The 57,671-nt window shown below is 61.4% G+C and carries 47 protein-coding genes (2 of these 47 running past the window's edge); 29 read left to right on the top strand and 18 right to left on the bottom strand.

Annotated features, from left to right (window positions below):
- Window positions 1-170 carry the start of a substrate-binding domain-containing protein gene (locus tag PMI25_RS15160; RefSeq protein ID WP_007961104.1) on the bottom strand. 1,165 nt of this gene lie to the left of the window's left edge, so only the first 170 of its 1,335 coding nucleotides appear in the window; its start codon is at window positions 168-170; its stop codon lies beyond the left edge, outside the window.
- A 191-nt stretch (window positions 171-361) separates the two neighbouring features.
- Window positions 362-1,174, bottom strand: a complete 813-nt coding sequence (xthA, locus tag PMI25_RS15155; RefSeq protein ID WP_007961102.1) for an exodeoxyribonuclease III — start codon at window positions 1,172-1,174, stop codon at window positions 362-364.
- A gap of 303 nt (window positions 1,175-1,477) precedes the next feature.
- Between xthA and PMI25_RS15150 the strand changes: the two genes are divergently transcribed.
- From PMI25_RS15150 to PMI25_RS15115, 8 genes are all read left to right on the top strand, one after another.
- Entirely contained in the window at window positions 1,478-2,128 is a 651-nt protein-coding gene (locus PMI25_RS15150; RefSeq protein ID WP_007961094.1) for a GNAT family N-acetyltransferase, read from the top strand.
- A gap of 66 nt (window positions 2,129-2,194) precedes the next feature.
- Window positions 2,195-3,922: an autotransporter assembly complex protein TamA gene (locus PMI25_RS15145; RefSeq protein WP_045122071.1), complete on the top strand. Its 1,728-nt coding sequence runs from the start codon at window positions 2,195-2,197 to the stop codon at window positions 3,920-3,922.
- Window positions 3,919-7,593: a translocation/assembly module TamB domain-containing protein gene (locus tag PMI25_RS15140; RefSeq protein ID WP_007961089.1), complete on the top strand. Its 3,675-nt coding sequence runs from the start codon at window positions 3,919-3,921 to the stop codon at window positions 7,591-7,593. Before PMI25_RS15145 ends, PMI25_RS15140 begins: the two co-directional genes overlap by 4 nt.
- Window positions 7,594-7,688: 95 nt before the next feature.
- Complete coding sequence (locus PMI25_RS15135; protein WP_007961086.1) at window positions 7,689-9,008, top strand: HdeD family acid-resistance protein; 1,320 nt, start codon at window positions 7,689-7,691, stop codon at window positions 9,006-9,008.
- A gap of 237 nt (window positions 9,009-9,245) precedes the next feature.
- On the top strand, window positions 9,246-9,728 hold the full coding sequence (locus PMI25_RS15130; RefSeq protein ID WP_007961084.1) for a MarR family winged helix-turn-helix transcriptional regulator: 483 nt from the start codon (window positions 9,246-9,248) through the stop codon (window positions 9,726-9,728).
- Window positions 9,718-11,187 carry an efflux transporter outer membrane subunit gene (locus PMI25_RS15125; RefSeq protein ID WP_024164467.1) on the top strand — a complete coding sequence of 490 codons (1,470 nt, stop codon included), beginning with the start codon at window positions 9,718-9,720 and terminating at the stop codon, window positions 11,185-11,187. The genes PMI25_RS15130 and PMI25_RS15125 overlap by 11 nt, the downstream gene beginning before the upstream one ends.
- Before the next feature lie 14 nt (window positions 11,188-11,201).
- Window positions 11,202-12,404 carry an HlyD family secretion protein gene (locus PMI25_RS15120; RefSeq protein ID WP_024164466.1) on the top strand — a complete coding sequence of 401 codons (1,203 nt, stop codon included), beginning with the start codon at window positions 11,202-11,204 and terminating at the stop codon, window positions 12,402-12,404.
- A 167-nt stretch (window positions 12,405-12,571) separates the two neighbouring features.
- Complete coding sequence (locus tag PMI25_RS15115) at window positions 12,572-14,101, top strand: DHA2 family efflux MFS transporter permease subunit (RefSeq protein WP_007961985.1); 1,530 nt, start codon at window positions 12,572-12,574, stop codon at window positions 14,099-14,101.
- Window positions 14,102-14,226: 125 nt separating this feature from the next.
- On the opposite strand, the gene lpxH is transcribed toward PMI25_RS15115, so the two are convergent.
- Together lpxH and PMI25_RS15105 are read right to left on the bottom strand one after the other, a co-directional pair.
- Entirely contained in the window at window positions 14,227-14,979 is a 753-nt protein-coding gene (lpxH, locus tag PMI25_RS15110) for a UDP-2,3-diacylglucosamine diphosphatase (protein WP_007961986.1), read from the bottom strand.
- Window positions 14,976-15,482 (bottom strand): peptidylprolyl isomerase, encoded by a 507-nt coding sequence (locus PMI25_RS15105; RefSeq protein WP_007961987.1) that lies wholly within the window; start codon window positions 15,480-15,482, stop codon window positions 14,976-14,978. Before PMI25_RS15105 ends, lpxH begins: the two co-directional genes overlap by 4 nt.
- Window positions 15,483-15,733: 251 nt before the next feature.
- Here PMI25_RS15105 and PMI25_RS15100 point away from each other — a divergent pair, with 251 nt between their 5' ends.
- Window positions 15,734-17,434, top strand: a complete 1,701-nt coding sequence (locus PMI25_RS15100) for a glutamine--tRNA ligase/YqeY domain fusion protein (RefSeq protein WP_007961988.1) — start codon at window positions 15,734-15,736, stop codon at window positions 17,432-17,434.
- A gap of 21 nt (window positions 17,435-17,455) precedes the next feature.
- Window positions 17,456-18,838 carry a cysteine--tRNA ligase gene (gene cysS / locus PMI25_RS15095; RefSeq protein WP_007961989.1) on the top strand — a complete coding sequence of 461 codons (1,383 nt, stop codon included), beginning with the start codon at window positions 17,456-17,458 and terminating at the stop codon, window positions 18,836-18,838.
- A 61-nt stretch (window positions 18,839-18,899) separates the two neighbouring features.
- Here the strand turns inward: cysS and uppP are convergent, their stop codons facing one another.
- Both uppP and PMI25_RS15085 read right to left on the bottom strand, forming a co-directional pair.
- Window positions 18,900-19,772 (bottom strand): undecaprenyl-diphosphatase UppP, encoded by an 873-nt coding sequence (gene uppP / locus PMI25_RS15090; RefSeq protein WP_007961991.1) that lies wholly within the window; start codon window positions 19,770-19,772, stop codon window positions 18,900-18,902.
- 252 nt (window positions 19,773-20,024) lie between these two features.
- Window positions 20,025-21,872: a sigma-54-dependent Fis family transcriptional regulator gene (locus PMI25_RS15085; protein WP_007961992.1), complete on the bottom strand. Its 1,848-nt coding sequence runs from the start codon at window positions 21,870-21,872 to the stop codon at window positions 20,025-20,027.
- A 373-nt stretch (window positions 21,873-22,245) separates the two neighbouring features.
- Between PMI25_RS15085 and PMI25_RS15080 the strand changes: the two genes are divergently transcribed.
- From PMI25_RS15080 to PMI25_RS15055, 6 genes are read left to right on the top strand one after another with little or no spacing between them, the layout of a single operon-like run.
- Entirely contained in the window at window positions 22,246-23,340 is a 1,095-nt protein-coding gene (locus tag PMI25_RS15080) for an ABC transporter ATP-binding protein (RefSeq protein ID WP_007961993.1), read from the top strand.
- Window positions 23,340-24,449: an ABC transporter ATP-binding protein gene (locus tag PMI25_RS15075; protein WP_007961994.1), complete on the top strand. Its 1,110-nt coding sequence runs from the start codon at window positions 23,340-23,342 to the stop codon at window positions 24,447-24,449. Before PMI25_RS15080 ends, PMI25_RS15075 begins: the two co-directional genes overlap by 1 nt.
- Window positions 24,446-25,312 carry a carbohydrate ABC transporter permease gene (locus PMI25_RS15070; RefSeq protein WP_007961995.1) on the top strand — a complete coding sequence of 289 codons (867 nt, stop codon included), beginning with the start codon at window positions 24,446-24,448 and terminating at the stop codon, window positions 25,310-25,312. Before PMI25_RS15075 ends, PMI25_RS15070 begins: the two co-directional genes overlap by 4 nt.
- Window positions 25,313-25,322: 10 nt before the next feature.
- The gene (locus PMI25_RS15065; RefSeq protein WP_007961997.1) at window positions 25,323-26,123 is read left to right on the top strand and encodes a carbohydrate ABC transporter permease; all 801 of its coding nucleotides are present in this window, start codon (window positions 25,323-25,325) and stop codon (window positions 26,121-26,123) included.
- A gap of 10 nt (window positions 26,124-26,133) precedes the next feature.
- A complete protein-coding gene (locus tag PMI25_RS15060) occupies window positions 26,134-26,406 on the top strand; it encodes a DUF2160 domain-containing protein (protein WP_027614647.1) in 273 nt (90 codons plus the stop codon).
- Window positions 26,407-26,453: 47 nt separating this feature from the next.
- Complete coding sequence (locus PMI25_RS15055; RefSeq protein WP_007962000.1) at window positions 26,454-28,196, top strand: ABC transporter substrate-binding protein; 1,743 nt, start codon at window positions 26,454-26,456, stop codon at window positions 28,194-28,196.
- A gap of 586 nt (window positions 28,197-28,782) precedes the next feature.
- Here the strand turns inward: PMI25_RS15055 and PMI25_RS15050 are convergent.
- Window positions 28,783-30,216: a heavy metal sensor histidine kinase gene (locus tag PMI25_RS15050; RefSeq protein WP_007968803.1), complete on the bottom strand. Its 1,434-nt coding sequence runs from the start codon at window positions 30,214-30,216 to the stop codon at window positions 28,783-28,785.
- Entirely contained in the window at window positions 30,213-30,887 is a 675-nt protein-coding gene (locus tag PMI25_RS15045) for a heavy metal response regulator transcription factor (RefSeq protein ID WP_007968802.1), read from the bottom strand. Before PMI25_RS15045 ends, PMI25_RS15050 begins: the two co-directional genes overlap by 4 nt.
- A 411-nt stretch (window positions 30,888-31,298) precedes the next feature.
- Here PMI25_RS15045 and PMI25_RS15040 point away from each other — a divergent pair, with 411 nt between their 5' ends.
- From PMI25_RS15040 to PMI25_RS15020, 5 genes are all read left to right on the top strand, one after another.
- On the top strand, window positions 31,299-32,546 hold the full coding sequence (locus PMI25_RS15040; RefSeq protein ID WP_007968800.1) for a TolC family protein: 1,248 nt from the start codon (window positions 31,299-31,301) through the stop codon (window positions 32,544-32,546).
- Between the two features lie 47 nt (window positions 32,547-32,593).
- Window positions 32,594-33,787 carry an efflux RND transporter periplasmic adaptor subunit gene (locus PMI25_RS15035; RefSeq protein WP_007968797.1) on the top strand — a complete coding sequence of 398 codons (1,194 nt, stop codon included), beginning with the start codon at window positions 32,594-32,596 and terminating at the stop codon, window positions 33,785-33,787.
- Window positions 33,788-33,802: 15 nt separating this feature from the next.
- Window positions 33,803-36,949 carry a CusA/CzcA family heavy metal efflux RND transporter gene (locus PMI25_RS15030; protein ID WP_024164465.1) on the top strand — a complete coding sequence of 1,049 codons (3,147 nt, stop codon included), beginning with the start codon at window positions 33,803-33,805 and terminating at the stop codon, window positions 36,947-36,949.
- Between the two features lie 478 nt (window positions 36,950-37,427).
- Window positions 37,428-37,631 (top strand): co-regulatory protein PtrA N-terminal domain-containing protein, encoded by a 204-nt coding sequence (locus tag PMI25_RS15025; RefSeq protein ID WP_007966833.1) that lies wholly within the window; start codon window positions 37,428-37,430, stop codon window positions 37,629-37,631.
- 81 nt (window positions 37,632-37,712) lie between these two features.
- Window positions 37,713-38,045, top strand: a complete 333-nt coding sequence (locus PMI25_RS15020) for a DUF2790 domain-containing protein (RefSeq protein WP_007966835.1) — start codon at window positions 37,713-37,715, stop codon at window positions 38,043-38,045.
- Window positions 38,046-38,099: 54 nt separating this feature from the next.
- Here the strand turns inward: PMI25_RS15020 and PMI25_RS15015 are convergent, their stop codons facing one another.
- On the bottom strand, window positions 38,100-38,951 hold the full coding sequence (locus PMI25_RS15015) for a CAP domain-containing protein (protein WP_007966837.1): 852 nt from the start codon (window positions 38,949-38,951) through the stop codon (window positions 38,100-38,102).
- 199 nt (window positions 38,952-39,150) lie between these two features.
- On the opposite strand from PMI25_RS15015, the gene PMI25_RS15010 reads away from it, so the two are divergent.
- Complete coding sequence (locus PMI25_RS15010; RefSeq protein ID WP_007966839.1) at window positions 39,151-39,771, top strand: cell wall hydrolase; 621 nt, start codon at window positions 39,151-39,153, stop codon at window positions 39,769-39,771.
- On the opposite strand, the gene PMI25_RS15005 is transcribed toward PMI25_RS15010, so the two are convergent.
- Window positions 39,768-40,655 carry a LysR family transcriptional regulator gene (locus tag PMI25_RS15005; protein ID WP_007966842.1) on the bottom strand — a complete coding sequence of 296 codons (888 nt, stop codon included), beginning with the start codon at window positions 40,653-40,655 and terminating at the stop codon, window positions 39,768-39,770. The two genes, PMI25_RS15010 and PMI25_RS15005, sit on opposite strands and share 4 nt — an antisense overlap.
- A gap of 103 nt (window positions 40,656-40,758) precedes the next feature.
- Between PMI25_RS15005 and PMI25_RS15000 the strand changes: the two genes are divergently transcribed.
- On the top strand, window positions 40,759-42,147 hold the full coding sequence (locus PMI25_RS15000; protein ID WP_007966844.1) for an MFS transporter: 1,389 nt from the start codon (window positions 40,759-40,761) through the stop codon (window positions 42,145-42,147).
- Here PMI25_RS15000 and PMI25_RS14995 read toward each other — a convergent pair.
- The gene (locus PMI25_RS14995; protein ID WP_007966845.1) at window positions 42,095-42,808 is read right to left on the bottom strand and encodes a murein L,D-transpeptidase catalytic domain family protein; all 714 of its coding nucleotides are present in this window, start codon (window positions 42,806-42,808) and stop codon (window positions 42,095-42,097) included. The genes PMI25_RS15000 and PMI25_RS14995 overlap by 53 nt on opposite strands.
- A 150-nt stretch (window positions 42,809-42,958) precedes the next feature.
- Between PMI25_RS14995 and PMI25_RS14990 the strand changes: the two genes are divergently transcribed.
- From PMI25_RS14990 to PMI25_RS14980, 3 genes are all read left to right on the top strand, one after another.
- Window positions 42,959-44,575, top strand: coding sequence for a L,D-transpeptidase family protein (locus tag PMI25_RS14990; protein WP_007966847.1), 1,617 nt, complete (start codon window positions 42,959-42,961; stop codon window positions 44,573-44,575).
- A 108-nt stretch (window positions 44,576-44,683) separates the two neighbouring features.
- A complete protein-coding gene (glsB, locus tag PMI25_RS14985) occupies window positions 44,684-45,592 on the top strand; it encodes a glutaminase B (protein WP_003226050.1) in 909 nt (302 codons plus the stop codon).
- 190 nt (window positions 45,593-45,782) lie between these two features.
- Entirely contained in the window at window positions 45,783-47,285 is a 1,503-nt protein-coding gene (locus tag PMI25_RS14980; protein WP_007966848.1) for an aldehyde dehydrogenase family protein, read from the top strand.
- A 142-nt stretch (window positions 47,286-47,427) separates the two neighbouring features.
- Here PMI25_RS14980 and PMI25_RS14975 read toward each other — a convergent pair whose 3' ends face one another.
- Complete coding sequence (locus tag PMI25_RS14975) at window positions 47,428-48,087, bottom strand: carbonic anhydrase (protein WP_007966849.1); 660 nt, start codon at window positions 48,085-48,087, stop codon at window positions 47,428-47,430.
- A gap of 61 nt (window positions 48,088-48,148) precedes the next feature.
- Complete coding sequence (cynS, locus tag PMI25_RS14970) at window positions 48,149-48,616, bottom strand: cyanase (protein WP_007966850.1); 468 nt, start codon at window positions 48,614-48,616, stop codon at window positions 48,149-48,151.
- Window positions 48,617-48,736: 120 nt separating this feature from the next.
- Here cynS and cynR point away from each other — a divergent pair, with 120 nt between their 5' ends.
- Window positions 48,737-49,615 carry a transcriptional regulator CynR gene (gene cynR / locus PMI25_RS14965; RefSeq protein WP_007966851.1) on the top strand — a complete coding sequence of 293 codons (879 nt, stop codon included), beginning with the start codon at window positions 48,737-48,739 and terminating at the stop codon, window positions 49,613-49,615.
- Window positions 49,616-49,799: 184 nt separating this feature from the next.
- On the opposite strand, the gene PMI25_RS14960 is transcribed toward cynR, so the two are convergent.
- The 3 genes from PMI25_RS14960 to PMI25_RS14950 form a co-directional block, all read right to left on the bottom strand.
- Window positions 49,800-50,129 carry a hypothetical protein gene (locus PMI25_RS14960; RefSeq protein ID WP_007966852.1) on the bottom strand — a complete coding sequence of 110 codons (330 nt, stop codon included), beginning with the start codon at window positions 50,127-50,129 and terminating at the stop codon, window positions 49,800-49,802.
- A gap of 511 nt (window positions 50,130-50,640) precedes the next feature.
- Entirely contained in the window at window positions 50,641-51,144 is a 504-nt protein-coding gene (locus PMI25_RS14955; protein WP_007966853.1) for a GNAT family N-acetyltransferase, read from the bottom strand.
- 181 nt (window positions 51,145-51,325) lie between these two features.
- Window positions 51,326-53,257: a DNA topoisomerase III gene (locus PMI25_RS14950; RefSeq protein WP_007966854.1), complete on the bottom strand. Its 1,932-nt coding sequence runs from the start codon at window positions 53,255-53,257 to the stop codon at window positions 51,326-51,328.
- A 279-nt stretch (window positions 53,258-53,536) separates the two neighbouring features.
- On the opposite strand from PMI25_RS14950, the gene PMI25_RS14945 reads away from it, so the two are divergent.
- On the top strand, window positions 53,537-54,943 hold the full coding sequence (locus PMI25_RS14945) for a serralysin family metalloprotease (protein ID WP_007966856.1): 1,407 nt from the start codon (window positions 53,537-53,539) through the stop codon (window positions 54,941-54,943).
- Between the two features lie 213 nt (window positions 54,944-55,156).
- The gene (locus PMI25_RS14940; protein ID WP_007966858.1) at window positions 55,157-55,525 is read left to right on the top strand and encodes a DUF427 domain-containing protein; all 369 of its coding nucleotides are present in this window, start codon (window positions 55,157-55,159) and stop codon (window positions 55,523-55,525) included.
- 149 nt (window positions 55,526-55,674) lie between these two features.
- Here the strand turns inward: PMI25_RS14940 and PMI25_RS14935 are convergent, their stop codons facing one another.
- Window positions 55,675-57,297 (bottom strand): MFS transporter, encoded by a 1,623-nt coding sequence (locus PMI25_RS14935; protein ID WP_007966860.1) that lies wholly within the window; start codon window positions 57,295-57,297, stop codon window positions 55,675-55,677.
- 136 nt (window positions 57,298-57,433) lie between these two features.
- Window positions 57,434-57,671, bottom strand: the final stretch of a protein-coding gene (locus PMI25_RS14930; RefSeq protein WP_007966862.1) for a GMC family oxidoreductase. It continues 1,415 nt past the right edge of the window; the window shows 238 of its 1,653 coding nt (coding positions 1,416-1,653); its start codon lies beyond the right edge, outside the window — the gene reads right to left on this strand; it ends in the stop codon at window positions 57,434-57,436.

The following is a 57,671-nucleotide window of genomic DNA, read 5'->3' as shown; positions in this document are numbered from 1 at the left end:
AGCCCCTGATCCTGCAAAAAACCTTCAACCAACGCCGGGCCGAGATCGGCGCCAATGGTATTGGAACCCTGAATGCGCAATCCCGGGCCGTTTTCAGGGATGGGCAGGGTGGCGGCACTGACCGTCAGCCATGCACTCGACAGAAAAGCGAACAGAACACGGAGGGTCATTCCGGCACCGAATCAGGCCAAGGGGATTGCCGGGGAGATTAAGTCAGAAAAGTTACTTGAAGATGACAGCGATCCAAATGTGGGAGCGAGCTTGCTCGCGAATGCGGTGTATCAGAAACATTTCTGGTGACTGAGACACCGCTTTCGCGAGCAAGCTCGCTCCCACAGGGGGATTTCAGGCGATTTTTAGATCAGGCCAGCTCAAGCCAGATCGGCGCATGATCCGAAGGTTTTTCCATCCCGCGCAGCTCATAGTCCACGCCCGCATCCTTCACCCGCGGCAGCAAACCATGGGACGCCAGGATCACATCGATCCGCAGACCGCGTTTCGGTTCGTCTTCAAACCCACGGCTGCGGTAGTCGAACCAACTGAACATGTCGGTCACGTCCGGGTTCAGGTGGCGATAGCTGTCGGTCAGGCCCCAGTTTTTCAGGCGGGCCATCCACTCGCGTTCTTCCGGCAGGAAGCTGCATTTGCCGGTTTTCAACCAGCGCTTCATGTTGTCCGGGCCGATGCCGATGTCGCAGTCTTCCGGGGAAATGTTCACATCGCCCATCACCACCAGCGGCTGTTCGTTGTGGAACTGGCTTTCCAGCAGGGTTTGCAGGTCGCTGTAAAAGCGTTGCTTGGCCGGGAATTTGGTCGGGTGGTCGCGGCTTTCGCCCTGTGGGAAGTAGCCGTTCATGATGGTCACCGGCACGCCATTGGCGTCGGCGAAGGTGCCCCAGATAAAGCGGCGCTGGGCGTCTTCTTCATCGCTGGCGAAGCCTTTGTGAATGGCGATCGGTTCATTGCGCGAGAGCAGGGCGACGCCGTAATGACCTTTCTGGCCGTGGAAATAAACGTGATAGCCCAGCGCACGCACTTCTTCGAGCGGGAACTGGTCATCGTGGACCTTGGTTTCCTGCAGGCCGATCACGTCCGGCTGATGCTTTTCGATCAGCGCTGCCAGCTGATGCGGACGGGCGCGAAGTCCGTTGATGTTGAAGGAAACAATCTTCATGGTCGGCAGTCCTGGCAAAAGGGCGATGCTAGCTGACATGTGGGATGGGGGCCAGTGTGGGGTGGGAGAAATCATTTTCATCTGTGGGATGTGGGTTGCCCGGGCGGGCCTCTTCGCGAGCAAGCTCGCTCCCACAGGGGTATGCATTTTAAATGTGGGAGCGAGCTTGCTCGCGAAGAGGCCCGCCCAGTCGATGAAGATCCCGAGTTGGTCTATACCTGTGGGGAACTGCGCCACCGCCAAAAGGTTCGTACCATCAAGAGCGCAGTCATTTGAGCCGCGCCCCGGGGGAGAATCACCGTTATGCCTGAAACCCAGACCGCCATCGCCGACATCCACATGCTCGACCGCGGTTACTCGCGCGAAGCCCGCTCGCTGCTGTATCAGGCCTATCGCCACGAGCCGACCTTCGGTTACCTGTTCGAGGCCGAGCGGCCGGGCTACGAGCAGCGCGTGCGGGCCACGGTGCGTGAACTGGTCAAACAGCATTTTCTGCAGGATCAGCCGGCCATCGGCCTGTTGGTCAACGACCGGCTGATCGGCATCGCCCTGATCGCGCCGCCGCAGCGTCGCCTGGGCATCACCGAGAGTTGGGCCTGGCGTCTGCGCATGGTGCTCAGCACCGGATTTCGCTGCACCCGGCGCTATCTGGAATACCACGATGCCGTGGCCGCCTGCGTGCCCAGTGATTCGGTGCACATGCTGCCGCTGCTGGGGATTCATCCGCAGTTTCAGGGCAAACACTTCGGTGAGCAGTTGCTGACCGCTGTGCACAACTGGTGCGCGGTGGACGAAACCTCGCAAGGCGTGGTGCTCGACACCGGCAACCCGCGTTACCTGGAATTCTATAAACGCCAGGGCTACGAAGAGATCGGCGAAGTGGCCGTCGGCCCGGTGCGCGAACATGTGTTTTTCCACGCCAATCCGCAGGTGTTACAAACTGCAACAGCATAGCGATCGAACTTCTTCGGAAATTTCCTGTTCTATCACGCTCCCAAGCCCGTGATAGCATCCGCGCCTATGAAGTTTCCAGGAAGATTTACCAGTGGCGTGCTCATGCTGTTAACCAGCTGCGCGGCGCTGGCGCAAAGTGAATTGGACGTGCGGATCAAACCGTCCAACGACGAACTCAAGGCCAATATAGAAGGTTATATCGGCAGCCTCGGCGACCGTGACGAACAAGCCTTGCTGCGCTTCAGTCGCGGGGCCGAAGAGCAGGCGCGCAAAGCCGCGCAGGCCTTGGGTTATTACCAGCCGCAGATTGACAGTGACGTGAAGGGCGGCGAAAAGCCGCGCCTGGTGCTGAACATCGATCCCGGCGAGCCGATTCGCCTGCGCAATGTGACCATCCGCGTCGACGGCCCAGCCGCCTCCCTCAAATCCTTTCGTGTGCCGAGCAGTGACACGCTCAAGTCCGGCGCGGTGCTCAACCACGGGCGTTATGAAGACGCCAAACGCCTGATCCAGAACCAGGCCTCGCGCTTCGGTTTCTTCAGTGGTCATTTCACCAGCCAAAAACTCCTGGTCGATCCGCGTGCCGGGGTGGCCGACGTTGAATTGATCTACGAAAGCGGCCCGCGTTATGCGCTGGGCAAAGTCAGTTTCGAGGGCGATACGCCGTTCGACGAAGATTTGCTGCAACGCATGGTGCCGTTCAAGGCCGGTGATCCGTATGACTCCGAGCTGATCGCCGAACTCAACCGCGACCTGCAATCGAGCGGCTATTTCGAAGGCGTGCGCGTCGATGCGGCGCCGACGGCAGCGAAAAACGACGTGATTCCGGTAGACGTCAAGCTCGACACGCGCAAGCCACGCACCATGGGCCTGGGCCTCGGTTACTCCACCGACGTCGGCCCGCGGATCAAGGCCAACTGGACGCGCCACTGGGTCAACCCGCAGGGCGACAGCTACGGCTGGGAAGCCGAACTGTCGGCACCCCGGCAAAACGTCGGGCTGTTCTATGACATCCCGCTCGACCCGCCGCTGACCGACAAATTGCGTTGGGCCGGCGGTTATCAATATGAAAACATCGACGGCTCCGACACCCTGAGCAAGCTGTTGACGTTCGGCCCGGAATGGCACAGCAAGTTGCCCAGCGGCTGGCAGCGAGTGATCTCGCTGAAATGGCAGCGCGAAGAATATGAACTTGGCGACGACTCCGGCCTCAGTACCTTGCTGATGCCCGGCATCAGTTACTCGTACCTGAAAAGCGACAACCGCATCGACCCGCACAACGGCTATCGCCTGACCTTCGAAAGCAAAGTGGCGAAGGAGGGCCTCGGTTCGGACAACAACCTTTTATATGGCACGGCGTTGATCAAAGGCCTGACCACGGTGTTCGACAACCACCGCTTCCTCGGTCGGGTGCAGGTCGGCGGCAGCGCCACCAATGGTTACAACTCGGTGCCGCCGTCGCTGCGCTTCTTCGCCGGTGGCGATCAGAGCGTGCGCGGTTATGACTACCAGAGCCTGTCCCCGGAAAACTCCAAGGGCGACCGCATCGGTGGCCGCTACATGGTCGCCGGCAGCGTCGAGTACCAATATTCGATTGCCGAGAAATGGCGGATCGCGACCTTCGTCGATCAGGGCAACTCTTTCAACAAACTCGAACTGCCGAACCTCAAGACCGGGGTCGGTATCGGTGTGCGCTGGGTCTCGCCGGTGGGGCCGATCCGCCTCGACCTGGCCCACGCGCTGGACGACGACGGCGGCATCCGGCTGCACTTTTCCATGGGGCCTGAGCTGTGAAGCGTGGTTTGAAAATAACGGCACTGGCGTTGTTGGCGCTGGTGCTGTTGATTGTACTGAGCATCAGCGCGGTACTCGGGACGCAGGCCGGCAGCCGTTGGGCGCTGAGCCTGGTGCCGGGTTTGAGCGTGGAGAATTTCCAGGGTCGTCTCGGCGGCCAATGGAGCGCCGATCATCTGCTGTGGCAGCAGGACAGCAGCCGGGTCGAGCTGAACAAGGCGATTTTTGCCTGGTCGCCGCTGTGCCTGACCCGCATGACCCTGTGCATCGAACAGCTCAAGGCGGATCAGGTGATCCTGCAATTCCCGCCGAGTGAGGAAACCACCGACAGCGGCCCGATCAAACTGCCGGATCTGCAATTGCCGCTAGGCATCGAGCTGGGTGACGTGCAGGTTGGTAGCTTGCTGTTCAACGGCAGCGAGCAGCTCAAGGGCCTGCAACTGGCGGCGCACTGGACGGCCCAGGGCCTGCAGATCGACAGCGTGAAACTGCAACGCGACGACCTCAGCCTGAACCTCTCCGGTCTGCTGCAACCGACCGGCAACTGGCCGCTGAACATTGCCGGCGATCTGACCCTGCCGTCACCGGGCACCGGCCCCTGGACGCTGGCGCTCAAAGTTGACGGCGATCTGCTGAAAACGCTCAATCTGCACGCCGACAGCCACGGCTACCTCGACGGCCAGTTGGCGGGCGAGCTGCAACCGCTGGCAGAAAACCTGCCGGCCAAGGTGCGCATCACCTCCGAGGCGTTCAAACCCAGCGCTGACTTGCCGGACACTTTGCAACTGAATCAATTGGTGTTGACCGGCGAAGGCGATCTGAAAAACGGTTACCAGCTCAACGGTAATGCCACGCTGCCCGCCGATAAGGGCCCGGTGGCGCTGCTGCTCAAAGGCAAGGTCGATGCCAGCGGCGCGCAGATCGCCGGCCTCGACCTGACGGCCAACGACAAGCAAAGCCTCAAGCTCACCGGCAGTGTCGACTGGAGCAAGGGCCTCACGGCGCAAGCCAACGTCAACTGGCAGGATTTCCCGTGGCATCGGCTGTATAACGAAATCGACGAACCGCAAGTCGCCTTGCGCACCTTCACCGGCGAAGTCTCCTACACCGACGGTCAGTACCTCGGTAACTTCGCCGCCGACCTCGATGGCCCGGCGGGGGCGTTCAGCCTGAGCAGTCCGTTCAGCGGCAGCCTGAAGCAAATCGCGCTGCCGCAACTGAAAATGGAAGCCGGGCAGGGCAAGGCCGAAGGTCATGTCAACGTGCAGTTCGCCGATGGCATTGCCTGGGACACTGCGCTGGATCTCTCTGCGCTGAACCCGGCGTACTGGGTTGCGGAGTTGCCGGGCACCTTGGCCGGGCCGTTGCGCAGCAAAGGCGAAATGAAGAACGAGCGCCTGAGCCTGACCGCCGATCTCGACCTCAAGGGCAAACTGCGCGGGCAACCGGCCGTCCTCCAGGCCAAGGCTGACGGTGCCGGTGAGCAATGGAATCTCAACGCCCTGCAAATCCGCCTCGGCGATAACAGCATCAGCGGCAAGGGCAGCCTGCAACAGAAACTCACCGGCCAGATCGATATCAAACTGACGCGTCTGGCCCAGCTCTGGCCGCAGCTGCGCGGGCAGGTCACGGGACAGGTCAACGTCGCCGGCACGCTGAAAGCACCGCAAGGCAAACTTGATCTGCAAGGTTCGCAACTGGCATTCCAGGACAATCGCCTGCAAAGCCTCAACCTCGATGCGACCCTCGACAGTGCGCAACGGGCGAAGATTGATCTGAAAGGCAGCGGCATTCAGGCTGGCGACACCAACCTCGGTGTGTTAACCGCCAGCGCCCAGGGCGACATCAAGAGCCAGAAACTCAACCTCGACCTGCTCGGGCCGAAGCTGAAACTGGCCCTCGGTCTGGACGGCAATCTGGACAAGGGCAACTGGCGCGGCCGTCTGGCCAGTGGCGACATTCAGGCCGGCGGCCAGGACTGGAAACTGCAGAGCCCGGCCAAACTCGAACGCCTGGCCGACGGCAAGATCAACTTCGGCGCGCATTGCTGGATGTCCGGCAACGCCAGCCTGTGCGGTGAAGACCAGCGTCTGCTGCCGGAGCCGAAACTGCGTTACCACCTCAAGCAGTTCCCGATCGAAAGTCTGGCGCAATGGTTGCCGAAAGACTTCGCCTGGCAGGGCAAACTCAATGCCGACCTGCAACTGGACTTGCCGGCCAGCGGCCCGAACGGCGTGGTCAGCATCGACGCCAGCGGCGGCACCTTGCGTATGAAGGAAAAGGATCAGTGGCTGGACTTCCCGTACCAGACCCTGAAGCTCACCAGCAAACTCACACCGAAGCGCATCGACACCGACCTCAACTTCGTCGGCGGCAAACTCGGCGAGTTGATGGTGCAGGCGCAGCTCAACCCGCTGCCGAAAAACAAACCGCTGAGTGGTTCGTTCCGTCTCAGCGGACTGGACCTGTCGGTGGCGCGGCCGTTTGTGCCGATGGTCGAGAAACTCATCGGGCGCCTGAACGGCAGCGGCACGATTTCCGGCGGGCTGCTGGCGCCGCTGGTCAACGGCACGGTGAAACTCAGCGACGGCGAAGTCTCCGGCGCCGAACTGCCAATGGAACTCAAGAACCTGCAGCTGCAAGCGGTGATTGCCGGCGAATCGGTGCGACTGGACGGCGGCTGGAACAGCGGCAAGACCGGGCAGGGCAGTCTCAATGGCAACGTCGCGTGGGGGCAGGCGTTGATAGTCGATCTGGCGCTCAAGGGCACGCAATTGCCGGTCACCGTCGAGCCGTACGCCAAGCTTGAAGTGGCGCCAGACCTGAAGATTTCCATGGCCGGCGATGAGCTGAAGATTGCCGGCAAGGTGCAGGTGCCGCGAGGCGAAATCACCGTGCGTGAACTGCCGCCGTCAACGGTAAAGGTTTCCGACGACACGATCATCGTCGGGGCGCAGACCGAAGAGGGCAAACCACCGCTGGCGATGAAAATGGACATCGACGTGGTGGTCGGCGAAGACAAACTGAGCTTCGCCGGGTTCGGCCTGACCGCCAACCTGCAAGGTCACGTGCACATCGGCGACAACATGGACACCCGTGGCGAGCTGTGGCTCAACGACGGCCGTTACCGCGCCTACGGCCAGCGCCTGAACGTACGCCGGGCGCGGCTGCTGTTTGCCGGCCCGATCGATCAGCCGTATCTGGACATCGAAGCGATCCGCCAGACCGACGATGTGATCGCCGGTATCCGCCTGAGCGGCAGTGCCGAACAACCGACCACGCAGATCTTCTCCGAACCGGCCATGAGCCAGGAGCAGGCGTTGTCCTATCTGGTGCTGGGCCGACCGCTGAGCACCAACGGCGAAGACAACAACATGCTCGCCCAGGCAGCATTGGGTCTGGGCCTGATGGGCAGTTCCGGGGTGACCAGCGGTTTGGCCAAAGATCTGGGGATTCAGGACTTCCAGCTCGACACCCAGGGCAGCGGCAACACCACCAGCGTGGTCGCCAGCGGCAATATCTCCGAGAAACTCAGTCTGCGTTATGGCGTCGGTGTGTTTGAGCCGGCCAACACCATTGCGCTGCGTTACAAGCTGAGCAAGAAGGTTTATCTCGAAGCCGCCAGCGGTGTCGCCAGTTCGCTGGATATCTTCTACAAGCGCGATTTCTGAGAACGTGGCCAATAGCCGGGTCGTGACGCTGCGATCCGGTTTTTTCAGGATGTATTAGACTCACCGAACCCCCGAAAGCCTTGCCGGTTGCGTCTATGGTTCGTTTGAGTATGGTCCTGCTCGGTAACGACTTCGTCCGCAAGCGTTGGTCCGCGCTGGCGCTGACCGGCATTGTCTGGGGCGCGGCCGGGGTGGCGATCTTCATCGATGCGCTGGATGGCGTTTTGTATTTCCCGCTGCATCTCTTCGGCTATCTGTTGTTGCTCGAAGCGCTGATCCTGCTGCTGGTGCCGGCCCCGCAAACCGGGACCGCTGCGGCCCTGCGTAAAGCGCGAGGTCTGGCGTTTCTCTTGCTGGGGCTGCTGATCGTTGATCGACAACATGCTGCCGGGCTGATTCTGGCGGTGCTGTTTGGCGGGGCTTTCATTGTTGATGGGGTCTTCAGGCTGGCGGCTGCGGTGGTGGTACGTTTTGTCGGCTGGCAAGTGTCGCTGCTGGCCGGGTTGTTCGAACTCGGCTTTGGCGTGTTTATCCTTGAGCCGTATCCGACGCTGTATAAGGGCACGGTGCCGTTCTGCATCGGCATGAGCCTGTTTCTCTCGGGCTGCGCGTTGTTGCGCCAAGCCGTGCGCTTCAGGCACCTGCCGCCGCTGACAAACCCTGTTGCGCTCAGTGCGCCGGCCAGCAGCGACGCATTGGTCATCCACATCTGGACCCCCAGCGGCACTGTGGATGACACCCTGGTGCGCAACCGCCTGCTCAATCGCTACATCGCGGCGGTTGATATCAATGGGGTCATTTCCGCCGGCCACGCGGCGCTGGAATGTGGCCCGGACATTTACATCAGCCATTACCCGCTGGACGACATCGACCGCTCGGCGGGGGATTTCGTGCGTTTACTGCGGGCGACGCCGAACAACGATGTCGCCGGGCGGTTTTTGCCGGACTATGCCGGTGAGGTGGCGGACTGGTGCCCGTCTTCGGTTCAGGTCAGTTTTGCCCACTACGATGCCCGGCGGTTGCAGGCGTTCTGGGTGGCGTATCGGCAGAACGACACCTACAACCTCACCAGCCGCAACTGTTCCAGTGCCGTGGCCCATAGCCTGGAGGCGGCTCTGGAAGGATCCATGAATCGCGGGCACTCGAGCATGTTCGATTTTGCCCGGATCATCTTCAGCCCCGAATTCTGGGTCGCGGCGCAGGTGCGCAAGCGCGCCGAAGTCATGGCCTGGACGCCCGGGCTGGTGCTCGACTACGCCCGGGCGCTGCATGCCGCCATCGAGCCCGCGCCGCCGGGCTGGCACAGCATGTTTGCGGTGATCAAACGCGCCTGCGGTTATGCAGTCACGGCCTTGCGCGGGCGCGAAGTGCATCCCCTCCAGCCGCCATCCATGCATCCTTCCGACAAATCCTGACCGACGTTACACCGAGTCGCTGCCTTCGCGAGCAAGCTCGCTCCCACATTGATCCATGTATGCATGAGATCCCTGTGGGAGCGAGCTTGCTCGCGAAGACGTCCGCCTGTGCAACACAAAAACCCAGTCCACTGGTCAACTAATTACAAAGCAACCTAACTATTACGTTGACATTCGCTGCCTAGGCAGTAACATCTCGACATACATTCACTGCCTAGGCAGTTATTAGGTGAGCACATGAAGCATTTCACCCCGGACGGATTCAAACATTGCCATCTCGGCCTGTTGCTCGGCCGTGCTGCACTGCTCAAGGACAGGATCATCGACACCCACATGGAACCCCACGGCATCACCGCCGCGCAGTTCAAAGTGTTGATCATCATGGCCCAGTACGGCGTCGACACCCCGGCCGAGCTGTGCCGGCACCTGTCGCTCGACAGCGGTTCGATGACGCGCATGCTCGATCGTCTGGAGCAGAAAGGTTTCCTGGCTCGCCAACGCAGCGAAGGTGATCGCCGTCAGGTGCAGCTCAAGCTCACCGAGCAGGGCCAGCAACTGGCCGATCGCCTGCCGCACATCGGCGCCGACGCCATGAATGAACTGGCCGGCGCCGTCACCACGGACGAGTTGAAGACCCTGGAATACATCCTCAAGAAAATCCTGCTGGCCGCCGGTGACCCGATCACTATCCAGCGCTTAGGTGAACACAATGAGCAGTAAAACCTTGCGCAGCAGCCTGACTCTGGTGATGTCGGCGATGATTCTGGCCGGTTGCGCCAATTACAGCGGCCTCGATACCCAAGGCAAAAATCTCGACGCGAATAGCCTGAAAGTCGGCCAGTCCCTCAGCGGCGTGACCCTGTCGCCGGCCGCGTGGCCGAAAAGCGACTGGTGGACCAGCCTCGGCGATCCGCAACTCGACGGGCTGATCCGCGAAGCGCTGCACGACAGCCCGGACATGCAGATCGCCGAAGCGCGCGCGCATCAGGCCAGCGCCGCAGCCTATGCCGCCGATGCCGAACGTTATCCGACCCTCGACGCCAGCGCCGGTATCAGCCGTTCGCGTCTGGCCAAGGATCAGGACCCGCGCGGGCAGGGCGATGCCTACGCCACCGTGCGCAACGTCAGCGCCGGGTTCAATTACAACTTCGACCTGTGGGGCGGCCAGCGTGATGCCTGGGAGGCCGCGCTCGGTCAGGCCCGCGCCGCTGAAGTCGACCGTCAGGCCGCGCAATTGACCCTCGCCGCCGACGTGGCCCGGGCCTACAGCGATCTGGGGCAGGCGCACATCGTTTACGACCTGGCCAACGACGATCTCAAACGCACCAAACAGATGCTCGATCTGAGCCAGCGCCGCTTGAGTGCCGGGATCGACAGCCAGTACCAGTTCCAGCAAACCCAAAGCCTTGAGGCCAGTTCCGAAGCCAGCCTGATCGACGCCGAAAAACGCTTGAACAGCGCGAAAATCGCTCTGGCCGTGCTGCTCGGCAAAGGCCCGGATCGTGGCAACGAAATCGCCCGGCCGAAAGTCCTGCAAGCCAGCGCCGTGGCGGTGCCGTCGGTGCTGCCGGCGGAACTGCTCGGTCGGCGTCCGGATCTGGTCGCGGCGCGCTGGCGCGTGGAGGCGGCGAGCAAAGACATCGACTCGGCGAAAACCCGCTTTTATCCCAACCTGAACCTTACGGCGTCCGCCGGTGCCGAATCCTTGTTGGGTGACGCGATGTTCGGGTCGGCCAGCCGTTTCTTCAGCATCGCCCCGACCATTTCGGTGCCGATCTTCGACGGCGGGCGCCTGCGCGCCAACCTCGATGCGCGCGACGCCGATTACGATCTGGCGGTGGCGCAGTACAACAAAAACCTGGTGAAGGCACTGGGCGATGTCAGCGACACGATCAACCAGTTACGTGACATCGGCCGGCAGATCGGCGCGCAGCAACACGCCACCGAGATTGCTCAGGATTCTTACAACACCGTCGTCCAGCGTTACGGTTCCGGCATCGGCAACTACCTGGACGTGCTCAGCATCGAGCAGCAATTGCTGCAGGCCCAGCGTCAGCTGGCCAACCTCAATGCCGAGCAGATCGACCTGTCGATTCAACTGATGCAAGCGCTGGGCGGCGGCTTTCAGGGTGAAACCCTGACCGCAGCCAACGCCACCCCAGCCACGTCGCACAACTAATTCAGGTATTTGTCATGGCCACTGCCGAAAACACTCAAACCCAAGCCAACACCCCCGACACCGGCAATCCGCGCAAGCGCAAATTCATGCTGCTGGTGCTGGCCGTCGTGGTCCTGCTCGCCGGTGCCGGCGTCTGGGCGTATCACGAATTCATCGGGCGCTTCAACGAAAGCACCGACGACGCCTACGTCAACGGCAACGTCGTTGAGATCACCCCGCTGGTGACCGGCACCGTGGTCAGCATTGGCGCTGACGACGGCGATTTGGTTCACGAAGGTCAGGTGTTGGTCAACTTCGACCCCAACGACGCCGAAGTCGGCCTGCAAAGTGCCCAGGCGAAACTGGCGCGTACCGTGCGTCAGGTGCGCGGCCTGTACAGTAACGTTGACGGCATGAAGGCCCAGGTCAACGCGCAACAGGCCGAAGTACAGAAAGCGCAGGACAACTACAACCGGCGGAAAAACCTCGCCGCTGGCGGGGCGATTTCCCAGGAAGAACTGTCCCACGCTCGCGACGATCTGACCTCGGCGCAAAACGCCCTGGCCAACGCCAAGCAGCAACTGAAAACCACCAGCGCGCTGGTCGACGACACCGTGGTTTCGTCGCACCCGGACGTGATGTCGGCGGCTGCCGATCTGCGTCAGGCGTACCTGACCAATGCCCGTAGCACCCTGATTGCGCCAGTCACCGGTTACGTCGCCAAACGCACCGTGCAGCTCGGTCAGCGCGTACAGCCGGGTACTGCGCTGATGGCGGTGATTCCGCTGGACCAGCTGTGGATCGACGCCAACTTCAAGGAAACCCAACTGCGTGACATGCGCATCGGCCAACCGGTGGACATCGAATCCGACATCTATGGCAGCAGCGTGAAATACAGCGGCACCGTCGACAGCCTCGGCGCCGGTACCGGCAGCGCGTTCGCCCTGTTGCCGGCGCAGAACGCCACCGGTAACTGGATCAAGATCGTGCAGCGTGTGCCAGTGCGGATTCACATCAACGCCGAAGAACTGGCCAAGCACCCGCTGCGGGTCGGTCTGTCGACCAACGTTGAAGTCAACCTGCACGACCAGAGCGGCCCGGTGCTGGCCCAGCAACCACCGCAAAAGGCCTCGTTCAGCACCAACGTCTACGACCGCCAACTGGCTGAAGCCGACGCGATGATTGCGCAACTGATCCACGACAACAGCGCTGCGGTGAGCAAGACCGCGCAACGCTGAGATCACACTCTTCAGGTGCGGGCTTTTGTGGCGAGGGAGCTTGCTCCCGCTGGGGCGCGAAGCGGCCCCAATAGCTTTGCGACTGCTTCGCAGCCGAGCGGGAGCAAGCTCCCTCGCCACAAAACAGCCTGCTCCCATAGCGTCAATCAGGTTTCATAGGATTCACAATGAGCAATAACGCCTCTTTCACGCCGCCCAGCCTGTTGCTCAGCACCATCGGCCTGTCGCTGGCGACGTTCATGCAAGTGCTCGACACCACCATTGCCAACGTGGCGCTGCCGACCATCTCCGGCAACCTCGGGGTGAGTTCGGAGCAGGGCACCTGGGTGATCACCTCGTTTGCCGTGAGCAACGCCATCGCGTTGCCGCTGACTGGCTGGCTCAGTCGGCGCTTCGGCGAGGTGAAGCTGTTTCTCTGGGCGACCATTCTGTTCGTACTGGCCTCGTTTCTCTGCGGTATCTCCACGTCGATGCCGGAACTGATCGGCTTCCGCGTGCTGCAAGGCCTGGTCGCCGGGCCGCTGTACCCGATGACGCAAACCCTGTTGATTGCGGTCTATCCCCCCGCGAGGCGCGGAATGGCCCTGGCGTTGCTGGCGATGGTCACGGTGGTGGCGCCGATTGCCGGGCCCATTCTTGGTGGCTGGATCACCGACAGCTACAGCTGGCCGTGGATCTTCTTCATCAACGTACCGATCGGCATCTTTGCGGTGATGGTGGTGCGTTCGCAACTGGCCAAACGCCCGGTGGAAACCAGTCGCCAACCGATGGATTACGTTGGTCTGATCACGCTGATCATCGGCGTCGGCGCGTTGCAGGTGATCCTCGACAAGGGCAATGACCTGGACTGGTTCGAATCGAACTTCATCATCATCGGTGCGGCGATTTCGGTGATCGCCCTGGCAGTGTTCGTGATCTGGGAAATGACCGACCAGCATCCGGTGGTCAACCTGCGCCTGTTCGCCCATCGCAACTTCCGCATCGGCACGCTGGTGCTGGTATTGGGTTACGCCGGCTTCTTCGGCATCAACCTGATCCTGCCGCAGTGGCTGCAAACCCAGATGGGTTACACCGCGACCTGGGCCGGTCTGGCGGTGGCGCCGATCGGGATTCTGCCGGTGCTGCTGTCGCCGTTTGTCGGCAAGTATGCGAACAAGTTCGACCTGCGGCTGCTGGCCGGGCTGGCGTTTCTGGCGATTGGCCTCAGCTGCTTCATGCGTGCCGAGTTCACCAACGAGGTGGACTTCCAGCACATCGCTCTGGTGCAGCTGTTCATGGGGATCGGCGTGGCGCTGTTCTTCATGCCGACGCTGAGCATCCTGATGTCGGACCTGCCGCCAAGCCAGATCGCCGACGGCGCAGGTCTGGCGACCTTCCTGCGGACGTTGGGCGGCAGCTTCGCCGCGTCGCTGACCACATGGATCTGGATCCGCCGCGCCGATCAGCACCATGCGTACATGAGCGAAAGCATCAGCACTTATGAGCCGGCGACACGCGAGACGTTGAATCATCTAGGCGGCGCGAGCCAATCGGCTTATGCGCAGATGGATCAGATCCTCACCAGCCAGGCGTACATGCTCTCCACCGTGGATTACTTCACGTTATTGGGCTGGGGCTTCATGGGGCTGATTCTGATTGTGTGGCTGGCGAAGCCACCGTTTGCGGCGAAGGCCGGTCCGGCGGCCAGCGGTCATTGATCAGAACGCGGTCAAACTGTAGGAGTGAGCCTGCTCGCGATATCGGTATCACATTCAACATCTTCGTTGACTGGTACACCGCTATCGCGAGCAGGCTCACTCCTACAGTGGTTTGTGTTTGGCTATTAGATTGCGGGAGCAGGCAGGGCCGGCGGTGGGGCGAAGTCGAACGGCGCCAGGGCAAACCCGTTCTCATCCACCTGCAACGCCCAACCCTGACGATCCCAATCCCCCAGCACAATCCGCTTCGCCGCCTGCTCGCCGAGCTGCAACTTGTGGATCGCCGGGCGATGGGTGTGGCCGTGGATCAGGGTTTTCACCCCGTATTGCTGCATGATCCGCGGAATTTCCTCTGGCGTGACATCGACGATGTCATTGGCCTTCATCCGCGTCTGCGCGCGGCTTTCACTGCGCAGCTTGCGCGCCAGTTTGTGGCGGGTGCTCAGCGGCAGGTGGCGCAGGATGAACAGGGTGATCGGGTTACGCAGGTAGCGGCGCAGCTTCATGTAGGCTTCGTCGCGGGTGCACAGGCTGTCGCCGTGCATCAGCAGCACTGGCTCGCCATAGAACTGCACGACACTCGGGTCCTTCAGCAGCGTGCAGCCGGCTTCTTTGCAGAAGGTCTTGCCGAGCAGGAAGTCGCGATTGCCGTGCATCAGAAAGATCGCCGTGCCGCTGTCGCTCAATTGGCGCAGGGCCTGGCAGATGGAGCGCTGGAAGGGCGTCATGGCATCGTCGCCAATCCATGCCTCAAAGAAGTCGCCGAGAATGTAGAGCGCACTCGCCGAGCGGGCGCGTCCGGCGAGCAAATCCAGAAACGCCCGGGTAATGTCCGGGCGCTCCTCTTCCAGATGCAAGTCTGAAATCAGCAATATCACGCTTCGATGATCTCGGCTTTCTCGATGATCACGTCGTCTTTCGGCACGTCCTGGTGACCGGCCTTGGAAGTGGTGGCAACGCCTTCGATCTTGTCGACGACATCGGTGCCGGCAACCACTTTACCGAACACGGCATAACCCCAGCCCTGAGCGGTCTTGGCGGTGTGGTTGAGGAAGCTGTTGTCGGTGGCGTTGATGAAGAACTGCGCCGAGGCCGAATGCGGGTCCATGGTGCGGGCCATGGCCAGGGTGTACTTCTCGTTCTTCAGGCCGTTGTCGGCTTCGTTCTGGATGCTGGCGCGCTTGTCTTTCTTTTCTTGCATGCCAGGCTGGAAACCGCCGCCCTGGATCATGAAACCCTTGATCACACGGTGAAAGACTACGTTTTCGTAGTGACCGGCCTTAACGTATTCAAGGAAGTTGGCAACGGTGATCGGCGCTTTTTCCGCGTCCAGTTCGATGACGATGTCGCCGTAGTTGGTGGTCAGTTTGACTTGAGTCATGATCGCTACTCTTTATAAGGAATTCGTGGTTCTGGGACATTCAGCCCCACAACCGGTTCAGCCTGCATCGGCCAAGGAGCGCAGTTTAGCGTGACAGGCGCGAATTTCGAGGCTGTTTTTCCAAAACCCTTCGATTAAATGCACTCCTTTATAGGCCGTGCTCTGTCAGCCCCTTGACAGCATCGGCTATGATAGCGGCTTTGTTTTGTCTGGCCCCCTTTGCGGCCGCGCACATGTAAGTCAAGGATCCTATGAGCAAGCCCACTGTCGACCCTACCTCGAATGCCAAGTCCGGCCCTGCCGTGCCGGTCAATTTCCTGCGGCCGATCATCCAGGCAGACCTGGACTCGGGCAAGCACACCCAGATCGTCACCCGTTTTCCGCCTGAGCCCAACGGCTACCTGCACATCGGCCACGCCAAGTCGATCTGCGTGAACTTCGGCCTGGCCCAGGAGTTCGGCGGCGTCACGCACCTGCGTTTCGACGACACCAACCCGGCCAAGGAAGACCAGGAATACATCGACGCGATCGAAAGCGACGTCAAATGGCTGGGCTTCGAGTGGTCCGGCGAAGTGCGCTACGCCTCGCAGTATTTCGACCAGTTGCACGACTGGGCGGTGGAACTGATCAAGGCCGGCAAGGCCTACGTCGACGACCTGACCCCGGAGCAGGCCAAGGAGTACCGTGGCAGCCTGACCGAGCCTGGCAAGAACAGCCCGTTCCGCGACCGTTCGGTGGAAGAGAACCTCGACTGGTTCGCGCGCATGCGTGCCGGTGAGTTCCCGGACGGTGCCCGCGTGCTGCGCGCGAAGATCGACATGGCTTCGCCGAACATGAACCTGCGCGACCCGATCATGTACCGCATCCGCCACGCCCATCACCACCAGACCGGTGACAAGTGGTGCATCTACCCGAACTATGACTTCACCCACGGTCAGTCGGACGCCATCGAAGGCATCACCCACTCGATCTGCACCCTGGAGTTCGAAAGCCATCGTCCGCTGTACGAGTGGTTCCTGGAGAACCTGCCGGTGCCGGCCAACCCGCGCCAGTACGAGTTCAGCCGCCTGAACCTGAACTACACCATCACCAGCAAGCGCAAGCTCAAGCAGTTGGTGGATGAAAAGCACGTGCACGGCTGGGACGACCCACGCATGTCGACGCTGTCGGGTTTCCGTCGCCGTGGCTACACCCCGGCATCGATCCGCAACTTCTGCGAGATGGTCGGCACCAACCGCTCCGACGGTGTGGTCGACTACGGCATGCTCGAGTTCAGCATCCGTCAGGATCTGGACGCCAATGCCCCACGCGCCATGTGCGTGCTGCGTCCGTTGAAGGTCGTGATTACCAACTACCCGGAAGGTCAGGTCGACAACCTCGAACTGCCGCGTCATCCGCAGAAAGAAGAGCTCGGCGTGCGCCAGCTGCCGTTCGCCCGTGAAATCTACATCGACCGCGATGACTTCATGGAAGAGCCGCCAAAAGGCTACAAGCGTCTGGAGCCGAACGGCGAAGTGCGTCTGCGCGGCAGCTACGTGATCCGTGCCGACGAAGCGATCAAGGACGCCGACGGCAACATCGTCGAGCTGCGTTGCTCGTACGACCCGGACACCCTCGGCAAGAACCCTGAAGGCCGCAAGGTCAAAGGCGTGATCCACTGGGTGCCGGCGGCTGCCAGCATCGAGTGCGAAGTGCGTCTGTACGATCGCCTGTTCCGTTCTCCGAACCCGGAGAAGGCCGAAGACAGCGCGAGTTTCCTCGACAACATCAACCCTGACTCACTGCAAGTGCTGACCGGTTGTCGTGCTGAGCCTTCGCTTGGCAATGCACAGCCGGAAGACCGTTTCCAGTTCGAGCGCGAAGGCTACTTCGTTGCCGACATCAAGGACTCGAAACCAGGTCAGCCGGTATTCAACCGTACCGTGACCCTGCGTGATTCGTGGGGCCAGTGATTCTGCGTCAAGGAAATTAACGTGCTGACGATCTACAACACGCTCACCAAGAGCAAAGAAGTCTTCAAGCCGCTGGATGGCAACAAGGTGCGCATGTACGTGTGCGGCATGACCGTGTACGACTACTGCCACCTCGGCCACGGCCGCAGCATGGTCGCGTTCGACCTGGTGACCCGCTGGTTGCGGTTCAGCGGTTACGACCTGACCTACGTGCGCAACATCACCGACATCGACGACAAGATCATCAATCGTGCCAACGAGAACGGTGAGTCGTTCGAAGCGCTGACCGAGCGCATGATCGCCGCGATGCACGAAGACGAAGCGCGCCTGAACATCAAGAAGCCGGACATGGAACCGCGCGCCACGGATCACATTCCGGGCATGCACGCGATGATCCAGACCCTGATCGACAAGGGCTTCGCCTACGCCCCGGGCAATGGCGACGTGTACTACCGCGTCGCCAAATTCATGGGCTACGGCAAGCTGTCGCGCAAGAAGATCGAAGACCTGCGCATCGGCGCGCGGATCGAAGTCGACGAGTCGAAAGAAGACCCGCTGGACTTCGTCCTGTGGAAAGCCGCCAAGCCGGGCGAGCCGAGCTGGGAATCGCCGTGGGGCGCCGGGCGTCCGGGCTGGCACATCGAGTGCTCGGTGATGTCCACCTGCTGCCTCGGCGAGACCTTCGACATTCATGGCGGCGGCAGCGACCTCGAGTTCCCGCACCACGAAAACGAAATCGCCCAGAGCGAAGCGGCCACCGGCAAGACCTACGCCAACGCGTGGATGCATTGCGGCATGATCCGTATCAATGGCGAGAAGATGTCCAAGTCCTTGAACAACTTCTTCACCATTCGCGACGTGCTCGACAAGTACCACCCGGAAGTCGTGCGTTACCTGCTGGTGTCCAGCCACTACCGCAGCGCGATCAACTACTCGGAAGACAACCTCAAGGACGCCAAGGGCGCACTCGAGCGTTTCTACCACGCGTTGAAAGGCCTGCCGAGCGTTGCTCCGGCCGGCGGCGAAGCCTTCGTCGAGCGTTTCACCACGGTGATGAACGACGACTTCGGTACGCCGGAAGCCTGCGCGGTGCTGTTCGAGATGGTGCGTGAGATCAACCGTCTGCGCGAGAGCGATCTCGATGCGGCGGCCGGCCTGGCGGCACGTCTGAAAGAACTGGCGAGCGTGCTGGGTGTGTTGCAACTGGAAGCCGATGACTTCCTGCAAGCGGGCGCCGAAGGGCGTGTCGATGCGGCTGAAGTCGATGCGCTGATTGCTGCACGTCTGGCGGCACGCGCCGGCAAGGACTGGGCCGAATCCGACCGCATCCGCGACCAGCTCACCGCCATGGGCGTGGTGCTGGAAGACGGCAAGGGCGGCACGACGTGGCGTCTGGCTGACTGATTGCCTGATCCGTAAAAAAAACAAAACCCGCCGAGTGCGGTTTTGTTTTTCTGGCAGGGCCTTAGCTCAAGGCGCCGGTGCTGACCGCGACGATCAGGAAAATCCCCAGCACCGCGCGGTAGATGACGAATGGCCAGGTGGAGAACTTCTCCAGAAAGCGCATCAGGCCCCAGATCGCGAAGAACGCCGAGATGCTGGCGATCACCAGACCGAAAATCAGGTGCCCCCAAACGGCAGCGGGAAGGTCGGCATGGAACAGTACCCACAACTCTTTCAGACCGGCGAGGGCGATCGCCGGCAGCCCGAGCAGGAACGAGAACCGCGCCGCTTCTTCACGCTTGAAGTTGAGAAACAGTGCCGCCGTCAGCGTCGAGCCGGAGCGCGACACCCCGGGAATCAACGCGCCAATCTGCGCAATGCCAACGATCAGCGCATCACGCAAACGCATTTCGTCGACGCTGCGGCGATGGCGGCAGGTCAGTTCGGCAGCCGCCAGCAGCACCGCCATGACCACGCAGGAAATCCCGATCACCATCAGGCCGCGCAACGGTGAGTTGCAGGCGTTGAGCGTCGATGACAACGCTATGCCGGCGATGCCGATGGGGATGGTCGCCAGCACAATCGCCACCGCGAGGATGAACCAGCGGTTGTTGAAATCCCGCTGGCGCAGCGCATCGACGCTGCCGCCGACCACTTGGCGGACATCGCGCCAGAAATAACTGACCACCGCCGCCAGTGCGGCCAGTTGCATCGCTGCGGAAAACGCCGAGCCGGGATCCGGCCAGCCGAGCAGGGCCGGGACGATGCGCATGTGCGCGGTGGAGGAAACGGGCAGCAACTCGGTGATGCCTTGAATGATGCCGAGGAAGCCGATCTGCAGGTAGTCCAGCGAAGCGAAGCCGATATCAAGGCCGGTGGAACAGATGTTGGTCAAAGCACGTGTCCTGTGAGGATCAGGAGGAGGGAGGTGTCTGGATCAAAGGCAGGGCGAAAAGCTGAAACATTTCGTCACAGTCTAGTCGGTTCGGTCAATGGGGGGAGGCAGTGGTTTTTGTGGTGACCGGGCTGGCGCCTTCGCGAGCAAGCTCGCTCCCACATTGGATTTTTGTCATGTCGATTTTCGTGTACGACACTGATCCCCTGTGGGAGCGAGCTTGCTCGCGAAGAGACCGGCTCAGCCGCCCAGTCACTCCGCCTGACGCAAGCGCTTGTAAAGGGTATTGCGACTAACCCCCAACCGCCGCGCCAGATGGGAAATATTGCCCCCGGCTGCTTTCAACTCCCGGTTCAACGCCTCCACATCATTCAGATCCAGCCCCAGCGGCTGCACGCTCTCTACCGGCTCCATTTCCAGATCGACAAAAAAATCATCCGGCAGATGCTCCGGCCGCACCGGTTGTTCCTCGGCCATCGCCAGCGCCACCTGCATCACGCTGCTGACTTGGCGCAGATTGCCCGGCCATGGATGCCGCTCGAACAACTCCAGCACTTCGCGGCTGAGTCCGGCCCATTGCGTCGGTTCACGATGCTGCTCCCACAAGCGCTTGAACAGCGCTTCTTTATCACTGCGCTCGCGCAGCGGCGGCAGTTCCAGGGTCAAACCGCCAATCCGGTAGTACAAATCCTCGCGAAACCGGCCCAATTGCACTTGCTCGCGTAAAGAGCGGTTGGTTGCCGAAATGATCCGCAAGTCCACCGGGAACAACTCGCTGCTGCCCACCGGTTGCACGCAGCGCTCCTGCAACACCCGCAACAGCCGTGCCTGGGTGGGCAGCGGCATGTCACCGATTTCATCGAGAAACAGCGTGCCTTTGTCCGCCTTGCGGATCAGGCCGATGCTGCCTTTCTGGTTGGCGCCGGTGAACGCACCTTTCTCATAACCGAACAGTTCCGACTCCACCAGTTCAGCGGGGATCGCCGCGCAGTTGACGGCAATGAATGCCTGTTTGCTGCGCGAGCTGGCCTGATGCAGGGCTTTGACGAAGACTTCCTTGCCGACCCCGGTTTCACCGTGGATCAGCAGCGGGATGTCCTTTTCCAGCAGGCGTTCGGCCTGGCGCACGGCTTTTTCCACGCGGCTATCGCCGAAATGCAAGGAGTTGAGGCTGATCGTCCCCGGCACTTTGAGCGGCGCTGCGGTGGGCTTGGGTTCGGCAAATACTCTTGGCTGAATCGGCACTTGTTTCGGCCGCTTCAGCAAACACTGAAAACGGTTGCGCCCCGAGGTCTGCAGGGCGAACGGCAAGCCGTCGGGCTGATTCATCAGTTCCAGCAACGACACGTTGAACAGGCTCTCGACACTGACCCGCGACAGGCGCACGCCGAGCAGATTGTCCGCTCGGCGATTGGCCGACAGCACCTGACCGCTCTCATCAAAAATCAGCAGCCCCGCCCACTGACTGTCGAGGTTGTTCAACCCGGTGTTGAAGGTCAGTTGAAAGTGCTGGCCGTGGAACAGGTTGAGGATCAGCCGGTTCTCCACGGTCTGGCTCATCATCTTGACCATGCCCAGCGTGTGCGAGGGCGGCAGATAGCTGTCGCTGGACACGTCGAGCACGGCAATGACCTTGCGCTCGGCATCGAAAATCGGCGCGGCGGAGCCGGTCATGAAGCGGTTGGCTTTAAGAAAGTGTTCGTCGTGCTCGATGTGCACCGCTTGTTCGCAGGCCAGCGCGGTGCCGATCGCATTGGTGCCACTGCAGCGCTCCATCCAGCTCGCCCCGGCGCTAAACCCTCGGGCGAGGTTCGGCTCGATAAAGCGCTGAGTGCCCCACGAGGTCAGCACCTGACCCTGATGGTCGGCGAGCATGATCAGGCAATTGGAGTTGCTCAGGATGTTCTCGTAATACGGCAGCACTTCCTGATGGGTGGTCTGCACCAGCGCGTGGTGACGGTCGAGCAGCTGCGCGATGCCGGCGGCGGGCAATTGATCGAAGGCCGGGGCGCTTTGGTGGTCAAGGCCGAAGGCGCGGCAACGTTGCCAGGAGTTCTGGACGATCGCGTCGTGGGACAGCGGCGGGGCAGGTGCGGCCATGGTGGTGGGCCTCTGATGCAGCGTCTTTTATTGTTGTTATGAACCCAAATCCTGAGCAAACCATAGATCAACTGTGGGAGCGAGCTTGCTCGCGAAAGCGTCGTATCAGTCACCGAATCGGCTGAATGACACACCGCATTCGCGAGCAAGCTCGCTCCCACAGGATCTCCGGTGTTCACCGAAATGAGTTCATAGAGTGTTGTTCACTATTGTTCATTGTCAATCGCCCAACTGTTCAAAAGTGTTCAGCAATGAACGCCCATTCCTCGCGTTTTCGGCGCTTTTCATCACAAATCAACCACTTGCCATTTCTGGCACGAATGTCGCTCTGCTGCACAGGTCGCTTGACTCCAATAATAAAAAAGGCCGAGCCATGTCACTCACCCTGGAGCACGTCAGCCGCACCGTCGAGGGCCAGACCTGGATCGACGATGCCTGCCTGAAATTCGAACCTGGATCCTTCAACGTTCTGCTCGGCCGCACGCTGTCCGGCAAGACCAGCCTGATGCGTTTGATGGCCGGTCTGGACAAGCCCGACAGCGGCCGGATCCTGATGAACGGCGTCGACGTCACCCAGCGCCCGGTGCGCCTGCGCAACGTGTCGATGGTTTATCAGCAGTTCATCAATTACCCGACCATGACCGTATTCGAGAACATCGCCTCGCCGCTGCGGCAGGCCGGTGTTGCCAAGGAAATCATTCACAGCAAGGTGCAGGAAACCGCGAAGATGCTGCGCATCGAGAAGTTCCTGCAGCGCTATCCGCTGGAGCTGTCCGGCGGTCAGCAGCAGCGCACGGCGATGGCCCGGGCGCTGGTCAAGGACGCCGAGCTGATCCTGTTCGACGAGCCGCTGGTCAACCTCGATTACAAGCTGCGCGAAGAGCTGCGCCAAGAGATGCGCGAGCTGTTCAAGGCCCGCCACACTATCGCGATCTACGCCACCACCGAACCCAACGAAGCGTTGGCGCTGGGCGGCACCACGACGATCCTGCACGAGGGCCGGGTGATCCAGAGCGGCCCGTCGTCCTCGGTTTATCACCAGCCGCAAACCGTGCTGGCGGCGGAGTTGTTCTCCGAGCCACCGATCAACCTGATGCCCGGGCGCATTGCCGGCAACGAAGTCAGCTTCGCCAACTTCGTGCACTTCCCGTTGAACGTCGACCTGCGCCCGGTGGGTGAGGGCGAGTTCCGCTTTGGCGTGCGCCCCAGCCATATCTCGCTGGTGCCGAGCAACGATGACGATCTGGAACTGGCGGTCACCGTCGAAGTGGCGGAGATCAGCGGTTCGGAAACCTTCCTGCATGTGCGCAACGAACATTTCCTGCTGGTGCTGCACCTGCCGGGGGTGCACGAATACGACGTCGATGCGCCGATCCGCATCTACATCCCGACCCACAAACTGTTCGTGTTCGATGCGCAGGGCCGTCTGGTGCAGGCACCGGGCCGGCGTGTCGCGAGGGTTGCCTGATGGCCGAAATCCGTTTGCAGCACCTCGCCCACAGTTACAGCAAGCAGCCGAGCGGGCCTGACGATTACGCGATCCGCGAGATGGACCACATCTGGGAGCAGGGCGGCGCCTATGCCTTGCTCGGCCCTTCGGGTTGCGGCAAATCGACCTTGCTCAACATCATTTCCGGCCTGCTCAGTCCCTCGCAAGGGCATGTGCTGTTCGATGGCAAAGCGGTCAACGACCTGACCCCGGAGAAGCGCAACATCGCCCAGGTGTTCCAGTTCCCGGTGGTCTACGACACCATGACAGTGTTCGACAACCTGGCCTTCCCCTTGAGAAATCAGGGCATGGCCGAGGCGAAAGTGCACAGCAAGGTGCAGGAAATCGCCGAAGTCCTCGACCTGCAAAACCTGCTGAGCAAGAAGGCGCGCAACCTCACCGCCGACGAAAAACAGAAAGTCTCCATGGGCCGTGGTCTGGTGCGCGACGATGTCTCGGCGATCCTCTTCGACGAACCGCTGACGGTGATCGACCCGCACCTGAAATGGAAACTGCGACGCAAGCTCAAGCAGATTCACGAGCAGTTCAACATCACCATGGTCTACGTCACCCACGATCAGCTCGAAGCCTCGACCTTCGCCGACAAGATCGCGGTGATGTACGGCGGGCAGATCGTGCAGTTCGGCACGCCACGGGAATTGTTCGAGCGGCCGAGCCACACCTTTGTCGGCTACTTCATCGGCAGCCCGGGGATGAACCTGATCGAGGTGCAGCCGCAGCCGGGCGGGGTCGGTTTCGCTTCGACGCACCTGCCACTGTCCGACGCCTTGCAACGGCATATCGAACACGGTCAGTGGAAAAATCTGAAGGTCGGCATCCGCCCGGAGTTCATCCATGTCTGGGACGAGCCGTTTGACGAGGCGATGCAGGCGCGGGTGGTCCACGTCGAAGACCTCGGCACCTACAAGATCCTCACCCTCGACCTCGATGGCGCGCCGCTGAAGGTGCGTCTGGCCGAAGACAAACCGGTGCCGCAGGGCACGGCGTATATCAGTTTTCCGGCGCAGTGGCTGATGGTTTATGCCGATGAGTTTCTGCTCGAAGCCGACGACGAGGTGCAGCCATGAACAAGGTGCAGAACAACAAGGCCTGGTGGCTGGTGTTGCCGGTGTTCCTGCTGGTGGCGTTCAGCGCGGTGATCCCGATGATGACCGTGGTCAACTACTCGGTGCAGGACATCTTCGACCAGTCCAGCCGCTACTTTGTCGGCGCTGACTGGTACAAGCAGGTGCTGCTGGATCCACGTCTGCATGACTCGTTGCTGCGTCAGTTCATCTACTCGGCGTGCGTGCTGTTGATCGAAATTCCGTTGGGTATTGCCGTCGCCCTGACCATGCCGACCAAGGGCCGCTGGTCGTCGGTGGTGCTGATCATTCTGGCGATTCCGTTGCTGATCCCGTGGAACGTGGTCGGCACCATCTGGCAGATCTTCGGCCGCGCCGATATTGGTCTGCTCGGTTCGAGCCTGAATGCGCTGGGCATCAGCTACAACTACGCGGCCAACACCATGGACGCCTGGGTGACGGTGCTGGTGATGGACGTCTGGCACTGGACGTCGCTGGTGGCGCTGTTGTGTTTCTCCGGGCTGCGGGCGATTCCCGATGTGTATTACCAGGCGGCGCGGATCGACCGTGCCTCGGCGTGGGCAGTGTTCAGGCACATCCAATTGCCGAAGTTGAAAAGCGTGCTGCTGATCGCGGTGATGCTGCGCTTCATGGACAGTTTCATGATCTACACCGAGCCGTTCGTGCTCACCGGCGGCGGGCCGGGCAACGCCACGACCTTCCTCAGCCAGACGCTGACGCAGATGGCGGTCGGCCAATTCGATCTGGGTCCGGCGGCGGCGTTTTCGCTGGTGTACTTCCTGATCATCCTGCTGGTCTCGTGGCTGTTCTACACCGCCATGACCCATTCCGACGCCAACCGCTGAGGGCCCGGCCATGAGCAAAAGAAAGCTGATTCCGCTGCTGATCTACATCCTGTTCCTGCTGGTGCCGATCTACTGGCTGCTGAACATGTCGTTCAAGAGCAACACCGAAATCCTCGGCGGACTGACGCTGTTTCCGCAGGAATTCACCTGGCACAACTACAAGGTGATCTTCACCGACCCGAGCTGGTACACCGGTTATCTCAATTCGCTGTATTACGTCAGCCTGAACACGGTGATTTCGCTGAGCGTGGCGTTGCCGGCAGCCTATGCGTTTTCGCGCTATCGCTTCCTCGGCGACAAGCACCTGTTCTTCTGGCTGCTGACCAACCGCATGGCGCCACCGGCGGTGTTTCTGTTGCCGTTCTTCCAGCTCTATTCGTCGATCGGGCTGTTCGACACGCACATCGCCGTGGCCTTGGCGCACTGCCTGTTCAACGTGCCGCTGGCGGTGTGGATTCTTGAAGGCTTCATGTCCGGCGTGCCCAAGGAAATCGACGAAACCGCCTACATCGACGGCTACAGCTTTCCCAAGTTCTTCGTGAAGATTTTCATCCCGCTGATCGGCTCCGGGATCGGCGTCACGGCGTTTTTCTGCTTCATGTTTTCCTGGGTCGAACTGCTGCTGGCGCGCACGCTGACTTCGGTGAATGCCAAGCCGATTGCCGCGGTGATGACACGCACGGTTTCCGCTTCGGGCATCGACTGGGGCGTGCTGGCGGCGGCGGGGGTGTTGACCATCCTGCCGGGCATGCTGGTGATCTGGTTTGTTCGCAACCACGTGGCCAAGGGCTTTGCTCTGGGTCGGGTCTGAGGAACGCATGATGGAATGGATGAGCTGGACCACCCCCACGGCGGGGTTCTTTATCGCCATCGGCCTGTTGCTGGTGGGCATGACCACCTGGGAATTGCGCTCGCCGAGCATCCTGCGGCGAGGTTTTCTGCCGATTGCCACCACCCGTGGCGATCGCTTGTTCATCGGTCTTCTCGGCAGCGCCTACCTGCATCTGCTGGTAATCGGCGTCACCGACTGGAGCATCTGGGTAGCGTCCGCGCTGTCTCTGGTGTGGCTGTTGGTTGTGATGCGCTGGGGCTAGTCGAGTCGCTCGGCAATCGTGCTCCGAAACTCTAACTGGAGGTCTCTATGTTCGATAACAACAATAAGCTGCGACATAGCATTTCATTGGCAGCCGTGCTGGCACTCAGCGGTTTGAGCGCATCTGCCTGGGCCGATGCCTACGAAGACGCGGCGAAAAAATGGATCGGCAGCGAGTTCAAGCCGTCGACCCTGACGGCGGATCAGCAGCTCGAAGAATTGAAGTGGTTCATCAAGGCCGCCGAGCCGTTTCGCGGCATGGAAATCAAAGTGGTTTCCGAGACCCTGACCACCCACGAATACGAGTCCAAGGTGCTGGCCAAGGCCTTCACCGAAATCACCGGGATCAAGCTCACCCACGACCTGCTGCAAGAAGGCGATGTGGTGGAAAAAATGCAGACGGTGATGCAGTCGGACAAGAACATCTACGACGGCTGGGTCAACGACTCGGACCTGATCGGTACGCACTTTCGCTATGGCAAGACCGAATCGATCACCGACCTGATGGCCAACGAAGGCAAGAACTTCACTTCGCCGACCCTCGACATCAAGGACTTCATTGGCATCTCGTTCACCACGGCGCCGGACGGCAAAATCTACCAATTGCCCGACCAGCAGTTCGCCAACCTGTACTGGTTCCGCGCCGACTGGTTCGAACGCGCCGATCTGAAAGCCAAGTTCAAGGAAAAGTACGGCTACGAATTGGGCGTGCCGGTGAACTGGTCGGCCTATGAAGACATTGCCAAATTCTTCAGCGAAGACGTCAAGGAAATCGACGGCAAGCGCGTCTATGGGCATATGGATTACGGCAAGAAAGACCCGTCGCTGGGCTGGCGTTTCACCGATGCCTGGTTCTCCATGGCCGGTGGCGGCGATAAGGGTTTGCCCAACGGCTTGCCGGTGGACGAGTGGGGGATTCGCGTCGAGGACTGCCATCCGGTCGGTTCCAGCGTGACCCGCGGCGGCGACACCAACGGCCCGGCGGCGGTGTTCGCCACGCAGAAATATGTCGATTGGCTCAAGGCCTACGCGCCACCGGAAGCGGCGGGCATGACCTTCTCCGAGTCCGGCCCGGTGCCGTCCCAAGGCAATATCGCTCAGCAGATCTTCTGGTACACCGCGTTCACCGCCGACATGACCAAGCCGGGCCTGCCGGTGGTCAACGCCGACGGCACGCCGAAATGGCGCATGGCACCTTCGCCGCGCGGGCCGTATTGGGAGGAGGGCATGAAGCTCGGCTATCAGGATGTGGGTTCGTGGACGTTCATGAAGTCTACACCTGAGAAACAGAAGCTCGCGGCGTGGCTGTACGCGCAGTTTGTGACCTCGAAAACCGTGTCGCTGAAGAAAACCATCGTCGGCCTGACACCGATCCGCGAGTCGGACATCAACTCGCAGGCGATGACCGATCTGGCGCCGAAACTCGGCGGTCTGGTCGAGTTCTACCGCAGCCCGGCCCGCGTGCAATGGACCCCGACCGGCACCAACGTGCCGGACTATCCGCGTCTGGCGCAATTGTGGTGGAGCCACATCGCCGAAGCGGCCAGCGGCGAGAAGACTCCGCAACAGGCGCTGGACGGCCTGGCCAAGGATCAGGACGCGATCATGACCCGCCTCGAACGCTCCAAGGCCCAAGCGGTATGCGCCCCGAAAATGAACCCGGAACGCGACGCGCAATACTGGTTCGACCAACCGGGCGCACCAAAACCGAAACTGGCCAACGAGAAGCCGAAGGGCGAGACCGTGAGCTACAACGAACTGCTGAAATCGTGGGCGGATGCGCGTAAGTAAAAGCTGAAATGTGAAAAGCGAACGGCACCGAAAGGTGCCGTTTTTTTTGTTGCCTGATCTACCGTAATCGCTTGCAGGCAAGCTCCCACAGGTTTCAGTGGTGTCCACAAAACTAAAAAACACCCCGACCCTCTGTAGGAGCTGCCGTAGGCTGCGATCTTTTGATTCTGATCTTCAAAGGCCAAGGCAAAAGATCGCAGCCTGCGGCAGCTCCTACCGGGCATCGATCAATACCAGCTTCATGTTTGAATTTCTTCAAAGGTATCAAGCCTGGCGTCAGGCCCGGGTACACCGCGATTCACTGTGGGAGCTGGCTTGCCAGCGATAGCGGTGTGTCAAAAAAATAAGGATGTGACTGACCCGCCGTCATCGCTGGCAAGCCAGCTCCCACAAGTTTGCGTGTCGTCCAAAAAACTCAAAAACACCCTGATCCCTGTAGGAGCTGCCGCAGGCTGCGATCTTTTGATTCTGATCTTCAAAGGCTAAGGCAAAAGATCGCAGCCTGCGGCAGCTCCTACAGGACACCGGTCAATGCCAGCTTCATGCTTGGTATCAAGCATGGCGTCAGGCCCGGGTACACCGCGATTCACTGTGGGAGCTTGCCTGCAAGCGATGGGGCCATGGGTGTCGCCGCAGGGAAACCGAGGCGGAATACGGTCATGACACCTGGCAAGCTCTTCACCTCCGCTACCCCCTGATGCAGGCTCATGATCGAGTGCACGATGGCCAGTCCCAGCCCGGTGCTGCCCTGCGAGCGCGAGCGGGCGCTGTCGACGCGGTAGAAGCGGTCGAACAGGTGCGGCAGGTGTTGCGCCTCGATGCCGGCACCGGGATTGCTGACCAGCAGTGACGCCTGCGTTGCGCCTTGTTCGATCAGCAAGGTGATGGTTTTGCCGTTCGGGCAATGGCGCAGCGCGTTGGACAGCAGATTCGAAATCGCCCGCTGAATCATCAGCCGATCGCCCAACACCGATGCGCTGCCCACAACGTTCAAGTGAATCTGCTTGTCCTGCGCCGACAACGAAAACATCTCCGCAACCTTCGCCGCTTCCGCCTCCAGCGCCACCGATTCAAACGGCGCCAGTGCCGACGGATGACTGACCTGCGCGAGAAACAGCATGTCGGAAACAATCCGCGCCACGCGCTCCAGCTCCTCGGTACACGACACCAGCACGTCCTGGTATTCCTCACTCGTGCGCTCGCGCGACAGCGTCACCTGGGCCTTGCCCATCAGGTTGTTGATCGGCGTACGCAGCTCGTGCGCCAGGTCATCAGAGAACTGCGACAACTGCTGCACCCCGGCATCCAGCCGATGCAACATGAAGTTGATGCCCTGCGCCAGCTCGCTCAGCTCCTGCGGCATGTTCACCACCGACAGCCGATGTTCCAGATCCTGCGTCGAGACCATCGCCGCCACTTTGCGAAATTCGCGCAGCGGCGCCAGTCCCCGCTGCACCGCGCCCCACGCCGTCAGGCCGATGAACACCAGCAACAGTGGCAGGGCAATCAGCGTCGAGCGCAGATAGGCGCTGAGCAAAGCCTGATCATGCGCGTTATCCATCGACAGCAGCACCGGCACGCTGCTGCCGTCCTTGAGGCGAATCAACTTCGACGCGGTGAGGAACTTTGCCCCTTCGGCATCGCTGCTGTCGCTATAGGCCAACTGCTCGGTAGTGCCTCGCACCGCGCGCAATTCGGCGCGTGGATCCTTCAGCCCCGAGCCGGACTTGAGCAGCGGCGAACGCAGGTTCGAGCGGTCATAAATCGTCAGCGTCAGGTTGTCATGGCCCATGACCTGATCGAGCAGAATGTGCGGCTTGCCACTGACTTCGTTGGCGTCGACATACAGCGACAGGCTGTGTTCCACCTGCGCCATCTTCTTTTCCAGGCTGTCGCGCGACAGTGCATTCAGCTCATGGGTCAGGGCGAAATAGGCGAGGATCGCCAGAAACACCACCAACAGCGCGCCGAGAATACTCACGGTCAAACCGAGACGCATCGACAGGCTGGCGGGCTTCATTCCCGGGCCTCCAGCACGTAGCCGACACCGCGCAGGGTGTGGATCAGCTTGTTGTCGAACGGATCATCGATCTTCGCCCGCAAGCGGCGGATCGACACTTCGACCACGTTGGTGTCGCAGTCGAAATTCATGTCCCATACCAGCGAGATGATCTGCGTACGGGTCAGCACCTCGCCGGACTGGCGCATCAGCAAATGCAGCAGGGCGAATTCCTTGGTGGTCAGGTCGATGCGCTGCTCGCCACGAAACGCCCGATGCCGGCCCGGATCCAGCTCCAGATCAGCGACTTTCAACACCTGCGGCAGCGGAATGTTTTCGCTGCGGCGCATCAGGGTGCGGACCCGCGCCAGCAGTTCGGGAAACTCGAACGGCTTGACCAGATAGTCGTCGGCGCCCAGGTCCAGACCGCGAATCTTGTCCGCCAGCCTCCCACGCGCGGTGAGCATCATCACCCGCGTGGAATGAGTGCGGCGCAGTTGTTCCAGTACACCCCAGCCATCCAGTTCCGGCAGGTTCACGTCGAGAATGATCAGGTCATAGGCCTGCTGTTGCGCCAGATGCAATCCATCGGCACCGGTGGCGGCGTGGTCAACGATATAACCACTTTCGGTCAAACCCTGATGCAAGTATTCGGCAGCTTTAAGCTCGTCCTCGACGACAAGGATTCGCATGATCTATCACCACTTTTATTTAAGGGATATTTAATTAAGGTGACCGGGAAAGTTATGGTTTTTGTAAGGGATCCGGACGCAGTTCAATCACTGAATGACGAGCACGGTAAAGGCTGTAGTGGCTACAGAGTCAATCTCGGAGGCCTTTAAAACGGCCATCCGCGACAGCCTGTCGCAGCCTGGAAGCGTCAGCAGACATCTATTGCATTCAGGCAAGTGCTGTTCAGCAGATAACTACCGTGTTTTTGTTTCGATGTATTTCGATAACTCCGTTTGCACTTCGCATCCTAGAACAAAACAACTTTGCTGAACCGTGGATAACGGATTTGTAATGTTCCAGTCACCTTGTCGATAAGTTCAAAACCCTAACGTGGCGGCATCGAAAAATCCTGAATTCAAGGAACTCCTCCATTGCCCGGTGTAATTGAACTGACGGCGCGATCACGCCTGAACAAAACCGCCAGCGGCCTCTTGTTGCTGGCGTGCAGCAGCCTTGCCAGCGCATCGACCCTGACCCTGGATCAGGCGCTGCAAAGTGCCTTCGCCGGCAACCCCGATCTCGCTGCCGCGCAGTGGGAAATCGGCATAGCCGAGGGCGACCGCCAACAGGCTGGACTGATCCCCAATCCCGAGGTGTCGTGGGAGGCCGAAGACACCCGGCGCAACTCCCGCACCACCACGCTGATGCTCAGCCAGCCGATTGAGCTGGGCGGCAAACGCGGTGCGCGCATCGATGTCGCCAGCCGTGCGCAAGACGCCGCCGGCATCGAGCTGGAGCGCAAGCGCAATGCCTTGCGCGCCGATGTAATTCAAGCGTTCAACAGTGCGCAAACCGCGCAGCAGCGCTTGCAGTTGTCGCGTCAGTCGCTGCAACTGGCCGAACACGGTGTGCGTGTTGCTCAGGGGCGCATCGAGGCCGGTAAATCGTCGCCGGTCGAGGGCACCCGAGCGCAAGTGCAGCTCTCGGAAGTGCGCCTGGAGGTGAGCCGCGCCGAGCGCGATCAGGCCAACGCCTATCAGCAACTGGCGCAGGTCATGGGCGCACCGTTGCCGACCTCGACCAACGTCCAAGCCGCCACGCCAAACCTCGCCACGCTGCCGCCGTCCGGCCGTTTGCTCGAGCGTCTGAACCAAACCGCCGAGCTGCGTCTGGCGAAGCTGCAGATCGATCAGCGCGAAGCCTCGTTGGGCCTGGAAAAGTCGCAGCGCATTCCCGACCTGACCGTGAGCATCGGCAGCCAGTACAGCGAAACCGAGCGTGAGCGGGTCAACGTGGTCGGGCTGTCGATGCCGATTCCGCTGTTCAACCGCAATCAGGGCAACGTGCTCGCCGCCGCACGGCGCAGCGATCAGGCGCGGGATCTGCGCAACGCCACCGAGCTGCGTTTGCGCACCGAAGTCCAGACCAGCCTTGAGCAATGGCAGACCGCCAATGGCGAAGTCAACGCGTTCAACCAGACCATCCTGCCCGCCGCACAGAGTGCAGTGGACAGCGCCACCCGTGGTTTCGAAATGGGCAAGTTCGGTTTCCTCGACGTACTCGATGCCCAACGCACCCTGATCGCCGCGCGCAGCCAATACATCCAGGCCGTCAGCGAGGCGACCGACGCCCGCGTGCGCCTCGAACGGATCTTCGGCGACCTCAGCGTCGGCCCTTGAATTTCATTTTCAGACAACTGCGCGAAGCGCGGCGCAGAGGAGTTTCCATGGATAAAAAACTGATGGTGGTCGCGGTGGCGACCCTGGCGCTGGGCATTGGCCTCGGTTCGATGTGGCCCGCCAATTCAAATATCGACGCGCATGCCGACGAGGCTGCCGAGCATGCCGATCACGCCGAGGAGGGCGCTGCCGCCGAAGGCGAACATGCCGAAGAAGGCCACATCGAATTGAACGCCGAGCAGATCGCGGCAGCGGGCATTCAACTGGCCGAGGCGCGGGCGCAGAGCATCAGTCTGGGCCTGTCGTTTCCCGGCGAAGTACGCTTCGACGAGGACCGCACGGCGCACGTCGTACCGCGCGTGCCGGGGGTGGTCGAGTCGGTGGCGGTCAACCTCGGGCAAGTGGTGAAGAAGGGCCAGTTGCTGGCCGTGATCGCCAGCCAGCAAATCTCCGATCAGCGCAGCGAGCAGGCTGCCGCGCAACGGCGTCTGGCCTTGGCGCGTACCACCTACGAACGCGAGAAAAAGCTCTGGCAGGACAAGATCTCCGCCGAGCAGGATTTCCTCCAGGCCAGGCAGGCGTTGGAAGAAGCGGAGATCGCCATGAACAACGCCCGGCAAAAAATCAGCGTGCTCAGCGGCAGCGTGGTCGCCACCGGCGGCAATCGCTACGAACTGCGCGCGCCATTCGACGGCGTGGTGGTGGAAAAACACCTGACGCCGGGCGAGGTGGTCGATGAGACCACCGCCGCTTTCACCCTCTCGGACTTGTCCCGCGTGTGGGTGACCTTCGGCGTTTCGCCCAAGGATCTGACCCAGGTGCAGGTGGGCAAACCGGTCACCGTCAGTGCGCCGGAATTGAAAGCCGAAGTAACCGGCAGCGTGGCTTACGTTGGCAGCCTGCTCGGCGAACAGACCCGCACCGCGACCGTGCGCGTGACCCTGGAAAACCCGCAAGGCTCGTGGCGCCCGGGGCTGTTCGTCAGCGCACGGGTCGCCACTGACAGCCGCGAAGCGAAAGTGGTCGTGCCGGAAACCGCGATCCAGACCGTCGAGGACAAACCCACGGTGTTTGTGCGTACCGACGACGGTTTCAAGGCGCAGGCGGTGGAGCTGGGCAGCCGCGCCGCCGGCCACGTCGAGGTCACCCAAGGGCTGGAACCGGGCGTGCAAGTCGCCAGCGCCGGCAGCTTCGTTCTCAAGTCGGAGCTGGGCAAAGCCTCGGCCGAGCACAGTCATTAATTCTGGAAGGTCCCCATGTTCGAACGCCTGATCCAGTTTGCCATCGAGCAGCGCATCATCGTGCTACTCGCCGTTCTGCTCATGGCCGGCCTCGGCATCGCCAGTTATCAGAAACTGCCGATCGACGCCGTGCCCGACATCACCAACGTCCAGGTGCAGATCAACACCGGTGCCGCCGGGTTCTCGCCGCTGGAAACCGAGCAGCGCATCACTTTCCCGATTGAAACCGCGATGGCCGGTTTGCCGGCGCTGGAGCAGACTCGTTCGCTGTCGCGTTCGGGGCTGTCGCAGGTCACGGTGATCTTCAAGGACGGCACCGACCTGTTCTTTGCTCGCCAACTGGTCAACGAGCGTCTGCAGATCGCCAGGGAGCAATTGCCCGAAGGCGCGGAGGCGGTGATGGGGCCGATTTCCACCGGCCTCGGCGAGATTTTTTTGTGGACGGTCGAGGCGCAGGAGGGCGCGTTGAAGGACGACGGTACAGCCTACACGCCGACCGATCTGCGGGTTATTCAGGACTGGATCATCAAGCCGCAGTTGCGCAACGTACCGGGGGTGGCGGAGATCAATACCATCGGCGGGTTTGCCAAGGAATATCAGATCGCGCCCGATCCGAAACGCCTCGCCGCGTACAAACTCACGCTCACCGATCTGATCACGGCGCTGGAGCGCAACAACGCCAACGTCGGCGCCGGCTACATCGAGCGCAGCGGTGAGCAGTTGCTGATCCGCGCGCCGGGGCAAGTGGCGAGCACCGAAGACATCGCCAACATCGTCATGGCCAATGTCGATGGCACGCCGATCCGGGTGAAGAACGTCGCCACGGTGGAAATCGGCCGCGAATTGCGCAGCGGCGCGGCCACCGAAAATGGCCGCGAAGTGGTGCTCGGCACGGTGTTCATGTTGATTGGCGAGAACAGCCGCACCGTTTCACAGGCAGTCGCCAGCAAGCTCGAACAAATCAACAAATCCCTGCCGCCAGGCGTGATCGCCGTGCCGGTTTACGACCGCACGCACCTGGTCGACAAAGCCATCGCCACGGTGAAAAAGAACCTGATCGAAGGCGCGATTCTGGTGATCGCGATTCTGTTCCTGTTCCTTGGCAACATCCGCGCCGCGCTGATCACGGCGATGGTGATTCCGCTGTCGATGCTGTTCACCTTCACCGGCATGTTCAGCAACAAGGTCAGCGCCAACCTGATGAGCCTCGGCGCGCTGGACTTCGGGATCATCGTCGACGGCGCGGTGGTGATCGTCGAGAACACCCTGCGCCGCCTCGCTCACGCGCAGCAGCATCACGGCCGCTTGCTGACCCGTGCCGAGCGTTTCAAGGAAGTGTTTGCGGCAGCAAAAGAGGCGCGGCGACCGCTGATTTTCGGCCAGTTGATCATCATGGTGGTGTACCTGCCGATCTTCGCGTTGAGCGGTGTTGAAGGGAAAATGTTCCACCCGATGGCGTTCACCGTGGTCATCGCGCTGCTCGGTGCGATGTTGCTGTCGGTGACCTTCGTCCCGGCGGCGATTGCGCTGTTCGTCACCGGCAAGGTCAAGGAAGAAGAGGGCGCAGTGATGCGCGGTGCGCGTCGGGTGTATGCGCCGGCGCTGGCTTGGGTCATGGCCCATCGCACGGCGGCCGTGGGCGCGGCGTTGGGCGTGATCGTGCTCAGCGGCGTGCTCACCAGCCGCATGGGCAGCGAGTTTGTACCGAGCCTCAGCGAGGGGGATTTTGCCCTGCAAGCGCTGCGGGTGCCGGGCACCAGCCTGACGCAATCGGTGGACATGCAGCAGCGCCTGGAGACCCTGATACTCAACAAAGTGCCGGAAGTCGAGCGGGTGTTCGCTCGCACCGGCACGGCGGAAATCGCCTCCGATCCGATGCCGCCGAACATCTCCGACAGCTACGTGATGCTCAAACTCAAGGATCAATGGCCAGACCCGGACAAGTCCCGCGAAACCCTGATGGCCGAACTGCAAACCGCTGCCGCGACGCTGCCGGGCAGCAACTATGAACTGTCGCAGCCGATCCAGTTGCGCTTCAACGAACTGATCTCCGGCGTGCGCAGCGATGTCGCGGTGAAGGTGTTCGGCGATGACATGGACGTGCTCAATGCCACGGCAGCGAAGATCGCGGCGGCGATGCAGAAGGTTAACGGCGCCTCTGAAGTGAAGGTCGAACAGACCACCGGGTTGCCAGTGCTGACCATCAACATCGACCGCGACAAGGCGGCGCGTTACGGGCTCAACGTTGGTGATGTGCAGGACACCATCGCCGTGGCCGTCGGCGGGCGTCAGGCCGGCACCTTGTACGAGGGCGATCGGCGTTTCGACATGGTGGTGCGCTTGTCCGATGCCATGCGCAAGGACATCGACGGCTTGTCGGCGTTGCTGATTCCGGTGCCGGCACTGAGCGGTGCGGCGAACCAGATCGGGTTTATCGCACTGAAGGACGTCGCCAGCCTCGATCTGGTGCTCGGGCCGAACCAGGTCAGCCGCGAAAACGGCAAGCGCCTGGTGATCGTCAGCGCCAACGTGCGCGGGCGGGATATCGGTTCGTTCGTCAGCGAGGCCGGTGCGCTGATCGAGCGCGAGGTGCAGGTGCCGGCCGCTTACTGGACCAGTTGGGGCGGGCAGTTCGAACAACTGCAATCGGCGGCCAAGCGCTTGCAGATTGTGGTGCCGGTGGCGCTGCTGCTGGTGTTCGGCTTGTTGTTCATGATGTTCAACAACCTGAAGGACGGCTTGCTGGTGTTTACCGGGATTCCGTTTGCGCTGACCGGTGGCGTCATGGCGCTGTGGCTGCGGGATATTCCGTTGTCGATTTCCGCAGGCGTGGGATTTATCGCGTTGTCCGGGGTGGCGGTGCTCAACGGCCTGGTAATGATCGCGTTCATTCGCAATTTGCGTGAGGAGGGGCGGTCGCTGGCGGAGGCAATCAACGTCGGTGCGCTGACGCGCTTGCGGCCGGTGTTGATGACGGCGTTGGTGGCGTCGCTGGGGTTCATTCCGATGGCGCTGGCGACGGGCACCGGCGCCGAAGTGCAGCGACCGCTGGCAACCGTGGTGATCGGCGGGATTCTGTCCTCGACGATTCTTACATTGCTGATCTTGCCGGCGCTGTACCAGATCGCCCATCGCCGGGATGAGGACCCGACACCTGCCTGATAGAACAACCCCAAACCCTGTGGAGAGGGAGCTTGCTCCCGCTGGACTGCGCAGCAGGCCGCGCTTTTTCATAGGAAGAGCGAGGGCCGCTGCGCGCCCCAGCGGGAGCAAGCTCCCTCGCCACAAGGTATTTCTCGGGCCTGACATGACGTTGCTGATCTTGCCGGCGCTGTACCAGATCGCCCATCGCCGGGATGAGGACGTCACACCTATCCAATAGAACAACCTCAAACCCTGTGGCGAGGGAGCTTGCTCGCGCTGGACTGCGCAGCAGGCCGCGCTTTTTCAAAGGAAGAGCGAGGGCCGCTGCGCGCCCCGGCGGGAGCAAGCTCCCTCGCCACAGTTATTTCTCTGGCCGGAAACTCTCGGCGTAGCTGCCGCGCCTGGCACATTACGAATCTGTAATTCCCCCGCCACCGTCACGAAAGGTGCGCCTTGTTACCTTGATTCCGTCAGTTACTTAAACGAGGAATCAACCATGAAATTCGCCCGACTGAGTGCCTTTGCAACTGCTCTGATGCTGTCGTCCCTGGCCATGGCCGAAGGCGGTGGTGACCGCACGTTCGACCGGATGATGAGCGCCAATGAGCGCGCCGTGGAGCTGTTCGTGGCCAAGGAAAAAGCCGCTGCCAATCCGGTGGTGGTCAATGAAAAGAAAGAGCAGAAAACCCAGGATCTTTAACGCTGCGTGAAGCTGAAACAAGCCCGTCATCGCGCATCGCTGCCGGGCTTTTTTTTGAGTCTGGACGGGAAGGAGATGGAGATGAAAATGCTTAAGTCGATGGTGTTCGCTGGCGTCATGGCGATGTCCGTGAATGCACTGGCCGAGGGCGGCGGTGATCGTACCTTCGAGCGTGCGTTCAGCGCCAACGCCAAAGCCATGGAACAATACGCGGCTGAACGCGGCAAAGCGGCGCCGCTGGTGAAGGAATACGAATACGGAATGAAGCTCGATGTGGTGAAAATCGTCAGCGTGGTGAAGCCGCAGCCAGCGTGCTCGGTGGTGCCTACGGCCATGACCTACGAAGATTCGCGTGGGCAGCTCAATACGCTTAAGTACAGCGTCGCGGGCGTGTGCCGCAATAGCGGCGGCTGACCAGCGCCTGTTGCCTGCAGGCGCTGTCGCAGGAGTGGTGCATCAGCTAGCGGATTATTGCGCACCAAACATCGCCGTCCAGTAGATCCCGGCGCTGCTCTTCGGATCGGTCGCGTAGGCGGCGCCAAGTTCCTTGTATTGCGGGTTCATCAGGTTGGCGCAGTGGCCGGGACTGGCGAGCCAGCCGTCGACGACCTTGCGCACGGTGTCTTGCCCGGCGGCGATGTTTTCGCCGACCAGTTGCCCGCCGTAGCCGGCCAGTTCGGCGCGGTCACCGGGTGTGCGGCCGTCGCGGTCCTTGTGGTCGAAGTAATTGTTGTTGGCCATGTCGCGGCTGTGATCCTGGGCGATCGTGCCCAGGCTCGCGTTCCACGCCAGTGGCCCGGCAGCGGCAAAGGCCTGGCCGCCGCATTGGCGCGGCTGGGCACGGGCGGCGTTCAGTTGTTCGAGCAACTTCTGACCTTCACTTTGCGCATCACCGAGTTTCGCCGAGAGCAACGGTCGCGCCAGCACAATGCGCCAGTCTCGATCAGCACGGCTGACACCGACATCGACAAACTGCGGATCCAGCACCACCTGACAGAAGCTCTCCTGAATCGCCTTCATCGCCGACGCCGCATCCCGTGGGCCGTTGAGGGTGATCGCCTGCACGTTGACCATCGGGTAGCTGGCGCTGGCCATGGCCTGTTGCAGATCGACCGCGCCGCTGGCCGGCAGTCTCAGCCGTGGGTCAGCCGACAGCGGTGGCAATTCGTTGGACGCCTGGCTGCCGCAACGCTGCGGCTGGCTACGGTAGGCGTTGATCGACTCGATCAGTTGCGACTCGTCGGCAGCCATGGCCGAGGCGGCCACGGCCAACCCCACGGACAGCGCGGCAAGACGCAAAACGGATGGCATGAAGCGCATGGAAATCTCCCTTGAGCTGAGTGCGCTCATGATGCGCGAAATGGCCCGGGGGAGTGCAATGTCTTTTTCTTCACCGAGCGGATTTTTCTGCGGAACGTTGCGCCGGTATTTGCCGTCTACACTCTCCGAAGACCCCGGGAGCCGGGCGTCTCCCCGACGAAACACCTTGCCCGGAACGGGCGCTGCCGGAAGAACTGACATGGGATTGAAATGGTTGGCTGGCTGTTTCGCAGTAACCCTGATGGCCGGTGTGGCAATGGCCACCGATCAGGCCCCGATCAAGGCCAAGGCTGAAGAAAAAGCCCAGGTGCTGGAAGAGAAGGCCGCCGACAAGGTCAGCGCGGCGCCGGCACCCAAATCCGAAGCGATCACCCCCACTGAAGTACAAGCCGTGGACCCTGCCGGCACCGCGCCGCTGGACGATCCGATCACCTGCCTGGCGCGCAGTATCTACTGGGAAGCCAAGGGCCGCGACACGCTGGAAATGGAGGCGGTGGCCAACGTGGTGATGAACCGCCTCGGCCATGACGGCTTCCCCGACACCGTGTGTGCAGTGGTCAAGCAAGGTTCGGAAACCAAGAGCTGCCAGTTTTCCTGGTGGTGCGATGGCAAGGCCGATCAGGTCAAGGAAGATGCCGAATACACCCTGGCCAAGGACATCGCCGGCAAGGCACTCAACCGCCAGTTGCCGGATCGCACCCATGGCGCACTGTACTTCCATGATCGCCAGGTGCATCCGAGCTGGGCCAAGGAGTACAAAAAGACCGCCGCGGTCGGCAAATTCCTGTTCTATAAACCGGCCGGCGGCGATGCGCGCTAGAGGCATACTTCCCGCACACAGTTGCGCAACCAGCGGTGCGCCGGGTCGGCATCCACGCGCGGGTGCCAGAGCATCGACACGCTGATCGGCGGCATCCTGAAGGGCAGGGCGAAGCTGTGCAGGCCCATGCGCAGCTTGCTGGTGTGACGCTCCGGGACCGTGGCGATCAGGTCCGATTCGCGCACCAGCGCCAGCGCCGCCGAAAAGCCGCCGAATGAAGTGACGATATCCCGTGTCAGACCTGCGGCGAGCAACGCTTCGTCGACCGGGCCGCTGCTGCGCCCACGCCGTGAGATCAGAATGTGCTGGCCGCCGGCAAAGCGTTTGCTGCTGATCTTGCCCGCACTCAGCGGATGACCTTCGCGCACTACACCGATCCAGTGATCCTCAAACAGAATGCGGCTGTGCAGCGTCGGATCGGTGCTGTCATCGACCACGCCGGTCTCCAGATCGACCCGGCCTTCGCGCAGCGGCGTGCTGTCCTTGTCGGCTTTCTGCACAAAGCGCAGGCGCACGCCGGGTGCTTCTTCAGCGATGCGCGCGAGCAGCGCGGCGGCGAAGGTTTCGACAAAGCCGTCGGTGTTGCGCAAGGTGAAGGTGCGTTGCAACTGGCCGGGCTCGAGCACTTCGGCGGGGCGCAACAGCGCTTCGGCTTCCTGCACCAGAGCGCCGACTCGCTCACGCAATTCCAGCGCACGCGGGGTCGGCACCAGACCGCGGCCGGCGCGCACCAGCAACGGATCGCCAGTGGTTTCACGCAGACGGGCCAGGGCGCGGCTCATCGCTGACGGGCTCAACCGCAGAATGTGCGCGGCGCGGGCGACGCTGCCTTCGCGCAACAACACGTCGAGGGTGATCAACAGGTTCAGATCCGGCGTGCTCATGACATGGCGTTCCATGCAGGTATCAAGTGCAAAGCATGCGTCTTGCGCCTTGCCTTGTCGAGACTCAGGCTATGCCGTCTGACCTTTGCACCAGGAGCGCCCGATGCCCGGATTCCCCTTGCCCCCTCAAGCCCGCTGGGCGCTGACCAGTCTGGCCCTGTCGATGTTGATGCCGTCGCTGGACACCAGCATCGCCAATGCCGGATTACCGACGTTGGCCACAGCGTTCAATGCGACGTTTCAACAGGTGCAGTGGATCGTGCTGGCGTACCTGCTGGCGGTCACCACGTTGATTGTCAGTGTCGGGCGCCTGGGCGATGTGTTCGGGCGGCGGCGCCTGCTGCTGATCGGCATCGGCATTTTTACCAGTGCGTCGCTGTGCTGTGCGCTGGCGCCGGGGTTGGGCTGGTTGATCGGCGCACGCGCAGTGCAAGGCCTTGGCGCGGCGATCATGTTCGCCTTGACGGTGGCGCTGGTGGCGGATGCGGTGCCCAAGGCGCGGGCGGGCAGTGCGATGGGCTTGCTGGCAACCATGTCGGCCACCGGCACCAGCCTCGGGCCGTCGCTGGGTGGGCTGCTGATCGCGCATGTCGGCTGGCCGTCGATCTTTGTCCTCAACGTGCCGTTGGGTCTGCTCAATGCGTGGCTGGTTTATCGCTATCTGCCGGCGGATCGGCCAGCGAAGTCGAGGGTCGCGTTTGATTACCTCGGCAGCGCAGTGTTGGTGATGACGCTGGCGGCCTACGCGCTGGCGATGACGGTTGATGGATTTACCCTGCTGTTGCTGTTGGTCAGCCTGTGCGGTGCCGGGGTGTTTGTCGCGGTCGAGATGAACGCCAGGGCGCCGCTGATTCGTCTGTCATTGTTTGCCGACTCGCGTCTGAGCAGCAGCCTCGCGCTGACGTTGCTGGTGACGACAGTGATGATGACCACGCTGGTGGTCGGGCCGTTTTACCTGAGCCGGGGCCTGGGACTGGGCAGCACCGTGGTCGGCCTGGCATTGTCGGTCGGGCCGCTGCTGGCGGCATGCGGCGGAGTGCCGGCCGGGCGTCTGGTGGATCGCTTCGGCGCACAGCGGGTGGTGCCGGGAGCGTTGCTCGGGTTGGCCGGTGGTTGCAGTTTGTTGGCGCTGTTGCCGATGAGTTTCGGTCTGCCGGCGTATCTGCTGCCGATGGCAGTCATTGCCAGCAGTTACGCATTGTTCCAGGCGGCGAACAATACCGGGTTGATGGCGACGGTCAGTCAGGACCAGCGCGGCGTGGTATCGGCCTTGCTCGGGCTGTCGCGCAATCTGGGCTTGATCACCGGCGCGGCGGTCATGGGTGCGGTGTTCGCCTTCGCTACGGGCGACCCGACGCAAGCCCCGGCCGAAGTCATCGGCAGCGGCTTGCACAGCACGTTCGGGGTTGCGGCGGCGCTGATGGTCATGGCCCTGATCATCAGCTGGCGTGGGTACTCAAGATACTCGCCACCTGCTGTGGCTGGCAGTTGAGGTACGGCGAGGATTTCAGCCAGCGCTGGTCCGGGTACCAGGAGAACATGAACTGGCCGTCCTTGAGTTTGTCGATCACTTGCTTGGCCACTTGCGGGCGCACCGCCGGGCAACCCTGGCTGCGACCGATGCGGCCCTGACGCTTGCTCCACAACGGATTCACGTAGTCGGCGGCGTGGATCACGATGGCGCGGTCGCGGGCCAGGTCATTGAAGCCCGGCTCCAGACCGTCCATGCGCAGCGAATAACCGTGCGTGCCCTTGTAGCTTTCCTGGGTGCGGAACAGACCGAGGCTGGACTGGTAACTGCCTTCGCGATTGGAAAACTGGGTGGCGAAGTTTTCCCCGGAATTCGAACCATGGGCGACCAGATCGCGCAGCACCAGTTTCTGTCTGCTCAAGTCGAAGATCCACAGCCGGCGGGCGGTGGAGGGTTGCGAATAATCGATGATCGCCAGGTGGCGTGAGGGTCTCGCGCCATTGTTGACCGCACATTGCATGGCGCTCAAGGCACCTTTCAGCGCTTGGGGATTGAGTTCCGGCGCGGCGTGGGCGAGGCTGGTGAAGAGAACCGGCGATGGTTTGCCGGCGGCGAAAGCTGGGCTGGTCACGACGACGAGGGTCGCGGTGGTCAGCAGAAGTCGGCGCAAAAACGTCAACATTTATAAAGTGTCCTCACTTGCTACTTATTTGGCACTTTGGCTCCTGACTCCCAGTCATACCCGACAGACCCCTGTTTCGAGCCTGACTGTTCAGCGCACCTGATGTAAGGTTGACCGTCATTCAGACGGCCACGGATTGGAGTAAAGCAGTTGTTCAAAAAGTACGCATGCTACTTGAGCATTTGTTTGCTCGCTGCGCCGTTTGTCGCTTGCGCCGATGAGCCGCTGCCGCCGTTGCAGACCCTGCCGACGCCGCCGGCGGAAATGCCGCTCGAGCCACAAAGTCCGCTGCAAGCGGTGCTGATCGGTTTACCCCAGGCGTGCCCGGCGATTGCCGCGCACCTGAGCGGCGCGGCGCTGACGCAATTGCAAGCGTTCTATCAGCAGCAGGACTGGCTGCCGGTGTGGGCCAGCGAATCCGGGCGATTGCCGGCCTTGCGCGCGCAGTTGCAGCTGTTGGCCGACGATGGCCTCAATCCCAAGCGTTATCCGGTCGCCGCTAATCCGCCACAGGACGGCGAGTTGTGTGCCGATATCGACATCAGCCGCTCGTATCTGCAAGCTCTGCAGGACCTGCATTACGGTCGTCTGCTGCAATCGCATTTCGAGCCGCTGTGGCATTCCGATGACACCCCGCGTGATCGCCAAGCGGAATTGCTCGCTATCGCCGTGCCGGGTCTGCAGGACATCAAGACCGCGTTCGATCTGGCGCGCCCGCGTCTGGCGCAATACCAAAGCCTGCGCCACCTCTACGCCAGCCAGCGGCTGCAAGCCTTGCCGCACTGGCAGTCGGTGGGCAACGGACCGCTGCTGCGCCCGGCGATGGAAGACAAACGCGTGCCGGAACTGGCCCAGCGCCTGTACAACGAGGGCTATCTGACCCACGCCATCGGCACGCCCGGCAATGCCTATGAGGGCGTGCTGGTGGAAGCGGTGAAGAGCTTTCAGGCCAACCATTCGTTGCAGGCCGACGGGGTAGTCGGGCCGGGGACGATTGCCGAGCTCAACATCAGCCCGCTGACGCGCCGCGAGCAGTTGCGCGTCAATCTCGAACGCTTCCGCTGGCTGGCCCAGGACATGGAGCCCGACGGTTTGCTGGTCAACGTCGCCGCCGCTGAGCTGACCCTGTATCAGGCCGGCGTGCCGGTCTGGCAGACCCGTACTCAGGTCGGTCGCGCCGAACGCCAGACCCCTCTGCTCAAATCCCGGGTCACGCGCCTGACCCTGAACCCGACCTGGACCGTGCCGCCGACCATCTGGAAAGAAGACAAGCTGCCGGCGATCCGCAAGGATCAGACCTTCCTCAGCCGGCAGAACCTGCAAGTGCTCGACGCCCAAGGCCAGCCGTTGGCTGCAGCGGATATCGACTGGGACAACCCCGGCAACATCATGCTGCGTCAGGACGCCGGGCCGCGTAATCCGCTGGGGCAACTGGTGATCCGCTTTCCCAACCCGTTCGCGGTGTACCTGCACGATACGCCGAGCAAGGCCCTGTTCGACAAAGGCCCGCGCGCCTTCAGCTCCGGCTGTGTGCGGGTCGAGCACCCGATGCAACTGCGCGACCTGTTGCTGACCCCGGCGGAACGTACGCGCACCGATACTTTGCTCGCCACCGGCAGCACCCACGAATTCCGCCTGTCGGCACCGGTGCCGATCCTGATGACCTACTGGACGGCGCAGGTCGGCAAGGATGGGCAGGTGCGTTATGCGCCGGATATCTACAGCCGCGACAGCGCACTGCTCGCCGGCCTCGACGGCGCCCACTGACCGACACCCTGCGGCAGCTCCTACAGGGTTTGTGTGATTCCGCAAGCTTGCGCAGCGTCTAGCCCCAGTGTCCCCGCAATCCCATGGGGCGAGACTTCGGAACCCGGCATGCAAGCGCTGTTGAACGAGATTCTTGACGCTGTCCGGCCCCTGATCGGGCAGGGCAAAGTGGCTGATTACATTCCCGCCCTCGGCACCGTGCCGGCCAATCAACTGGGCATCGCCGTGTATGGCAACGACGGCGAAATGTATTGCGCCGGCGACGCCGAGACGCCGTTCTCGGTGCAGAGTATTTCCAAGGTGTTCAGCCTGGTGCAGGCGATCGAGCATTCCGGCGAGGCGATCTGGGAGCGCCTGGGCCACGAGCCGTCCGGCCAGCCGTTCAACTCGCTGGTGCAACTGGAGTTCGAACGCGGTCGCCCGCGCAATCCGTTTATCAACGCCGGGGCGCTGGTGATCTGCGACATCAACCAGTCGCGCTTCGCCGCGCCGGCCTTGTCGATGCGTGACTTCGTGCGGCGCCTGTCGGGCAATCCGCAGGTGATCGTTGACGGCAAGGTTGCCGAATCCGAATACCAGCATCGCGCCCGCAACGCGGCCATGGCGTACCTGATGCAATCATTCGGCAACTTCCATAACGACGTCGAAGCGGTGCTGCGCAGCTACTTCAGCCACTGCGCATTACGCATGAACTGCATCGATCTGGCCCGCGCATTCTGCTTCCTTGCCAACGACGGTTTCTGCAAACACAGCGGCGAACAGATCCTCACTCGGCGGCAGACCCAGCAGGTCAACTCGATCATGGCCACCAGCGGGCTGTACGACGAGGCCGGCAACTTCGCTTACCGCGTCGGCTTGCCGGGCAAGAGCGGGGTCGGCGGCGGGATCGTCGCGGTGGTGCCGGGGCAGTTCACGGTGTGCGTGTGGTCGCCGGAACTGAATGCTGCCGGCAACTCGCTGGCGGGGATGGCGGCGCTGGAGATGCTCAGTTCGCGGATTGGCTGGTCGGTGTTCTGACCCGATCTTCCAAACACTGCAAAACCCTGTGGGAGGGAGCTTGCTCGCGAAAGCGTCGTGCCTGTCGATGCATCTCTCGCTGACCCACCGCATTCGCGAGCAAGCTCGCTCCCACAAGGGTTTTGTGTTGCCTGGGGGATGAGTGTTCCTATACATTTTCCGGCCGCCCCTCTTATGGTGAATCCGCTTCATGTCTCTTGCGCTCGAACGTCTAGTCGCTGGCACGCCGATCCCTTTCGCTGGTAACCGCGTGACCGTGGTCAGCCCCGAACTGGCGGCGCGGTTTCAGCCCGGTGACCATCTGCTGGTCGAGCAGGTGAGTGGCGAGCTGTTGCTGATTCCGGTGGCCGATCAACAAGCGGCTGCGGTGGCAATCGAGCGTGCGCAAGCGGCGTTCAGCGCGCTTTCGGCGGTGTCCGACGAGGCCATCAGCCACTTCTTCGATCTGTTCGCGCAACGCCTGGAAACCGCGGAGTGCTGGAGCCTGATCGAAGCGGCGAACCTGGCTGACATCGAGCGCGCCAAGGCCCGTGGTCGCTCCACCACCCGACTGCTCGCCGATGAGCGCATGCGCCGCGACATGATCGCCGGTCTGCGCGCCTGGCGGGATGCGCCGGCCACGCGCGGCAAAGTCATCAGCAGCGTCGAACACGACGGCTGGAAGATCGAGCAAGTGGTGTCGCCGCTGGGCATCGTGGCTTTCGTGTTCGAAGGGCGGCCGAACGTGTTCGCCGATGCCGCCGGCGTACTGCGCACCGGCAACACCGCGGTGCTGCGCATTGGCAGCGACGCGTTGGGCACCGCGCAAGCGATCGTCACTCACGCGCTGAACCCGGCGCTGGCCGATGCCGGTCTGCCGGCGGGGGCGGTTTCGCTGGTGGAAAGCGTCAATCATGCCGCCGGTTGGGCGATGTTCGCCGACCGGCGTCTGTCGCTGGCGGTGGCCCGGGGTTCGGGGCGTGCAGTCAGCCAGTTGGGCAGCATCGCCCAGCAGGCGGGCACGGCGGTCAGCCTGCACGGCACTGGTGGCGCGTGGCTGATTGCCGATCGTGACGCCGACGCGACACGTTTTGCCGCAGTGGTGCGTAATTCGCTGGATCGCAAAGTCTGCAACACGCTGAACGTCTGCCTGATTCAACGTGATCGTGCCGTCGAGCTGATCCCGCTGTTCCTCGATGCGCTGCAGCAGGCCGGTACCGCACGCGGTCAGGGCTGCAAATTGCACATCGTTGCAGGCAGCGAAAGTTACCTGCCGGCTGAGTGGCAGAGCGCGACAGTCGAGGTCTATCGCGCCGAGGGTTATCAGACCGAAGCCCTGGCTGAAGCGCTGGCGGAATCCGAATTGGGCCGCGAGTGGGAATGGGAAGAAACCCCGGAAGTCAGCCTGATGATCGTCGACGATCTGGATCAGGCGATCGCGCTGTTCAACCGCTACAGCCCGCAGTTCACGGTGTCGTTGATCAGCGAGGATGCTGCTGCTCAGGAACGCTTTTACAACGCGGTGAACGCGCCGTTTGTGGGTAACGGTATTACCCGTTGGGTCGACGGGCAGTACGCGCTGAACAAGCCGGAACTGGGGCTTTCGAACTGGGAGAGCGGGCGCCTGTTTGCGCGCAGTGCGATTCTTTCGGGGGATGGGGTGTTTACGGTGCGTAGTCGCATGACCCAGATCGACCTCAGCGTAAAACGCTGATCGTAAAGCGCTGATCTGAACACCAAACCTGTGGCGAGGGAGCTTGCTCCCGCTGGTCTGCGCAGCAGACCCAAAAAAGCGAGGGCCGCTGCGCGCCCCAGCGGGAGCAAGCTCCCTCGCCACAGGGTTGCACTGTTCTCCTTCAGGCGGCTGCGCTGGCGTTTGCCTGAATGGCACACGTCGCCGGCTGCTCAGCCAGCGGTACAAACGTACGGCGGTCCGCCGCCAGCGCGTCGATCGAGCCGGTCTCGATGTCATACACCCAGCCATGCAGGTTCAGCAGGCCTTTCTCCTGCGCCAGGCGCACGCTCGGGTGGGTCTGAATATTCGCCAGTTGCGCGATCACATTTTCCCGCACCATCGAACTCAATTTCGCCGCGTCACTGGCATGCGGCCGCGCCTCGTTCACCACTTTCGCCGACTCGGCATGTTGCAGCCAGCCGCTGACGGCAGGCAGGTGATCCATGCATTTGCATTGGGCAATCGCGGTCATCGCGCCGCAATCCGAATGGCCGCAGATCACGATGTCGGTCACCCCAAGCACCGCCACCGCGTATTCCACCGTTGCCGAAACCCCGCCCGGATGCGGGCTGTAGGACGGCACGATATTGCCCGCGTTGCGGATCACGAACAGCTCGCCGGGTTCTTGCTGGGTCAGCAGTTCCGGCACCACACGGCTGTCGGAACAGGTGATGAACAAGGTGCCGGGGTGCTGGGTGGTCGCCAGGTGTTTGAACAGTTCGGTGCGTTGCGGGAAGGCTTCGTTCTGGAACTTCAGGAAACCGTCGATCAGGGCTTTCATGGGCGTGTCCTCATTGAGCAAGAGAGCGGTTGGCCCGCACGCGAGGTGCGGGCCGCGCGGATCAGAACGGACGCAGCGGCAGGAACTTGCCGTCGAGGGTGACCACGGCGCGGGAGCCGCCTTCCGGGTCTTCGACTTTCTTGATGTCGAGCTTGAAGTTGATGGCGCTGATGATGCCGTCGCCGAACTGCTCGTGGACCAGAGCTTTGAGGGTGGTGCCGTAGATCTGGATCATCTCGTGGAAGCGGTAGATGGTCGGGTCGGTCGGCACGCCGCTGAGGCTGCCGCGCAGCGGGATGATCTGCAGGGCGGCAATGGCGTCGGCATCCAGTTCAAGTTTGTCGCCGACCACTTGCGCAGCGTCTTGCGGCAACGGGTGCTGGCCGAGCAGGGCCGCGGTAACGTAGGCCAGGCTCAGGCCGGTGCCATCGGCCAGATCCTGCCATGACAGATTCTTGCGGGCCTTGATGTCGAGGATGCGGGTGGTCAGGGCCAGGCTGGCATCGTTGTAGGCGTGGGACTGTTGCATGGTGTCACTCCTTTCAAGGTTGGCTTGCTGTGTGGGAGCCATCTTCTGCCGATTGATCCATAGCGTCCAAGACCGATATACAATGCTTCGCATAAGCCCTGCCTATAGATGGTGAGCCCCATGCTGCTGCGACATTTGCGATATCTGCTGGCCGTGGCCGATCACGGCGGATTCACCCGGGCGGCGGAGGCGTTGCATGTGTCGCAGCCGACCCTTTCGCAACAGATCCGCCAACTGGAAGAAAGCCTCGGGGTGAATCTGTTTGATCGCACTTCACGCACCGTTAGAGCCACCGATGCCGGCGAGGCCTACATCGAATGCGCACGGCGCGTGCTGGTGGAACTGGAAGCGGGCAAGCGCGCGTTGCATGACGTGAAGGATCTGTCCCGTGGCAGTCTGCGCCTGGCCATGACCCCGACGTTCATGGCGTATCTGGTCGGGCCGTTGGTGCGTGACTTTACGGCGCGCTATCCGGGTATTCATTTGCAGATTTTCGAACTGTCGATGGACGACATCGAGGCGGGGCTGGCTGACGATTCGCTGGATGTTGCGATTGCCTTTACGCCGGTGCGCAACCCGGACATCGAATGCATTCCGGCGTTTACCGAAACCCTGGGGATCATGGTCGGGCGCGAGCATCCGCTGTATGAGAGCCAGTCGGTGCTGACGGCGAGTGACCTTGCACAACTGGATTTTGCCTTGCTGGCGCCGGACTTCATCACCCGATTATCGATCGATGAATACTTCCGTCAGCAGGGGATCACGCCACAGGTGCGGATCGAGGTGAACTCGGTGAGTACCTTGCTGGAAGTGGTGCGCCATTCGCCGCTGGCGACGATGTTGCCCGAAGCGATTGCCAGCGAAGACCGGGCGTTGCGTCGCTTGAGCGTCGAGAACGAAGCGCCGCAGCGTGGGGCGGCGTTGTTGCGGCGGCGCAATAATTATCACAGTGCGGCGGCGCTGGCGTTTGTGAATCTGGTCCTGCAAACGAAAATCTGACCAACAACACAGCCCCCCTGTGGGAGCGGGCTTGCTCGCGAAAGCGGTTTATCAGTTGAATAGATGTCGACTGACACGGCCCATTCGCGAGCAAGCTCGCTCCCACAGGGTTATATGACTCGCAGATGTAAAAAGGGCCTGCTTCTTATGGGAAGCAAGCCCTTTTATTTATTGAGGTGGAAACTCAGTAGAACCGGTCAATTACCCGAACTTCATTCTTGTTCTGCATCGAATCCCACGCCTGTTTCAGCGTCTGCAGCACATTGCCGATGAAGTCCTTGTCGGCCGCAGCTTTCTTGCCGACATAACCGTGGCCGCGGCGGTACATCTTCAGGCGGGCCAGCAGGTTCTGGTTGCTGCGGTCGAATTCTTCTTCACCAGCGTGGGGCGACAGGCAGTCGATATGCACCTGACCCGACTTGCTGATCCAGAGAATGTGGCTGTCGTGGCTGTCTTTTTGCGCAGCGAACATACGAGCCAGTTCTTCGATAGTAGGTTGATTGTTCAGATTCATGATGTTTGCCCCTTGACCAGTCTGGTGATCTTTCAAAGTTGATTCGCTAATACAGGTAGCCCATCGGTTAGTTGATCCCTGGCACCGAAACCAGGACGTCAGCGGTCGCCCGTGTGAAGTACGGGGTCATGCGTCTGTTGCATGTAGTCGTGTTGAATAACTGCTACGCAATAGCGTCACAACGAGGAGAAGCAGCGAAAACCGGGAGGCTCCTTGACGACGTTTTCAGGGTCGACCACAAGCGTCTTGAGAATTTTCGCCAGCGCTTCTCGTCCTTGTACTGGACGTTCAGGCCAGGTCAGCTTCTTCAATCTGCCTTGTGGGCAGCGTGTATCCGGAAAAAACAACTCGGCGGTCAGACGAGTTTGCTCAAGCGTGTTACCGATGTTCCCGATCGGGGAACGTCTTCATCATGCAAAAGCAAAACGGTGCCGTCAACGGTTTTGTAGTGATTATTTTTGTTCACTACATATTGTCGGACAAAGCTGTTTTGGAATGAGAAAAGTTCCGTTCAGGCAACGGAAGCGGGGGCGTACAGGACGTAGAAGGTGCAGGGGTAACCGTCCACGGCGCGCTGCTGGCGGGTGACTGCGCCGCCAGTCAATTCGGGGATCAACCTGGCCCAGAAGCGCTGCGCAGGCAGGTTGGCGTCGATGTGGAAAATCTGCCATTGACCGGGCAGACGGCTCAAGAGGGCAGAGACGACAAACTGCGCGACGCCTTGGCCACGAAAGCGTCGGGTGAGGAAAAAGTAGCCGATGTTGTGTTCGGCGCCGTCGATGTGGGTTTCATCATCCACAGTCACGAAACCGGCCAGTTCACCGTCGACGCGGATCAGGAAAGGTTGGGTAGCGGGATTGCGCCAGTAATCGTCCTTCTGCTGAATGCTGAAGAAGCCGTGTTCGCCGAGTTTCAGTGGTAGCCATTGGCTGAAGTCGTACATGTAGAACTGCATGAGGTTTTCGATGGTTTGCAGTTCGTCGCGGTGGGCGGGGTGGAGTTCGATGGTGGGCATGTTCAATGAACTCCAAAAGGGAGACTTAAGAACCTTGTGGCGAGGGAGCTTGCTCCCGCTGGGGCGCGAAGCGGCCCTAAAGCCTGCAATCGCGATGTTTCAGATAGACCATAGTTGCAGGTTTTGCGACTGCTGCGCAGCCGAGCGGGAGCAAGCTCCCTCGCCACAGGGAATGCTTGTGCTATTTGGTTGCGCGTTTGGTCGTGACAGCGGTTTTACTTCGGGTCGATTTGCGTTTCTTCTTCCACGGCGCTGCAGCCTTGCCGGCCGGTGGCGGGCCGCTGATGGTCAGGCTCAGCGCGGAACAGCGGGTGATCTGCTTGCTCATCCACGCCGCCTGTTTGGTGACGAACTCCTCCAGGCTCATCTCGCCGCTCTGCACCATGTCCAGCGCCTGTTCCCAGATGGCCGTGGTGCCGGGATCGGCAATCGCCCGGGGCACGGCGTCGATCAGGCTGAAGGCCGCCGGAGTTGCAGCAAGGGCCTTGCCGTTCTTCACCAGATAGCCGCGATCCAGCAGACCCTGAATGATCGAAGCGCGGGTCGCTTCGGTGCCGATGCCGGTGGTGTCCTTGAGTTTCTGTTTGAGCAACGGATCTTCCACCAGTTTGGCGACGTTCTTCATCGCCTTGATCAGGTCGCCCTCGGTGTAGGGCTTCGGCGGCTGGGTCCACAGATCCTTGAGGTTCACGCTGGCCACGGCGCAATCGATACCCTGGCTCAGCACCGGCAAGGTTTGCGGGGCGGCTGCTTCACGACCCTTGGCCGGCGCCAGCGCTTCGGGCAAGGCACGCTTCCAGCCCGGCTCGATGATTTGTTTGCCGACGGCGCGCAACGCTTCACCGGCGCAATCGAAGTCGGCCTGGGTGCGATCGTATTCATGATTGGGCAGAAATTGCGCCAGATATCGCGCGCGAATCAGGGTGTAGACCGCCCGGTGTTTACCGCTCAAACGCTCGAGATTTTTCGCCGCCGCTGTGGGGATGATGCCGTGGTGGGCGCTGACCTTGGCGTCGTTCCACGCCCGCGAGCGGCGCTGCGGGTCGAGGTGACCGTTCAGCGCGTCAAGGCTCGGGTCGGCCTGACGCAATGCGGCGAGTATTCCAGGAGCTTCGCTGTGCTGGCTCAGCGGCAGGAAACCGCAATCGCTGCGCGGGTAGGTGATGACCTTGTAGGTTTCGTAAAGGGCCTGGGCGATGTCGAGGGTTTCCTGGGCGCCGAGACCGAGCTTCTTCGAGCAGACTTCCTGCAGGGTGCCCAGATCGAATGGCAGCGGTGCCACTTCACGCATGCGTTCGGTGCGCAGTTTGACCACCCGCGCACTGGCGGCGCTGTTCAGAGCGGCGGCTGCCTGCTGGGCCAGTGCCTGATTCAGGCAGCGATCCTGATCGTCGCAAACGTCCGAGGGCGCACGCCATTGCGCAGTGAACGGCGTGCCGTCGTGCAGCAGTTGCACATCGATCGCCCAATATGGCACCGGCACAAAATCGGCGATGCTACGGTCGCGGTCTACCACCAGTCGCAAGGTTGGCGTCTGCACCCGACCGACCGGCAGCACACCCTGATAGCCGGACTGCCGGCCCAGCAAGGTGAAAAGGCGACTCATGTTCATGCCGATCAGCCAGTCGGCCCGCGAGCGCCCCAGCGCCGAGTGATACAGGCTGAAGGTTTCCGCCCCCGGCTTCAGCGCGGCCAAAGCCTTGCGAATCGACGCTTCGTCCAGCGCCGACAGCCACAAGCGGCGGATCGGTCCGCGATAGCGGCAGTGCTCGACCAGTTCCCGGGCAATCATCTCGCCCTCACGGTCGGCGTCGGTAGCGATGATCAGCTCGCTGGCCTCGCCCAGCAGGCGCTTGACCGCCTTGTACTGGCTGGCGGTGCGCGGCTTGACGGTCATTTTCCATTTGTCGGGAATGATCGGCAGATCCGCCAGCACCCAACGCTTGTAGCGCGCGTCGTAGGCATCCGGTGGTGCGGTTTCCAGCAGATGGCCAATGCACCAGGTCACTGTGACGTCCGTTCCCAGCCAACAGCCGTCGCCCCGACGTTTGGCACCGAGCACGGCCGCAATATCTTTGGCCTGGGAAGGTTTTTCACAGAGGTACAGCCGCATAACCACCGTCGTCGATCAGTTCACTGGAGGTGCACAGAATGGCCGCAGTTGGCGCCCGGAGCAACTTTTATCTGTATGGATATACAGATCAAAACATTGCCGGGAATGACCAGTATTACCGGGACGTCGCGCGCGGCTATCGAGAAATCGATTGGCAGGGCAGTTGACGCTCGTGTCAGGTTCACCGGGCTTCTTAGAAACGCGAGTGAGCGGACGATCTCGCCAGTGGATCGCCGTGCCCGACGCGTACTGCCAACTCTGAAACAAGGAAGTCCCACCATGGCTCAAGCCAAAGCGAAAACCAGCAGCGCCTATGACCAAGTGAACGCCTTCAGCCATCTGTATGACCGTGGCGTCGGTCTGGTCAATGGCAAACCGTCGTTCACCGCCGATCAGGCAGCCGACGAAATCCTGCGCAAAAACCTGTCGTGGCACGACAAGAACGGTGACGGCAAAATCTCCCTGACCTACACCTTCCTCACCGAGAAACCGGCGAACTACAACCCGAACCTCGGCAACTTCAGCCAGTTCAGCGCGCAGCAAAAGGCTCAAGCCGTGCTGGCCATGCAATCCTGGGCCGACGTGGCCAAGGTGACCTTCACCGAAGGCAATGGCGGCGACGGCCACATGACCTTCGGCAACTACGACGTCAGCACCGGCGGCGCGGCGTTCGCTTACCTGCCGAGCGGTGGCAGCTACGACGGTCAGTCGTGGTACCTGATCAACAATCAGTATCAGGTCAACAAGACCCCGGACACCAACAACTACGGGCGCCAGACCCTGACCCACGAAATCGGCCACACCCTCGGCCTGTCGCACCCGGGCGCCTACAACGCCGGCAACGGCAGCCCGACCTATAACGACGCCAAGTACGCCGAAGACACCCGTGGCTACAGCCTGATGAGCTATTGGAGCGAAGCCAACACCGACCAGAACTTCAGCAAGGACGGCAGCGGCGCCTACGCCTCGGCACCGTTGCTCGACGATATTGTGGCGGTGCAGAAACTCTACGGCGCCAACTATGAGACGCGCGCCGGTGACACCATCTACGGTTTCGACTCCAACGCCGGGCGTGATTTCTACAGCGCTACATCGGCGGCTTCGAAGCTGGTGTTCTCGGTGTGGGACGGTGGCGGCATTGACACCCTGAACTTCTCCGGCTTCACCCAGAACCAGAAGATCAACCTCAATGAAGGTTCGTTCTCCGACGTTGGCGGTCTGATTGGTAACGTTTCCATTGCCTATGGTGTGACCATCGAAAACGCGCGGGGTGGTTCAGGCAACGACCTGCTGATCGGCAACTCGGCGGTCAACATTCTGAATGGCGGTGCCGGCAACGACATTCTCTACGGTGGCGGCGGCGGTGATACGTTGTGGGGCGGCGAGGGTGCAGACACCTTCGTGTTCGGTGCAGCCAGCGATTCGACCAACAACCAGCCGGACTGGATCATGGATTTCAAAAGCGGCGTGGACAAGATCGACATCTCGGGCATCGCCGGTTTCGCCACGGGCGCGGCCACGTTGAACTTCGTCAGCAGTTTCACCGGCCATGCGGGCGATGCGATCCTGACTTACTACGCGCAGGGCGGTCAGACCACGCTGCTGATCGATCTGACCGGGCAGGGCGAGATTGATTTCGCGGTGGGTGTGGTGGGGCAGGCGGTGGCGACTGATATCGTGGTGTGAGCTGATCCTGACTGACACCGATTCAGGGCAACTATCGTCCTGTGGCGAGGGAGCTCGCTCCCGCTCGGCGGCGAAGCCGTCGCAAAACCTGAAATCGCGTTATACCTGATGCAGCGCGATTTCCGGATTTGGGTCTGCTATGCAGACCAGCGGGGCGGTGCGACGATTCGACAAGCTCCCTCGCCACAGTTCATTTGTCCCTGGAGAAACCCCATGAGCACCACCGGCCTCAACCCCGTCATCACCCTCGAACAACTCCCCGGTTGCCTGCTGGTGAAATTCCACGGCATCCAGGTCGCGGCATCCTCGCATGTGCTGGTCCTCCATGAGGCCAACTACCCGCCGGTGTACTACGTGCCCCGCGAGGACATCGACGAAAAATACTTCGCCCGCACCGATCACACCAGTTATTGCCCGTACAAGGGCGATGCCAATTACTTCAGCCTGCAGGTGCCGGGGCATGAGGGGGCGAATGCGGTGTGGACTTACGAGAAACCGAAGATCTCGGTCGATGCGATCAAGAACTATGTGGCGTTTTATCCGGATCAGGTGAAGTTCGAGGTGATCAAGGCTGATGCCTGATTCTTGGCTGAGGAGATTCAATTGTGGCGAGGGGATTCATCCCCGATGGACTACGTAGTAGTCCCCTTTTTCACGGGGGGCGCTACGCACCCCATCGGGGATAAATCCCCTCGCCACAGGTTTTTTTACCAAAGGATCATGTTTCAGATTCAGTTCTTATCGAGATCGATATTCTTCGTCTCGCGCAAACAAATCATCCCTACCACCAGGCTCACCCCGGTAATCAGCACCGGGTACCACAGCCCATAGAAAATATCCCCGGTGTACACCACCAGCGCGAACGACACCGTCGGCAGGAATCCGCCGAACCAGCCGTTGCCGATGTGATACGGCAGCGACATCGAGGTGTAGCGGATGCGCGTCGGGAACAGTTCGACCATCAGCGCCGCGAGCGGGCCGTAGCACATGGCCGAGATGATGATCAGCGCGACGATCAGCGCCACGATCATCGGTTTGTTGATCTGTTGCAGGTCGGCCTGTTGCGGGTAGCCGGCGAGGGTCACCGCGCCGCGCAGGGCCGATTCGTCGTAGCCGTCGATCTTCACGTCGCCGATGCTCACCTGCACGCCACTGCCGGCCGGAGCGGCGACACTGGAGTAGGGCAGGCCCTGCTTGACCAGGAAGGTCTTGACCTTGTCGCACGGGCTGTCGAATTTGGCCTTGCCCACCGGGTCGAACTGGAAGGTGCAGGTCGCCGGATCGGCCAGCACGGTGATCGGCGCCTGACGGCTGGCCTGATCGATAGCCGGGTTGGCGTAATGCGCCAGGGATTTGAAGATCGGGAAGTACAGCGCAGTGGCCAGCAGCAGGCCGAGCATCAGCACCGGTTTGCGCCCGACCTTGTCCGACAGCCAGCCGAAAATGATGAAGAACGGCGCGCCGATCACCACGCTGATGATCAGCAGACTGTTGGCCACCGCCGGGTCCATTTTCAGGAACTGGGTGAGGAAAAACAGCACGTAAAATTGCGCAGCGTAGAAGGTCACCGCTTGCCCGGCGTTGATGCTGAACAGCGCGATCAGCACGACCTTGAGGTTCTCCCATTTGCCGAAGGATTCGCGGATCGGCGCTTTCGAGGCTTTGCCTTCCTCTTTCATTTTCAGGTACGCCGGCGACTCGTGCAGGCTCAGGCGGATCCAGGTGGAAATGCCCAGCAGCACGATCGACAGCAGGAACGGAATGCGCCAGCCCCAGACTTCAAACTGATCGCCAGTGAAGTAGCGGCAACCGAGCACCACCAGCAGCGACAGCAGCAGGCCGAGGGTCGCGGTGGATTGAATCCAGCTGGTGTGGAAACCGCGTTTGCCGATCGGCGCGTGTTCCGCCACATAAGTCGCGGCGCCACCGTATTCACCGCCCAGCGCCAGCCCCTGAAGCATGCGCAGCACCACCAGAATGATCGGCGCAGCAATGCCGATGCTGGCGTAGGTCGGCAGCAGGCCGACGCAGAAGGTTGCGATGCCCATCAGGATGATGGTCGCGAGGAAGGTGTATTTGCGCCCGATCATGTCCCCCAACCGACCGAACACCAGCGCCCCGAACGGCCGCACGATAAACCCGGCGGCGAAGGCCATCAGCGCGAAGATGAACGCCGTGGTGTCGTTGACCCCGGCGAAAAACTGCTTGCTGATCACCGCCGCGAGGGCGCCGTAGAGGAAGAAGTCATACCACTCGAACACCGTCCCGAGCGACGAGGCGAAGATGACTTTCTGCGTGGCATTGCTGGTGCTGGCGCCGCGCGTGGCGTCCAGCGGCTGAGCGTGTTCTGACATATCGGTATCCCTCACAGTGATTGTTTTTGTTGTTCCACTGGTGTTGCGTGTCCGGTTGAGTCTTGAGTTGACGCAGTTCCTGTAGGAGTGAGCCTGCTCGCGATGGCGGTGTATCAGCCAACGGAAATGTTGAATTTTATTCCGTCATCGCGAGCAGGCTCACTCCTACAAGGGTTGAGTTCGGAGCGGTTGGGTTGAGGATCATCTGCGCCGCCTTCTCGGCAATCATCAGCGTAGGCGAACAGGTGTTGCCCGAGGTAATCCGCGGCATGATCGACGCGTCGGCGATGCGCAGGCCGGGCACGCCATGCACGCGCAGTTGCGCATCGACCACCGCTTCAGCGTCATTGCCCATGCGGCAGGTGCCGACCGGG

The sequence above is a fragment of the Pseudomonas sp. GM30 genome (genome assembly GCF_000282275.2).
Lineage (GTDB): Bacteria > Pseudomonadota > Gammaproteobacteria > Pseudomonadales > Pseudomonadaceae > Aquipseudomonas.
This window is presented reverse-complemented; position numbering and strand designations above follow the sequence as displayed.

Bases quoted from the DNA above. Each gene is read 5' to 3' on its own strand.
- xthA (WP_007961102.1), bottom strand. From the start codon at position 1,174: ATGAAGATTGTTTCCTTCAACATCAACGGACTTCGCGCCCGTCCGCAT.
- PMI25_RS15150 (WP_007961094.1), top strand. From the start codon at position 1,478: ATGCCTGAAACCCAGACCGCCATCGCCGACATCCACATGCTCGACCGC.
- PMI25_RS15145 (WP_045122071.1), top strand. From the start codon at position 2,195: ATGAAGTTTCCAGGAAGATTTACCAGTGGCGTGCTCATGCTGTTAACC.
- PMI25_RS15135 (WP_007961086.1), top strand. From the start codon at position 7,689: ATGGTTCGTTTGAGTATGGTCCTGCTCGGTAACGACTTCGTCCGCAAG.
- PMI25_RS15130 (WP_007961084.1), top strand. From the start codon at position 9,246: ATGAAGCATTTCACCCCGGACGGATTCAAACATTGCCATCTCGGCCTG.
- PMI25_RS15125 (WP_024164467.1), top strand. From the start codon at position 9,718: ATGAGCAGTAAAACCTTGCGCAGCAGCCTGACTCTGGTGATGTCGGCG.
- PMI25_RS15120 (WP_024164466.1), top strand. From the start codon at position 11,202: ATGGCCACTGCCGAAAACACTCAAACCCAAGCCAACACCCCCGACACC.
- PMI25_RS15115 (WP_007961985.1), top strand. From the start codon at position 12,572: ATGAGCAATAACGCCTCTTTCACGCCGCCCAGCCTGTTGCTCAGCACC.
- PMI25_RS15105 (WP_007961987.1), bottom strand. From the start codon at position 15,482: ATGACTCAAGTCAAACTGACCACCAACTACGGCGACATCGTCATCGAA.
- PMI25_RS15100 (WP_007961988.1), top strand. From the start codon at position 15,734: ATGAGCAAGCCCACTGTCGACCCTACCTCGAATGCCAAGTCCGGCCCT.
- PMI25_RS15085 (WP_007961992.1), bottom strand. From the start codon at position 21,872: ATGGCCGCACCTGCCCCGCCGCTGTCCCACGACGCGATCGTCCAGAAC.
- PMI25_RS15080 (WP_007961993.1), top strand. From the start codon at position 22,246: ATGTCACTCACCCTGGAGCACGTCAGCCGCACCGTCGAGGGCCAGACC.
- PMI25_RS15075 (WP_007961994.1), top strand. From the start codon at position 23,340: ATGGCCGAAATCCGTTTGCAGCACCTCGCCCACAGTTACAGCAAGCAG.
- PMI25_RS15070 (WP_007961995.1), top strand. From the start codon at position 24,446: ATGAACAAGGTGCAGAACAACAAGGCCTGGTGGCTGGTGTTGCCGGTG.
- PMI25_RS15065 (WP_007961997.1), top strand. From the start codon at position 25,323: ATGAGCAAAAGAAAGCTGATTCCGCTGCTGATCTACATCCTGTTCCTG.
- PMI25_RS15060 (WP_027614647.1), top strand. From the start codon at position 26,134: ATGGAATGGATGAGCTGGACCACCCCCACGGCGGGGTTCTTTATCGCC.
- PMI25_RS15055 (WP_007962000.1), top strand. From the start codon at position 26,454: ATGTTCGATAACAACAATAAGCTGCGACATAGCATTTCATTGGCAGCC.
- PMI25_RS15050 (WP_007968803.1), bottom strand. From the start codon at position 30,216: ATGAAGCCCGCCAGCCTGTCGATGCGTCTCGGTTTGACCGTGAGTATT.
- PMI25_RS15045 (WP_007968802.1), bottom strand. From the start codon at position 30,887: ATGCGAATCCTTGTCGTCGAGGACGAGCTTAAAGCTGCCGAATACTTG.
- PMI25_RS15035 (WP_007968797.1), top strand. From the start codon at position 32,594: ATGGATAAAAAACTGATGGTGGTCGCGGTGGCGACCCTGGCGCTGGGC.
- PMI25_RS15030 (WP_024164465.1), top strand. From the start codon at position 33,803: ATGTTCGAACGCCTGATCCAGTTTGCCATCGAGCAGCGCATCATCGTG.
- PMI25_RS15025 (WP_007966833.1), top strand. From the start codon at position 37,428: ATGAAATTCGCCCGACTGAGTGCCTTTGCAACTGCTCTGATGCTGTCG.
- PMI25_RS15020 (WP_007966835.1), top strand. From the start codon at position 37,713: ATGAAAATGCTTAAGTCGATGGTGTTCGCTGGCGTCATGGCGATGTCC.
- PMI25_RS15015 (WP_007966837.1), bottom strand. From the start codon at position 38,951: ATGCGCTTCATGCCATCCGTTTTGCGTCTTGCCGCGCTGTCCGTGGGG.
- PMI25_RS15010 (WP_007966839.1), top strand. From the start codon at position 39,151: ATGGGATTGAAATGGTTGGCTGGCTGTTTCGCAGTAACCCTGATGGCC.
- PMI25_RS15005 (WP_007966842.1), bottom strand. From the start codon at position 40,655: ATGAGCACGCCGGATCTGAACCTGTTGATCACCCTCGACGTGTTGTTG.
- PMI25_RS15000 (WP_007966844.1), top strand. From the start codon at position 40,759: ATGCCCGGATTCCCCTTGCCCCCTCAAGCCCGCTGGGCGCTGACCAGT.
- PMI25_RS14995 (WP_007966845.1), bottom strand. From the start codon at position 42,808: ATGTTGACGTTTTTGCGCCGACTTCTGCTGACCACCGCGACCCTCGTC.
- glsB (WP_003226050.1), top strand. From the start codon at position 44,684: ATGCAAGCGCTGTTGAACGAGATTCTTGACGCTGTCCGGCCCCTGATC.
- PMI25_RS14980 (WP_007966848.1), top strand. From the start codon at position 45,783: ATGTCTCTTGCGCTCGAACGTCTAGTCGCTGGCACGCCGATCCCTTTC.
- PMI25_RS14975 (WP_007966849.1), bottom strand. From the start codon at position 48,087: ATGAAAGCCCTGATCGACGGTTTCCTGAAGTTCCAGAACGAAGCCTTC.
- cynS (WP_007966850.1), bottom strand. From the start codon at position 48,616: ATGCAACAGTCCCACGCCTACAACGATGCCAGCCTGGCCCTGACCACC.
- cynR (WP_007966851.1), top strand. From the start codon at position 48,737: ATGCTGCTGCGACATTTGCGATATCTGCTGGCCGTGGCCGATCACGGC.
- PMI25_RS14960 (WP_007966852.1), bottom strand. From the start codon at position 50,129: ATGAATCTGAACAATCAACCTACTATCGAAGAACTGGCTCGTATGTTC.
- PMI25_RS14955 (WP_007966853.1), bottom strand. From the start codon at position 51,144: ATGCCCACCATCGAACTCCACCCCGCCCACCGCGACGAACTGCAAACC.
- PMI25_RS14950 (WP_007966854.1), bottom strand. From the start codon at position 53,257: ATGCGGCTGTACCTCTGTGAAAAACCTTCCCAGGCCAAAGATATTGCG.
- PMI25_RS14945 (WP_007966856.1), top strand. From the start codon at position 53,537: ATGGCTCAAGCCAAAGCGAAAACCAGCAGCGCCTATGACCAAGTGAAC.
- PMI25_RS14940 (WP_007966858.1), top strand. From the start codon at position 55,157: ATGAGCACCACCGGCCTCAACCCCGTCATCACCCTCGAACAACTCCCC.
- PMI25_RS14935 (WP_007966860.1), bottom strand. From the start codon at position 57,297: ATGTCAGAACACGCTCAGCCGCTGGACGCCACGCGCGGCGCCAGCACC.